The organism is Piscinibacter sp. HJYY11, from assembly GCF_016735515.1.
In the GTDB taxonomy this organism is placed as follows: domain Bacteria; phylum Pseudomonadota; class Gammaproteobacteria; order Burkholderiales; family Burkholderiaceae_C; genus Rhizobacter.
Window position 1 is genome coordinate 1 of the sequence record NZ_JAERQZ010000002.1, and the last position, 55,463, is coordinate 55,463.

52 protein-coding genes and 2 pseudogenes (1 of these 54 running past the window's edge) are annotated in these 55,463 nt (G+C 67.5%); 24 read left to right on the top strand and 30 right to left on the bottom strand.

Features of this window, described 5'->3' with window-relative positions; genetic code table 11:
- The 6 genes and pseudogenes from JI745_RS26565 to JI745_RS23750 all read right to left on the bottom strand — a co-directional run.
- Positions 1–203 (bottom strand): annotated as a pseudogene (locus JI745_RS26565) (replication initiation protein); the annotation flags it as partial.
- A 515-nt stretch (positions 204–718) separates the two neighbouring features.
- Positions 719–1,156 carry a DNA/RNA non-specific endonuclease gene (locus JI745_RS23730; protein ID WP_201812798.1) on the bottom strand — a complete coding sequence of 146 codons (438 nt, stop codon included), beginning with the start codon at positions 1,154–1,156 and terminating at the stop codon, positions 719–721.
- Positions 1,157–1,260: 104 nt separating this feature from the next.
- Positions 1,261–2,958 carry an ATP-dependent endonuclease gene (locus JI745_RS23735; RefSeq protein WP_201812803.1) on the bottom strand — a complete coding sequence of 566 codons (1,698 nt, stop codon included), beginning with the start codon at positions 2,956–2,958 and terminating at the stop codon, positions 1,261–1,263.
- 91 nt (positions 2,959–3,049) lie between these two features.
- The gene (locus JI745_RS23740) at positions 3,050–3,520 is read right to left on the bottom strand and encodes a DUF6998 domain-containing protein (protein ID WP_201812806.1); all 471 of its coding nucleotides are present in this window, start codon (positions 3,518–3,520) and stop codon (positions 3,050–3,052) included.
- A 413-nt stretch (positions 3,521–3,933) separates the two neighbouring features.
- On the bottom strand, positions 3,934–4,143 hold the full coding sequence (locus tag JI745_RS23745; RefSeq protein ID WP_201812808.1) for a hypothetical protein: 210 nt from the start codon (positions 4,141–4,143) through the stop codon (positions 3,934–3,936).
- Between the two features lie 193 nt (positions 4,144–4,336).
- Positions 4,337–4,717: a hypothetical protein gene (locus tag JI745_RS23750; protein ID WP_201812810.1), complete on the bottom strand. Its 381-nt coding sequence runs from the start codon at positions 4,715–4,717 to the stop codon at positions 4,337–4,339.
- A gap of 109 nt (positions 4,718–4,826) precedes the next feature.
- Between JI745_RS23750 and JI745_RS23755 the strand changes: the two are divergent.
- Both JI745_RS23755 and JI745_RS23760 read left to right on the top strand, forming a co-directional pair.
- Positions 4,827–5,819: pseudogene (locus JI745_RS23755) on the top strand (integron integrase); the annotation flags it as partial.
- Between the two features lie 240 nt (positions 5,820–6,059).
- On the top strand, positions 6,060–9,272 hold the full coding sequence (locus JI745_RS23760; protein ID WP_201812815.1) for an error-prone DNA polymerase: 3,213 nt from the start codon (positions 6,060–6,062) through the stop codon (positions 9,270–9,272).
- 29 nt (positions 9,273–9,301) lie between these two features.
- Here the strand turns inward: JI745_RS23760 and JI745_RS23765 are convergent, their stop codons facing one another.
- Positions 9,302–9,982, bottom strand: a complete 681-nt coding sequence (locus JI745_RS23765; protein WP_201812817.1) for a hypothetical protein — start codon at positions 9,980–9,982, stop codon at positions 9,302–9,304.
- Between the two features lie 208 nt (positions 9,983–10,190).
- Between JI745_RS23765 and JI745_RS23770 the strand changes: the two genes are divergently transcribed.
- The 3 genes from JI745_RS23770 (at position 10,191) to JI745_RS23780 (ending at position 12,345) form a co-directional block, all read left to right on the top strand.
- Positions 10,191–11,042 carry a 2OG-Fe(II) oxygenase gene (locus tag JI745_RS23770; protein ID WP_201812820.1) on the top strand — a complete coding sequence of 284 codons (852 nt, stop codon included), beginning with the start codon at positions 10,191–10,193 and terminating at the stop codon, positions 11,040–11,042.
- A gap of 4 nt (positions 11,043–11,046) precedes the next feature.
- Positions 11,047–12,090, top strand: coding sequence for a CaiB/BaiF CoA-transferase family protein (locus JI745_RS23775; protein ID WP_310738760.1), 1,044 nt, complete (start codon positions 11,047–11,049; stop codon positions 12,088–12,090).
- Positions 12,091–12,171: 81 nt separating this feature from the next.
- Positions 12,172–12,345 (top strand): hypothetical protein, encoded by a 174-nt coding sequence (locus JI745_RS23780; RefSeq protein ID WP_201812825.1) that lies wholly within the window; start codon positions 12,172–12,174, stop codon positions 12,343–12,345.
- 73 nt (positions 12,346–12,418) lie between these two features.
- On the opposite strand, the gene JI745_RS23785 is transcribed toward JI745_RS23780, so the two are convergent.
- The 4 genes from JI745_RS23785 to JI745_RS23800 all read right to left on the bottom strand — a co-directional run bounded on the left by JI745_RS23785 (position 12,419) and on the right by JI745_RS23800 (position 16,572).
- The gene (locus JI745_RS23785) at positions 12,419–12,940 is read right to left on the bottom strand and encodes a hypothetical protein (RefSeq protein WP_201812826.1); all 522 of its coding nucleotides are present in this window, start codon (positions 12,938–12,940) and stop codon (positions 12,419–12,421) included.
- 127 nt (positions 12,941–13,067) lie between these two features.
- A complete protein-coding gene (locus JI745_RS23790) occupies positions 13,068–13,721 on the bottom strand; it encodes an NAD(P)H-binding protein (protein ID WP_201812828.1) in 654 nt (217 codons plus the stop codon).
- Between the two features lie 12 nt (positions 13,722–13,733).
- Entirely contained in the window at positions 13,734–15,239 is a 1,506-nt protein-coding gene (locus JI745_RS23795; RefSeq protein WP_201812832.1) for a DEAD/DEAH box helicase, read from the bottom strand.
- A 172-nt stretch (positions 15,240–15,411) separates the two neighbouring features.
- Positions 15,412–16,572: an MFS transporter gene (locus JI745_RS23800; RefSeq protein WP_201812834.1), complete on the bottom strand. Its 1,161-nt coding sequence runs from the start codon at positions 16,570–16,572 to the stop codon at positions 15,412–15,414.
- A gap of 279 nt (positions 16,573–16,851) precedes the next feature.
- On the opposite strand from JI745_RS23800, the gene JI745_RS23805 reads away from it, so the two are divergent.
- From JI745_RS23805 to JI745_RS23815, 3 genes are read left to right on the top strand one after another with little or no spacing between them, the layout of a single operon-like run.
- On the top strand, positions 16,852–17,475 hold the full coding sequence (locus JI745_RS23805; protein ID WP_201812836.1) for a hypothetical protein: 624 nt from the start codon (positions 16,852–16,854) through the stop codon (positions 17,473–17,475).
- 4 nt (positions 17,476–17,479) lie between these two features.
- Positions 17,480–17,674, top strand: coding sequence for a hypothetical protein (locus JI745_RS23810; RefSeq protein WP_201812837.1), 195 nt, complete (start codon positions 17,480–17,482; stop codon positions 17,672–17,674).
- Positions 17,671–18,156, top strand: coding sequence for a hypothetical protein (locus JI745_RS23815; RefSeq protein WP_201812838.1), 486 nt, complete (start codon positions 17,671–17,673; stop codon positions 18,154–18,156). The genes JI745_RS23810 and JI745_RS23815 overlap by 4 nt, the downstream gene beginning before the upstream one ends.
- A 24-nt stretch (positions 18,157–18,180) precedes the next feature.
- Here the strand turns inward: JI745_RS23815 and JI745_RS23820 are convergent, their stop codons facing one another.
- The 4 genes from JI745_RS23820 to JI745_RS23835 form a co-directional block, all read right to left on the bottom strand.
- Positions 18,181–19,407, bottom strand: coding sequence for a DUF3089 domain-containing protein (locus JI745_RS23820; RefSeq protein ID WP_201812839.1), 1,227 nt, complete (start codon positions 19,405–19,407; stop codon positions 18,181–18,183).
- Positions 19,408–19,543: 136 nt separating this feature from the next.
- On the bottom strand, positions 19,544–19,852 hold the full coding sequence (locus JI745_RS23825; protein ID WP_201812840.1) for a hypothetical protein: 309 nt from the start codon (positions 19,850–19,852) through the stop codon (positions 19,544–19,546).
- 14 nt (positions 19,853–19,866) lie between these two features.
- Positions 19,867–22,644 carry a serine/threonine-protein kinase gene (locus JI745_RS23830; RefSeq protein WP_201812841.1) on the bottom strand — a complete coding sequence of 926 codons (2,778 nt, stop codon included), beginning with the start codon at positions 22,642–22,644 and terminating at the stop codon, positions 19,867–19,869.
- An 8-nt stretch (positions 22,645–22,652) separates the two neighbouring features.
- Positions 22,653–23,195: an ECF-type sigma factor gene (locus JI745_RS23835; protein ID WP_201812843.1), complete on the bottom strand. Its 543-nt coding sequence runs from the start codon at positions 23,193–23,195 to the stop codon at positions 22,653–22,655.
- 165 nt (positions 23,196–23,360) lie between these two features.
- Here JI745_RS23835 and JI745_RS23840 point away from each other — a divergent pair, with 165 nt between their 5' ends.
- The 4 genes from JI745_RS23840 (at position 23,361) to JI745_RS23855 (ending at position 29,060) form a co-directional block, all read left to right on the top strand.
- Positions 23,361–23,738 (top strand): hypothetical protein, encoded by a 378-nt coding sequence (locus JI745_RS23840; protein ID WP_201812845.1) that lies wholly within the window; start codon positions 23,361–23,363, stop codon positions 23,736–23,738.
- A 91-nt stretch (positions 23,739–23,829) separates the two neighbouring features.
- Positions 23,830–25,494 (top strand): energy-dependent translational throttle protein EttA, encoded by a 1,665-nt coding sequence (ettA, locus tag JI745_RS23845; RefSeq protein WP_201812852.1) that lies wholly within the window; start codon positions 23,830–23,832, stop codon positions 25,492–25,494.
- Positions 25,495–25,538: 44 nt separating this feature from the next.
- Positions 25,539–27,056, top strand: a complete 1,518-nt coding sequence (locus tag JI745_RS23850; protein WP_201812853.1) for an MFS transporter — start codon at positions 25,539–25,541, stop codon at positions 27,054–27,056.
- Positions 27,057–27,149: 93 nt separating this feature from the next.
- Positions 27,150–29,060 (top strand): C1 family peptidase, encoded by a 1,911-nt coding sequence (locus JI745_RS23855; RefSeq protein ID WP_201812854.1) that lies wholly within the window; start codon positions 27,150–27,152, stop codon positions 29,058–29,060.
- A 14-nt stretch (positions 29,061–29,074) separates the two neighbouring features.
- On the opposite strand, the gene JI745_RS23860 is transcribed toward JI745_RS23855, so the two are convergent.
- The 4 genes from JI745_RS23860 to JI745_RS23875 all read right to left on the bottom strand — a co-directional run bounded on the left by JI745_RS23860 (position 29,075) and on the right by JI745_RS23875 (position 34,747).
- On the bottom strand, positions 29,075–30,004 hold the full coding sequence (locus JI745_RS23860) for a recombination-associated protein RdgC (RefSeq protein ID WP_201812855.1): 930 nt from the start codon (positions 30,002–30,004) through the stop codon (positions 29,075–29,077).
- A gap of 31 nt (positions 30,005–30,035) precedes the next feature.
- Positions 30,036–31,862 (bottom strand): aminopeptidase P family protein, encoded by a 1,827-nt coding sequence (locus JI745_RS23865; RefSeq protein WP_201812857.1) that lies wholly within the window; start codon positions 31,860–31,862, stop codon positions 30,036–30,038.
- A gap of 109 nt (positions 31,863–31,971) precedes the next feature.
- Positions 31,972–33,363, bottom strand: coding sequence for an NAD(P)/FAD-dependent oxidoreductase (locus tag JI745_RS23870; RefSeq protein ID WP_201812859.1), 1,392 nt, complete (start codon positions 33,361–33,363; stop codon positions 31,972–31,974).
- 37 nt (positions 33,364–33,400) lie between these two features.
- Positions 33,401–34,747, bottom strand: a complete 1,347-nt coding sequence (locus tag JI745_RS23875; protein ID WP_201812868.1) for a TAXI family TRAP transporter solute-binding subunit — start codon at positions 34,745–34,747, stop codon at positions 33,401–33,403.
- A 49-nt stretch (positions 34,748–34,796) separates the two neighbouring features.
- Here JI745_RS23875 and JI745_RS23880 point away from each other — a divergent pair, with 49 nt between their 5' ends.
- From JI745_RS23880 to JI745_RS23890, 3 genes are all read left to right on the top strand, one after another.
- Complete coding sequence (locus JI745_RS23880; protein WP_201812869.1) at positions 34,797–35,477, top strand: response regulator transcription factor; 681 nt, start codon at positions 34,797–34,799, stop codon at positions 35,475–35,477.
- Between the two features lie 38 nt (positions 35,478–35,515).
- A complete protein-coding gene (locus JI745_RS23885) occupies positions 35,516–36,781 on the top strand; it encodes an ATP-binding protein (protein ID WP_236675425.1) in 1,266 nt (421 codons plus the stop codon).
- 106 nt (positions 36,782–36,887) lie between these two features.
- Positions 36,888–38,384, top strand: a complete 1,497-nt coding sequence (locus tag JI745_RS23890; protein WP_201812874.1) for a M48 family metalloprotease — start codon at positions 36,888–36,890, stop codon at positions 38,382–38,384.
- Between the two features lie 7 nt (positions 38,385–38,391).
- Here JI745_RS23890 and JI745_RS23895 read toward each other — a convergent pair whose 3' ends face one another.
- Complete coding sequence (locus JI745_RS23895; RefSeq protein ID WP_201812875.1) at positions 38,392–39,930, bottom strand: carotenoid oxygenase family protein; 1,539 nt, start codon at positions 39,928–39,930, stop codon at positions 38,392–38,394.
- 16 nt (positions 39,931–39,946) lie between these two features.
- Complete coding sequence (locus JI745_RS23900) at positions 39,947–40,366, bottom strand: DUF2141 domain-containing protein (protein ID WP_201812876.1); 420 nt, start codon at positions 40,364–40,366, stop codon at positions 39,947–39,949.
- Between the two features lie 227 nt (positions 40,367–40,593).
- On the opposite strand from JI745_RS23900, the gene JI745_RS23905 reads away from it, so the two are divergent.
- The 4 genes from JI745_RS23905 (at position 40,594) to JI745_RS23920 (ending at position 42,405) form a co-directional block, all read left to right on the top strand.
- Positions 40,594–41,046 (top strand): Hsp20/alpha crystallin family protein, encoded by a 453-nt coding sequence (locus JI745_RS23905; protein ID WP_201812877.1) that lies wholly within the window; start codon positions 40,594–40,596, stop codon positions 41,044–41,046.
- 26 nt (positions 41,047–41,072) lie between these two features.
- On the top strand, positions 41,073–41,459 hold the full coding sequence (locus JI745_RS23910) for an Hsp20/alpha crystallin family protein (RefSeq protein ID WP_201812878.1): 387 nt from the start codon (positions 41,073–41,075) through the stop codon (positions 41,457–41,459).
- Positions 41,460–41,552: 93 nt separating this feature from the next.
- Entirely contained in the window at positions 41,553–41,918 is a 366-nt protein-coding gene (locus JI745_RS23915; RefSeq protein WP_201812879.1) for a helix-turn-helix transcriptional regulator, read from the top strand.
- On the top strand, positions 41,899–42,405 hold the full coding sequence (locus JI745_RS23920) for an SRPBCC domain-containing protein (RefSeq protein WP_201812880.1): 507 nt from the start codon (positions 41,899–41,901) through the stop codon (positions 42,403–42,405). The genes JI745_RS23915 and JI745_RS23920 overlap by 20 nt, the downstream gene beginning before the upstream one ends.
- Positions 42,406–43,059: 654 nt before the next feature.
- Here the strand turns inward: JI745_RS23920 and JI745_RS23925 are convergent.
- Complete coding sequence (locus tag JI745_RS23925; RefSeq protein ID WP_201813455.1) at positions 43,060–43,962, bottom strand: ketopantoate reductase family protein; 903 nt, start codon at positions 43,960–43,962, stop codon at positions 43,060–43,062.
- A 135-nt stretch (positions 43,963–44,097) separates the two neighbouring features.
- Between JI745_RS23925 and JI745_RS23930 the strand changes: the two genes are divergently transcribed.
- Positions 44,098–45,531, top strand: a complete 1,434-nt coding sequence (locus JI745_RS23930) for an aldehyde dehydrogenase family protein (RefSeq protein WP_201812882.1) — start codon at positions 44,098–44,100, stop codon at positions 45,529–45,531.
- An 86-nt stretch (positions 45,532–45,617) separates the two neighbouring features.
- Positions 45,618–46,817: a triacylglycerol lipase gene (locus tag JI745_RS23935; RefSeq protein WP_201812890.1), complete on the top strand. Its 1,200-nt coding sequence runs from the start codon at positions 45,618–45,620 to the stop codon at positions 46,815–46,817.
- A gap of 12 nt (positions 46,818–46,829) precedes the next feature.
- Here the strand turns inward: JI745_RS23935 and JI745_RS23940 are convergent, their stop codons facing one another.
- On the bottom strand, positions 46,830–47,984 hold the full coding sequence (locus JI745_RS23940) for an acyl-CoA dehydrogenase family protein (protein ID WP_201812892.1): 1,155 nt from the start codon (positions 47,982–47,984) through the stop codon (positions 46,830–46,832).
- Positions 47,985–48,135: 151 nt separating this feature from the next.
- Here JI745_RS23940 and JI745_RS23945 point away from each other — a divergent pair, with 151 nt between their 5' ends.
- Positions 48,136–49,098: an ABC transporter ATP-binding protein gene (locus JI745_RS23945; RefSeq protein ID WP_201812894.1), complete on the top strand. Its 963-nt coding sequence runs from the start codon at positions 48,136–48,138 to the stop codon at positions 49,096–49,098.
- Entirely contained in the window at positions 49,095–49,877 is a 783-nt protein-coding gene (locus JI745_RS23950) for an ABC transporter permease (RefSeq protein WP_201812896.1), read from the top strand. Before JI745_RS23945 ends, JI745_RS23950 begins: the two co-directional genes overlap by 4 nt.
- A gap of 3 nt (positions 49,878–49,880) precedes the next feature.
- Here JI745_RS23950 and JI745_RS23955 read toward each other — a convergent pair whose 3' ends face one another.
- The 4 genes from JI745_RS23955 to JI745_RS23970 form a co-directional block, all read right to left on the bottom strand.
- Positions 49,881–50,018 (bottom strand): hypothetical protein, encoded by a 138-nt coding sequence (locus JI745_RS23955; protein ID WP_201812898.1) that lies wholly within the window; start codon positions 50,016–50,018, stop codon positions 49,881–49,883.
- Positions 50,015–50,773 carry a thioredoxin family protein gene (locus JI745_RS23960; protein WP_201812899.1) on the bottom strand — a complete coding sequence of 253 codons (759 nt, stop codon included), beginning with the start codon at positions 50,771–50,773 and terminating at the stop codon, positions 50,015–50,017. The genes JI745_RS23955 and JI745_RS23960 overlap by 4 nt, the downstream gene beginning before the upstream one ends.
- A 92-nt stretch (positions 50,774–50,865) precedes the next feature.
- A complete protein-coding gene (locus tag JI745_RS23965; RefSeq protein ID WP_201812901.1) occupies positions 50,866–51,549 on the bottom strand; it encodes a PQQ-binding-like beta-propeller repeat protein in 684 nt (227 codons plus the stop codon).
- Positions 51,550–51,604: 55 nt separating this feature from the next.
- Positions 51,605–52,825 carry a helix-turn-helix domain-containing protein gene (locus JI745_RS23970; RefSeq protein WP_201812903.1) on the bottom strand — a complete coding sequence of 407 codons (1,221 nt, stop codon included), beginning with the start codon at positions 52,823–52,825 and terminating at the stop codon, positions 51,605–51,607.
- Positions 52,826–52,866: 41 nt separating this feature from the next.
- Between JI745_RS23970 and JI745_RS23975 the strand changes: the two genes are divergently transcribed.
- Positions 52,867–53,049, top strand: a complete 183-nt coding sequence (locus JI745_RS23975; RefSeq protein WP_201812905.1) for an oxidoreductase-like domain-containing protein — start codon at positions 52,867–52,869, stop codon at positions 53,047–53,049.
- A 51-nt stretch (positions 53,050–53,100) separates the two neighbouring features.
- Here JI745_RS23975 and JI745_RS23980 read toward each other — a convergent pair whose 3' ends face one another.
- From JI745_RS23980 to JI745_RS23990, 3 genes are all read right to left on the bottom strand, one after another.
- Positions 53,101–54,186, bottom strand: coding sequence for an MBL fold metallo-hydrolase (locus JI745_RS23980; protein ID WP_201812907.1), 1,086 nt, complete (start codon positions 54,184–54,186; stop codon positions 53,101–53,103).
- Positions 54,187–54,247: 61 nt separating this feature from the next.
- Entirely contained in the window at positions 54,248–54,676 is a 429-nt protein-coding gene (locus JI745_RS23985) for a VOC family protein (protein ID WP_201812909.1), read from the bottom strand.
- A 256-nt stretch (positions 54,677–54,932) separates the two neighbouring features.
- Positions 54,933–55,463, bottom strand: partial view of an HPP family protein gene (locus JI745_RS23990; protein ID WP_201812911.1) — the final stretch only. 633 nt of this gene lie beyond the right edge of the window; only the last 531 of its 1,164 coding nucleotides appear in the window; the start codon falls outside the window, past its right edge; the stop codon is at positions 54,933–54,935.

Genomic DNA, 55,463 nt, shown 5'->3' on the forward strand with positions numbered 1-55,463 from the left:
GCGACTTTGGAGTGAACATGAGTTCGACCGGCGGTTGTGCCTAGAGAACTGTAGGCGCTGAAGTTCTTTCCACTTTCTGGCAGCTTCACGCTGTTTTCGATGCGCCCGTTGCTGACTGTGCCGTAGCACTGGCTCTCCGCGCCTACCGCTTGAACCGATAGCCCGCTGAGCGTGGCAAGGAGAAGAGAAGCGTATCGAAGCATCGAACTAAATGCGGTCTAACGTTTGACATGAGAGGCCCGACCCGGCTTGCCGGGGCGGGTCCTCTCGATGGAAGGGTTGGGCGGCACCGAACATTCGATGTATTGCTGCCGCGACTGGCGAGCCACTTTAGCCGCCGTGTGCGGGCAGGGCAATGCGCAGCCAGCCAAGCGCCGGACGCCCAGGGCACCCGCGGCGGCTAACCCACTGACTGGCTAGAAGCTGCGAAGCGAGCGGCGCTTGGAAGGCAAGTGGCGCTGACGCAAGGCCTGGATAGGCCCGGCCAAGCTTTGTGAGTGCCTCACGGCCTTGCATTGAGGTTGCAGCGCCGAGAACAGATATGAACAGCCGAGAGGCCAAGCATGGCAAGAAGAACTTGCGCGGTGGCTGGCTCTTCAACGACTTCTCGCATGGCACGGCATTTCATCAGTGCCGCCCAACGTTTGACATGAGAGGCGGCGCCCGGCTTGCCGGGCGACGTCCTCTCGATAGAAGGGTTAGATTTCAGCTTCGTGCCCTACCAGATATCGACGACGTATTGAGTGTTTTGTGCACCGGTGACGCTGATGACAAGCTGAGATGGAACGAAGCTGTTGCCTTTGTAGACCGGCTTTGCGCTGTAGCGAACGGTTGCGCCGCTGGCTGCCATCTTCAGGATCTCGCTGTCGATTCTTGCCTTCTCGTTAGCCGATTTCTCGGGGATATAGATGACGTTAACCTCGGCGTCTTGTCCTCCGGCGGCAAGCGGGAACAAATGCGCCCGTTGCAGTTTTCCACTCCGATGAAGTGCTTGGGCCTTGTCTCGCGTATCGACGTGCGCATAGTCGACCTGGGTTTTCCCAGGCGTTAAGGCTGTCGACGTTCGGTCCGCCGTGGCGGAGGTTTGAGTGGCGCATCCGGCAGCCATGGCGAAGAGGACCAACCAGGCAAAGGCACGATAGAGACTTGGATTCATTGGCATTTCCTCTGGCGCCTGATTGGCTGAAATCTAACGTTTGACATGAGAGGCGGCGCAAGGGCGCAGCCCTTGTGACGTCCTCTCGATGGAAGGGTTAGGCTTCACTGCGAGGTCTCGCCCTTTGTGCCAAGCTTTCGCTCAAGAGCTGAGACAAGCGCGTCGATAGCTGAACGCTTGTGGCTATTCAGTGCATCGGCAGGGCGCTTGGCTACCGATTGCGCGACGACAGCCTTGACCTGCACTTTCATTGCGTCGTTCCATGGCTTACCTTGCTTTTCGAAGCATGCCCGTATGCGGTCTGACCATTTGGCGTTTCCTCTGAACGCAGAGTCATTGAGATCGACGCCAAACTCGGCTAGCACCTCCTTTTCGTAGGCTGGAAGATCAAACGTATCCTCCATCTCCGACTGCGCCATTCCTCGACACGTTATGAACGTGGTGTCGGCGACTCGCAAGGTCCTTTCATCAAGAGCTTTGGCGTACGCCTTTTTGCCGGACTCATCGTTGTCCAGGAGGACGTGCGACACACAAAGGGCATTGGAAAGTAGGGATAGCTTGTACGACAGATTGCCTGCGCCACCGATCGGCTCAATGACAAGGTGATACTGCTTCAATGCCTTAGCGATGATTGTGCTCATCGCTGGAAGAATGGAACTCAAAGCGATTAGGTCCTCATCTCCTTCAACAACCAAGACGTGGCTGGCGTTCACGAGATTGTCGGAAGCACGAACTCCAAGAAGAGATCGGATGGATGCTATGTCACGCGCAGGCTTGGCCTTGCTGCGGTCGATGAGGATGTTTCGGCCTACCGATGCTCTATCTACGAAGAGTGGGCAGTGCGTTGTGAGGACCACTTGGTTGTTCGCGGTTAGCGAATCGAGGACTTCTCGGAGACTATGCATGGCGCCGGGATGCAGATGGGACTCAGGCTCCTCGATCGCGACAACTGATGCTCCTGCGAAGGCCTCCTTGTCTTTTAGCAGACCAAGCGCAGCCAAACTCTTAACTCCGTCCCCTTTGTATTCGAGAAGGGTCATGGAGCCGTCGTCGATCTCAACTTGGCATTGGCTTCGTAGTGCAACCTTGCGCGCCGACGAAGGAACGCGCACCTTGACCCCTTTGATGCCCGGCAGAAACTGCGTCAGCGACTTTTGAATCGAAATAGACACTTTGTCGAGAATCGGCTGCTGCAGATCAGCAATCTTCTGGAGCGCAGCCGCGTACTGGTCGTTTCGCTCAAGCTGCGCGAGTTCCAGGGACAGCATCTCCTGAACTACCGAGAGGGCTTCATCCTCTGTTCGAACGGCGGGGATGTAAATGAACTGGATGTGCTCCGCGATGTACTTTGCGACCTTTGCCGATTTGGCAGATAGCGCGGGCCCACCGGGACCTTGCTTCCTGACGTTGATCTCTGGCCGATTGGTCTTACCAAACTTAACTTCAATCGGGAGGTTGCCGTTCAAGTTGTTTTTGACCTTTTCTCGGAACTCCTCGATCTCGGTCGACGAGAGTTCAAATTCGAGCCGAAAGATCGATTCAAGTCCGCTAGTCCTTGTCTGCAGCGAGATCGGAAAGTCTCTTCGCCAAGAGTACGAGTGGCCTTCACGAGCATCTCGGTAGAAAAATGCATCTTCGCTCGCGTGAGTGGAAAGTGCACGCATCGCGATTCCAAGCGCTCGCAGTACGTTCGATTTTCCTTCGTTGTTTCGACCAAGCAAGACTGTCGAATCGCCGATCGGAATCTTGTGCGCGTCAGTAATGCTTCGAAAATTCGTGACTGAGAAGGAAACGAGGCGCATGTTGTCTCTCGTGAAGCCTAACGTTTGACATGAGAGGCATGACCCGGCTTGCCGGGGCATGTCCTCTCGATGGAAGGGTTAGGCATCGCTTTTACCCTGCGCCAACTTCTTTTCTTCTGGCGATTCTTTGGCTGCTTGGAACAGATTTCGAAAGCTCTCGCAAGGCGGAGTTTGGAACTGAAATCTGCGTCTCACCTATGCCTTTGCGATGAGCGTACTTTGCATAGACGACATCCCCTGGCCCATTGAATATTTCTTCAAAAGTTCCATTTGGGAAGAGCTTGAAGCCAAGCAGGTAATCCGGTTGTGCTCTTAGCGCCAGGCTATCTTTGAAGGTTGCCTTTATCTGAACTTTCCTGCCATCTAGCGTCGTCCCGTCGTAGGTAGGCTGAGAAGTCTCATGCAAGACAACTTCGTATTCCAGTTCTGCAATGACTTCACCTACATCTCCGACGAGACGGCCATCAATCGTGAACCGCCGGCTCGGAAACGAGGTGACGAGGCGCTCGATACCCTGAAACACGAGAGCGAGACCTTCGGTGAGAGCTTGGTGCTTGGACATGCTGGCGATGCCTAACGTTTGACATGAGAGGCGCTGACCGGCTTGCCGGGCAGCGTCCTCTCGATGGAAGGGTTAGGCGGCGCTCGCATGACTACGAATGTATAGGCGATGGATTGCGAGAGCGAACACTCCGAAGAAGCCAAACCCTTGAATGGCAGTGAGTGTGTATGAGTACCAGGGCTTGGCGGCCAAGCAATCTAGGCAGGCGAACATCCACGGCAGGCGATAGGTTGCTACTAGGGCGGCTACGGTTGCGGCCGAACCGACTGCGCCGAGGAAGAAGACCCAGCCAACTAGCGGCCAGTTTGTGCGCCGTTTGAAAGCTGACCAACTTGCCCAGAGAAGGATGCCTAGAGCAAGAAAGCTGCCGAACGGCAAGAACTTGTGTTGGAAGACTTCCATGCCGATGCTGCCTAGAGACTGAAGGCTGACCAATGGATCATGCCCACCGCAGATGCGAAGAAGACGCCCGCCGTAGCAAGAGCAACGCAACCAATTGCGACTGCTCGTGTGCCATAGATCCAAGTTTCTGGTTCATCGTCGTTGCCGGTGAAGGCGACGCGCTTTGTGGCGATTGCATGAATGCCAAAAACAAGCGCGGCCAGACCTCCGATGAGCTCCATGACGTGCTGCGAGAGCATTGCGACGCCTAACGTGATATGGACATCAATCCAAACAGCCGCATCTACCCACAACTAGCGACATGCGCCCACAAATGGACAGATGTGGAAGCCATATCTACCCACTTCTCAAACTTGTCCGAAGCGTACCAGCCCCGACCAAGCACATAACAGGTCGCCTGCGCTGCGCGCCACCTCACCCCGATGCTCGTTCCATCGAATCAGCATTGCCGCCCACCACGCGATCCATCAACCTCAGCCGTTTGACGATCCCCTTGGCGATCCACCATGCGCCCAGGCTGCCGTCCCATTGGCCGCCAAGCGCCATGACCTGTCGGCGCAACTCGGGCTCACCGCGCAGCCGCACCGCCAGCAATTCGACGGTTTTTCGGGGTGTGATCGGCATCTGTTCAACCAGCAGTTCGACCGTCGTGTAGCGGATCGTCCCTTCCAGGTTCTGTCGGTGTCGCACGCACACCAGGTGTGCGCCGTATCGCTGCGCGAGCTTGCGGGCGCCGGGTTGTGAAGGAGCGTACTTCTTGGTGACCCGCGTGCGATTCCAGGCTGGCGTGACCATGTCTTGCAGTTTCCCTGCGAGTCTCTCGAACGGCGAACGCACACGAATGTGCTGTATGAATATACAGTATCATGAAGTCGGACCTCGTCGCACGCAACGCATGCTCTCCATGGACCACCCGCCCTTGCCCCCGCTGCAATCCGACCGCCTGCTCGACCAGCTGCGCGAGCGCATCCGCTACCTCCACTACAGCATCCGCACGGAAGGCACCTACGTGCATTGGGTCGGGGCCTACATCCGCTTTCACGGCATGCGCCACCCGGCTGAAATGGCGGGGCCGGAGGTCGAGAGCTTCCTGTCATGGCTGGCCAACGAGCGCAAGGTTGCCGCGGCCACGCACAAGCAGGCCTTGTCGGCCTTGCTCTTCCTCTACCAGAAGGTGCTGGGCCAGGACCTTCCGTGGATGAACGAGATCGGCCGCCCCAAGGACCGGGTGCGTCTCCCGGTGGTGCTCACGCATGACGAAGTCGTGCGGGTGCTCGCCCACCTCCCTCCCGCCCATCAGCTCATGGGCCGCCTGCTCTACGGCACGGGCATGCGCATCATGGAGGGCGTGCGCCTGCGTGTGAAAGACGTCGACTTCTCCCGCCGTGCCATCGTCGTGCGAGAAGGCAAGGGCGCCAAGGACCGTGTGGTGATGCTGCCAGCTTCGCTGATCCCCGCCTTGCGCGAGCAGCTCGACCTGGCGCGCCAGCACTGGCAACGTGACCGCGATGCGGGCCGCAGCGGCATCCACATGCCGCATGCACTCGCGCGCAAGTACCCGCGAGCCGCCTCGTCGTGGACGTGGTTCTGGGTCTTCCCGCAAGACAAGCTGTCGGACGACCCGCGCACCGGCCTCGAGCGCCGGCACCATGTGCTGGAGCAGGCCTTCCAGCGCGCCTTCAAGAAAGCCTTGGTGCAGGCCGGCATCGTCAAGCCGGCCACGCCGCACACCTTGCGCCACTCCTTCGCCACGCACCTGCTGCAAAGCGGCTACGACATCCGCACCGTGCAGGAGCTGCTGGGCCATGCCGACGTGAGCACGACCATGATCTACACCCATGTGCTCAAGGTCGGCGGTGGTGGGGTGCGCAGCCCGCTCGATGCCTTGGCGGGTCTGGATGTGCTCGGGGCGAAGCAGGGCGGCGAGATCCGCGTCGTCGCCCATCATGAAGACGACGATGTCGATCACGCTGACGGGGCCGGCGCCTACGGTGTCGGCCCCGACATGCCGCCGCCTCGCGTGTGCATGCCGGTCGCGCAATACCTGGTGCCGGCCCGGCACCTGGCGGCCCTGGGGTGAGGCCGCCGCGGCGGCCACCGTCCTGTTGTTGTCGCCCGATGTGGAAAGCCGTTCGCCATGTCGCCCCCGTCACCCGCTCCGCGCATCGGCCTGCCCGACTACGCCGAGCTGCACTGCCTCAGCAATTTCAGCTTCCTGCGCGGGGCATCGCATCCCGAAGAGCTGGTCGAGCGTGCGGTCAAGCTCGGCTACAGCGCGATCGCGATCACCGACGAGTGTTCGCTGGCCGGCGTGGTGCGTGCCCATCACGCAGCGAAGGAGCACGAACTCCACCTCGTCATCGGCAGCGAGATGCGTCTGCATCAACCCCAGTCGGGGCAGCCGCATGCGCACCTCGTGCTGCTTGCGCAAACCCTTCGCGGGTACGCCAATCTTTCGCGCTGGATCACCTTCGCGCGCAACCGTGCCGACAAGGGCCGCTACCTGGCGCACCCCAGTGACCTGGAAGGCGCAATCCCCACCCTGCCCATGCTGGCCGGCCTGCCGGATTGCCTGGCCTTGCTCGTGCCCAACGCGCAGCAGCCGCTCCAGGAGGTGCTGGCGCATGCCCGCTGGCTGAAGACCTGGCTGCAGGAGCGGGCCGTCATCGCCATCGAGCTGCGCAATGAGAGTGGCGATACACGCTTGCTCGACATGGTGCGCCAGGCGTCAGACATCGCTGGTCTGCCCATCGTCGCGGCCGGGGGAGTGCTGATGCATGTGCGTTCCCGCAAGCCCTTGCAGGACGTGCTGACCGCGACCCGGCTCAACCGCCCGATGGCGCAGTGCGGCGATGAACTCGCTCCCAACGCAGAGGCCTACCTGCGCCGGCGGGTGCGGCTCGGGCGCTTGTACCGGCCCGAGTGGATGGCGCGCAGCGTCGAGCTCGCCAAGCGCTGCACCTTCAAGCTCAACGAGCTGAAGTACAGCTACCCCAAGGAGCTGGTGCCCGCGGGGCGCTCGGCGTCCAGCCACCTGCGCAAGCTCACCTTCGATGGCATCCGCAGGCGCTACGCAGGCAAGCCGCTGCCCAAGGAGCACCTGCGCCAGATCAGGACGGAGCTCCGGCTCATCCGCCAGATGAAGTACGAGCACTACTTCCTCACGGTGGCCGAGATCGTCACCTGGGCGCGGGAGCAGGGCATTCTTTGCCAGGGCCGCGGCAGTGCCGCCAATTCGCTGGTGTGCTTCTGCCTGGGCGTCACCGAAGTCGACCCGAAGCGTGCCAACCTGCTCTTCGGCCGCTTCGTCAGCATGGAGCGCAACGAGCCGCCCGACATCGACATCGACTTCGAGCACCAGCGGCGCGAAGAGGTCATCCAGCACATCTATGCCAAGTACGGCCGCCATCGTGCTGCGCTGACCGCCGTCGTCATCCGCTACCGGCCGCGCTCCGCGTTGCGCGACGTGGGCCGGGCACTTGGCATCGACCTGCAGCGCATCGAGGCCGTCTCCAAGAGCGTGCACTGGTTCGATCTGCGCGTGGAAGAAGAGCGCTTGCGCGAGTGCGGCTTCGAGCCGCAGTCCTCGCTGATCCGCCTCTGGCTCGAGCTCACGCACCAGCTCATCGGGACGCCCCGCCACCTGAGCCAGCACCCGGGCGGCTTCGTCATCGCGTCCGAGGAGCTTGCCCAATGGGTGCCGGTCGAAAACGCGGCCATGCCCGACCGCAGCGTCATCCAGTGGGAGAAGAACGACCTGGAGTCGCTGGGCCTGATGAAGGTCGACATCCTCGCGCTCGGCATGCTGAGCGCGCTCAGGCGCTCGCTCGAGTTCCTGGCCCGAAAGCTCGGCCGGGAGGTCTGCATCCACGAGCTGCCCGAGGAGGAGAACGACCCGACGTGGGACATGATCTGCGCCGCCGACACGGTGGGCGTGTTCCAGATCGAAAGCCGCGCGCAGATGAGCATGCTGCCGCGCCTGCGGCCGCGCAAGTACTACGACCTGGTGGTCGAAGTCGCGATCGTGCGGCCCGGGCCGATCCAGGGCGGCATGGTCCACCCCTACCTGAAGAACCGCAACCTGCCCGACGATCAGATCGAATACCCCGGCAGGCTGAAAGAAGCCCTCGGCCGGACCAAGGGCGTGCCGATCTTCCAGGAGCAGGTGATGCAGATCGCGATCCTCGCGGCCGACTTCACCGAAGGCGAAGCCGACAGGCTGCGCCGCGCGATGGCCGCCTGGAAGCGCGATGGCGACCTCAATCCCTTTCACGACAAGCTCGTCGGCCGCATGGTCGACAAGGGCTACGACAGGGAGTTCGCTGAACGCATCTTCAAGCAGATCCAGGGCTTCGGCGAATACGGCTTCCCCGAAAGCCACGCTGCCGGTTTCGCGCTCCTCGCCTACGCGAGCAGCTGGCTCAAGTGCCATCACCCCGATGCCTTCCTCGCCGGCCTGCTCAACAGCCAGCCGATGGGCTTCTACGCGCCGGCGCAGCTCGTGCGCGACGCGCGTGCGCACGGGGTCGACGTGCGCGAGGTCGACGTGAACATCAGCACCTGGGAAGCGTCGCTCGAAGGGCTGCCGCTGGGGATCGACCGGGCGGGCCGTGCGTTCGACGCGCCCCTGAGGCCGGTGCGCCTCGGGCTGAACATGGTGTCGGGCCTGTCGATCGACGCGGCCGAGCGCATCTTCACGGCCCGTGCCAACGCCCCGTTTCTCAGCGCAGAGGACCTCGCGCGCCGCGCGCGGCTCGACGCCCGCGAACTCAAGGCCCTGGCCAATGCCAATGCGCTGAAGGCCCTGGCGGGCCATCGCCACCAGGCGGCCTGGGCCGTGGCCGGCATCGACACCCGGCCGACCGCGATGCTGCGCGCCACGCGCGTGCACGAAGAGCCCGCCGTCCTGGCACCACCTCGCGAGTTCGACGACATGCGCGCCGACTACCAGTCGGTCGGCCTCACGCTCGGCCGCCATCCGCTGGCGATGCTGCGCGAGCAGCTGAGGGCCTTCAAGGTCGAGACCGCGGCCACGCTGCACACCTACCCGAGCGGCCGCCTGGCGCGGGCGAGCGGCATCGTCACCCACCGCCAGCGGCCGCCCACGGCCAACGGCACCATGTTCATCACGCTCGAAGACGAGACCGGCGCCATCAACATCATTGCCTGGCCGCAGGTGGTCGAGACGCAGCGTCAGCCGCTGCTCGCCTCACGGCTGATGACGGTCTACGGCCAGTGGCAGCGCGAGGGCGACGATCGGTTTGCGGTGATGCACCTGGTGGCAGCCAAGGTGATTGACCACACGCATCTGCTGGCCGGGCTCGAGAGCCGCAGCCGCGATTTCAAGTGAAGGGATGGAGAGAGACAAGGCGAGACGGCTCAGGCCATCTCGGGCGCGCCCACCTGCGAGCTCTTGCGTGACTTCGATCCGCTGCCGCGGCGTGGGGGCATGGTCATCTCGAGCGTCGCGTCGCGCCGCGGTGCGATCTCGGCTCCACGCAGCACGTGCTTGAGCTCGCGCGCACCGCCCATCACCACGATCAGGTTGCAGCCTGCCTGGCGCAGGTTGCGCGGGCTCTTGGCTTCGGGCAGCCACAGGATGGCGGTGGCGCTCCACGCCTCGGCTGCCTGCATCAAGGGGCCCACCGGGTCGTGCTTGAACTTCTTGCCGCGCGGGCCCACCAGCAGCGATTCACCGATCAGCGGGTCGTTCCATTCGGCCTCGGCGAAGCCCTGGATGTCGATCACGAAGCGCACGCCATCCGAGCGGATCACCGCCACCGGAATCACGCCGCCATTGGGCACGCTCTTGTCGAAGCGCACCGCCCATTGCGTCGGGAAACTGATCGAGCGGCGGGCACGGCGCAGCACCCGCTGCGGGCGCTCGCGCAGCTCGGCCACCACGATGAGCACCAGCCCCAGCACCGACACCGTCGCACCGGCGCCCACCACTTCCCAGGAGCTGCTCCAGAAGATGCGGGCGCACTCGAGGCCGCCGACAAAGCAGCCGAAACCCAGCAGCATCTGCGCAAGCCAGGTGACGAAGCTCTTGTTGTGCATGGCAGTCGTGGTTGCGAAGGGGATGAAGGGGGCAGAGTAAGTAACGGATTCTGTCGATCGTGACCGCGTGAACAAGAGGCGAATTCCACACTTCTTCCGAGTTCGCACCCGCGGCCAGGAAAGACAGGGAGGGAATTTCCCTCACGCGACGTGCAGGCCCACTGGGCTTTTGCAGCCGTATGACGGTGTGATCCGGCAGAATCCGTGCATGAGTGCACAAGCCGTGACCCCTGAGCTGCGCCAATGGATCATCGACCAGGCCAAGGCCGGCCGTCCGCCCGATGAAGTCCTGAAATCGATGATGGCCAGCGGCTGGCAGGAAGACGTGGCGCTCGGCGCGCTCGAAGACACCCTGACCGGTTTCCTCAAGGAGCACGCCAAGGCCAACAACCTGCCCGCGCCGGTGCCGGTGCCCGAGCCCGACCTGCTGGGCTCGCCGGCGTCCATCGTGGTCGACGGTCACGAGGTCCAGGTCCTGATGGCAATGCGCAACCCGCGTGTCATCGTCTTCGGCAACCTGCTCTCGCACGAAGAGTGCGACCAGCTCATCGCCCTCGCCAAGCCCCGGCTCGCGCGCTCCGAGACGGTGGTCACCAACACCGGTGGCAGCGAGGTCAACACGGCGCGCACGAGCGATGGCATGTTCTTCGGCCGCGGCGAGCATGCGCTGTGTTCGCGCATCGAGACGCGCATCGCCAAGCTGCTCAACTGGCCGGTCGAGAACGGCGAAGGCCTGCAGATCCTGCGCTACCGCCCGGGCGCCGAATACAAGCCGCACTACGACTACTTCGACCCCGCCCAGCCCGGCACCCCCACCATCCTCAAGCGTGGCGGCCAGCGTGTGGGCACCGTCGTCACCTACCTCAACACGCCCGAGGGGGGCGGTGGCACCACCTTCCCGGATGTGCACGTGGAGGTCGCGCCGATCAAGGGCAACGCGGTCTTCTTCAGCTACGACCGCCCGCACCCCATGACGCGCACGCTGCACGGCGGCGCGCCGGTGCTGGCCGGCGAGAAGTGGGTCGCGACCAAATGGATGCGCGAAGGCCGCTTTGAGTGACACCGTGCTGGATGCCCCGCTCGCAGGCATCCGCATCGTCGACCTGACGCGCCTGCTGCCCGGGCCCTTGGCCACGCAGCACCTTCGCGAGCTCGGCGCCGAGGTCCTCAAGGTCGAAGGCCCCGCCGACCAAGGGCAGGACGACGGCGCACGCCAGCTCTGGCGCACCGAAGCCGAGCGCCAGCAAGGCGAGCCCGGGCTGATGTTCCGCAAGCTCAACGCCGGCAAGTCGCTGTACCGGCTCGACCTGCGCACGCCCGAGGGCGTGGCCGGCCTGCACGCGCTGCTGCAAGGGGCCGACGTGCTCGTCGAAGGGTTCCGCCCCGGCGTGATGGACCGCCTGGGCCTGGGCTGGGCGGCGCTGCATGCGCGCTACCCGCGCCTCGTGATGTGCGCCATCAGCGGTTATGGCCAGCACAGCCCCTGGGCCCACCGCGCGGGGCACGACCTCAACTACGTGGCGATGGCCGGCGTGCTGGAGCAACTGGCCACGCACGAAGGCGAGGTCATCACGCCCAACTTCCAGATCGGCGACCTGATGGGCGGCACGCAGGCGGCGGTGCAGGGCATCCTCGCGGCGCTGCTCGCGGTGCAGCGCACGGGGCAGGGCCGATTCGTCGACATCTCGATGACGCACGAGGTGCTGCGCCACCACGTGCTGGCCGGCATGACGGTCACGCGCACCGGCCGGGCGCCTCAACAGGCGCGGGACCTGCTGTCGGGCGGCGCGCCGTGCTACGGCGTCTACGCCACCGCCGATGCGCGCCACCTGGCCGTGGGCGCCCTGGAGCTGCCGTTCTGGCAGCGCCTGTGCCAGGCGGTGGGCCACCCCGACTGGGCCTCACGGCACTGGTCGCTGGGGCTGGCCGTGGGCGGGCCGGAGGCCATCGCCTTGCACGGCGAGCTGATGCAGGTGTTCAAGAGCCAGCCGCTTTCGCACTGGGTGGCGCTCTTCGACGGCGTGGACTGTTGCGTGACCCCCGTGCTGCGCCTGGACGAAGCCCTGGCCCACCCACTGAATGCATCTTTCAGGGAACTTTTTTCCTGAAAACGGTCAACGGGCGCTTTCCAGGGGGCGTTGTGGACCGAGAGCACGGAATGCTCTCAACCCTTTGCAAAGGAATTTCACGTGAACAAGATCATCGCTGCCCTGGTCGCCGCCACCTTCTCGATGGGCGCTTTCGCCCAGGCCGCTTCGGCCCCCGCTCCCGCTAAGGAAGCCAAGCCGGCCGCCGCCAAGGCTGAAAAGAAGGCCGCGGCCAAGAAGACCAAGGCTGCCAAAAAGGCTGCTTCGGCTGCCTAAGCGTCACCGCTCCAAAAGGAAACCCGGCCTCGGCCGGGTTTTTTCATGGGCCTGTGAAGCCCGAGGGGCCGAGTCAGGCCCGGCGCCGTGTCGGCGGGTGTTCGCTCAACTCGCCGGGTTGCGTGATCGGGTTGAGGCCGGCAAACGGTCGGCTGTTGGCGATGCGCAGCCACTTGCGCTGCTCCCAGGTCTGCGGCCCTTCCAGGGGCCACTGCTCCACGCGGCCCTGCAGCTCGCTGCGCGGCACCCGGGTGTACGACGGCGCGCCCGGGCGCAGCAGCCACACGCTGCGGCGCAGGCGGGCCGGCAGCGACGCCTTGCCCTCCGGCACCCAGTAGATGCATTGCTTCTCGGCCCAGAAGTCGAGGCGCTCGAAGTTGACCCGGCCGGCAAAGCCGGTCTCGACGGGCAACAGCACGTATTCGTCGGGCAACTCGACCACGGCGTAGATCAGGTCGCCCGGGGTGTCGCCATGGCCGCGGTAGACGAAGACCACGCGCTCGATCTGCGCTGCGGCGAAGCGGTCGACCTCCGTGTCGTCGCGGAAGACGACCAGATCCGGGCCTTGCCAGGCGGTGTGCCAAGGGGTGCGCATGTGACTTACTCCACGGTTACTGCTGAAAGCCACGTTTTTAGCGCATGCGCCGGGGTGTGGGCGACAACCTGCAAACGGCAGAGGGGTTTTGCCCCACGCCGGGAACCATTTGTGACAACTGCGCCCGTCAATAGAGTTGTCCCGATCGGAGCACGTGAACGCCGGGCTCGCCCCGGGCCACTTCGCGCAACAGCGCCCGGGCGACCTGATCGGCTGCGATCGGGCGCAAGCTGCGCGGCAGCCAGCCCAGGAGCCTCGCGCCCCACACCTCACCGGCCCGCACCGGCTGGCCGAGTGCCTGTCGGTCGCCGACCAGCAGGGAAGGCTGCACGATGACGACGCGCTCGTAGCCGAGGGCGCTCACCGCTTCCTGCATCTCGCCCTTGACGCGGTTGTAGAAGACGCCGGACGAGGCATTCGCACCGAGCGCCGACACCACGCCCAGCCGCGTGGCACCCGCCGCGCGTGCGGCCACGGCGGTGTTGACCACCGCATCGAAGTCCACCGCACGGAATGCGGCCTGCGAACCTGCGACCTTGATGGTGGTGCCGAGCGCGATGAACACGTCGTCGACCGGTGGCAGCGGCGGCAGCGACGCGAAGTCGACCACGTGCGGCTGCAGCTTGCCGGCGGCCGCGAGCTCGGGCACCGGGCGGCGCAGCAGCGCGTGCACCTGCGCGTAGCGCGGGGAGGCGAGCAGCATCGGCAGCAGCTCCCGCCCGACCAGCCCGGTGGCGCCGGCGATCAGCGCATGGCGGGCGGTGTCGGGTGAACTGGGCATGGCGGCCCGGGCTTAGCGCTTGGGCGAGGTCAGCCGGGGTTGCGGCCGGCCCGAGCCTTCACGGCGCGGCTCCGGCCGCGGGCCTTGCGGCTTGGGCGTCGGCGCACGGCCAGCCCCCGAGGGTGCTGGCCGCGGCGGGTGGCTCGAAGCGCCGGCATTGCGCGGTTGCGCTTGTCCGTGCGATGGCGCCGGGGCCCGCGGCGCAGGCTTCTGCTCCTGGCGGCCTTGCGCCGGCCGGCCGTGGCCACCGCCGGCGTTTCCGCCGCGCGATCCGCCACCGCCGCCCCCATGGCGATGCCCGCCACCACCGCCACGCTTGACGCCTTCACCGATCGTCATGCGGCCGAGCACGATGGGCTCGGGCCTTTCGCTCGGGTGCGGCTCGAAGCCGGGGATGATTTCCTTCGGGATCTCGCGCTTGATGAGCTTCTCGATGTCGCGCAGGAAGATGTTCTCGTCCACGCACACCAGCGACACCGCCTCGCCCTGCGCACCGGCGCGGCCGGTGCGGCCGATGCGGTGCACGTAGTCCTCGGGCACGTTGGGCAGCTCGAAGTTGACGACGTGGGGCAGCTGGTCGATGTCGATGCCACGTGCGGCGATGTCGGTGGCCACCAGCACCTGCAGCTCGCCGCTCTTGAAGTCGGCCAGCGCCTTGGTGCGCGCGCTCTGGCTCTTGTTGCCGTGGATGGCCATCGCGCTGATGTCCTGCTTCAGCAGGAATTCGACGAGGCGATTGGCTCCGTGCTTCATGCGGGTGAAGACCAGCACCTGGTGCCAATCGTTTTCCTTGATCAGGTGCGCGAGCAGCTCCTTCTTCATCTCGCGGCCGACCGGGTGCACCTTCTGCGCGATGGCGTCGTTGGTCTGGTTGCGGCGGGCCACTTCCACCAGCGCCGGCTTGTTGAGCAGGCGATCGGCGAGCGTCTTGATCTCGTCGCTGAAGGTGGCCGAGAAGAGCAGGCTCTGCTTCTGCTGCGGCAGGAGGGCGAGCACCTTCTTGATGTCGTGGATGAAGCCCATGTCGAGCATGCGATCGGCCTCGTCCAGCACGAAGATCTCGATGTGGCTGAGGTCGAGCGTGCGCTGTTGTGCGTGGTCGAGCAGGCGGCCCGGCGTCGCGACGAGGATGTCGACGCCCTTCTTGAGCTTGTCGATCTGCGGCTGCATGCCGACGCCGCCAAACATCACCATCGAGGTGAGCTTGGTGTGCTTGCCGTAGTTGCGCACGCTTTCCTCGACCTGCGCCGCGAGCTCGCGGGTGGGCGTGAGGATCAGCGCGCGGATCGGCAGGCGGCCGCGCGCGTCGCGCACCGAGGGCTTTTGCATCAGGCGGTGCAGCATCGGCAGCGTGAAGCCGGCGGTCTTGCCGGTGCCGGTCTGTGCGCCGCCGAGCAGGTCACCGCCTTGCAGCACGACGGGAATGGCTTGCGCCTGGATGGGGGTGGGAGTGTCGTAGCCCTGTTCGTGAACGGCACGCAGCAGCGGCTCGGCCAGGCCGAGAGAATCAAAAGACATGGATAAGGGGAAGAACGATCGGCCTGTCGCTTGAGTGCCAAGCGCCAGTCGCAGGCAGAGGGGGAAGGGGAGCCGGGCGGAGCCTCTCGGGCCGGGCTGGCTCATGTCAGAACTGACAGCGGCGCAGTGACTGGGCCTGCGACGGTGCCGCGATTCTAGCCGCCGTGCCCTTTCACGCCGGGGCCGTGTGGGCTTGCTGCGACGCGGGCCGTGCACTGATCCACACCGTGGCCATGCCCAGGAGGCCCAGCGGCACGCTCAGCCACGCGAGGTGCTGCATGCCCACCACCGACGAGGCCGCACCGCCCACCGCGGCGCCAAGCGCCGTGCCCACGTAGACCATCGAGCTGTTGAGCGAGAAGAGCAGCGGCGCCTGCGTCGGTGACAACACCGCAAGCCGTGTCTGTTGCGGGGCCATCATCCCGAAGCCGGCGACCGTCCACAGCATGAAGGTCGCGAGCATCGCGGCGTAGTGGCCCTGCGTGAGCGGCACCAGCGCCATCGTGACGACCATCAGCACGAGCTGCGCCATCAGCGTCTTGCGCGGGCCGAAGCGGTCGTTGGCCCAGCCGCCGAGCAGCGTGCCCACCACGCCGGCCACGCCGAAGAGCATGAGCGTGGCTGAGAGGCGATCGCCCGACATGGGGAAGAGCGCCTGCAGCACCGGCGCGATGTACGACCACACGATGAAGATCGCCATGAAGTAGAGCGCGGTGAGCGAGAGGATCCACCACGCAGCGGCGTTCTTCAGCACGCTCGACAGCCCGGCGAAACTCACCGTCGGCGCCGCCAGCTGCCTCGGCAGCACGAGCGCGAGCGTCGCGGCCGCCACGAGCGCCATGCCCATCACCAGCACGAAGGGCCAAGGCCAGCCGTAGCGCAACGCGAGCCACGCGCCGAGCGGCACGCCGATCACGTGGCTCAAGCTCATGCCGAGGAAGATGAACGACAGCGCACGGCCGCGCTTCTCCGGCTCGACGAGTGCGACGGTGATGCCCGCCGCGAGCGGCGTGAACATCGCGCCCACGCCCATCAGCACACGGCCTGCGAAAAGGACGAGAACGTGCGTCGCCAGCGCACACACCAGGCTGCCGCCGGCAAACATCAGCAAGCCTGCGCACATCGCGGAACGCCGCGACCAGCGCGACGTGGCGATCAGCGCCAGCGGCGTGAGCCCCGCGGTGGCGAGCGCGTAGACCGTCATCGCCTGCCCGGCCGAAGCCACGCTCACGCCGAGCCCGCGCGAGAGCGGCTCGAGGATGCCGCTCACGACGAAGGCGCCCGTGCCGATGACGAGGTTGCACAGGCTGAGCAGGATCAGAAGGCGCGGCATGAGAGGCGTCAGAAGGCGAAGAGCGGCGACCGTAGCAGAAAGGACCTGTCGCCGCTGTCACCACGCCATCGTTGCTGCCAGCCTCCCGACAGGTCGTCATCCATCGGAGGGACGAGCCCCCCGTAACGAGGGGTGCGTGATCCGTGCCCGCGTCGGTTCACGTCTTTCCAGGCAAGCCGTCTCGTGGTGAGCCGGCGCAAGCCGGGAGAACCGACATGAGCATCAAGGCGAAGGCAGCCCTCGATGCCGCAACCGCGTTCATCCCATAGGAGGACCCTCATGACACGCACCCTTCCCCGCGCCGTGGCCCTGGCCGCGGCGCTCTCGGTGGCCATCGCCACCACGGCGCAAGCCGCCTCACCGGCGGCCAGTGCCTGCCCCGACTACTTCTTCCTGAGCGGCAACCTCGCGCTCAACCCGAACTTCGAGGTGCCCGCGCCCGGCGTGCCCATCGGCACCGCCAAGTGCTGGCAGAACGGCGATCCGTCGCCCGTCACCTCGGCTGCGGCCCACTGGCAGATGCACAGCAGCAACGCCGGCGCGCCGGTGTGCTCCACGCTGGTCGCCGGCAGCGCGCCCGGCCCGGGCGGCAGCTACCTCCTCGCCTTCCGCGCCGGCGGCAACGAAGGCGGCATCTACCAGAGCCATGCGCTCGACCCGAAGAAGGCCTACATGTTCTCGGTGTGGGTGATGGTGCGCAGCGGCCAGGTCGCCATCCAGTCGCGCGCGATGACGGGCGGCCCGGTGGCGTGGACCAGCAAGATCGGCGAGTGGGAGCAGCTGCGCGTCTGCACCAACTCGCTGTCGAACACCGACATGCTGGTCGTCTTCAACCAGGCGGCCAACGGCGGCCTCTTCTACGTGGACCGCGCCGAGCTGCGCGAGATCCCCATCCGGGAGTGACGCCATGACAAGCCTTCTGCGAATCGTCGTCGCGGCCATCGTGGCCGTGGCCTGCACCTACCTCGCGGCCTGCGGCGGGGCCTCGCCCGCCAGCGGCTACGCCGACGAACTCACCGAGCCGGCGCCGGCGTCTGCCACCCGTGGCAGCACGCTCGGCGACCTGCCTGATGGACCCACCGAGACAAGGAGCACCCCATGAAGACGCTGTTTCTCATCGCCGCGCTGCTCGTCTGCAGTGCCAGCACCCTCGCCAAGAAAAAAAACGAAATCATGACCGACCGCTGCAGCCACGAGGTCACGATCGTGAACTGGGGCAACGGCCCCCACCCCTCCGGCGACCCCGTCTTCCTGAAGCGCCACAACGGCAAGACGGACTGGACGCCGCCCTTCACCGTGAAGCTCAGCGAAGACGGGTACATCCGCTGGTGGTGCCACTCCACCAAGGGCAACGCCTTCGACGCCGGCACCTGGCGCGTCAGGAACATCCACGGCGGCTTCGGCTGCAAGCTCTACGCCGACAACACGGCCGAAGACTGCGGGCCCAACGCGAGCTTCGACGTCGGCTCGTCGGAGTGGAAGGGCTGGACGGCCGAGCGCTCACGTTGCAAGAACCGCTCGAACAAGATCCGCGCCCGCCTCGATGGCGGCCGCAAGCTGCTCATCGAGTGCCTGGAGAAGTAAGGCCCGGCCGCTGCGTCGTGAGGCCTATTTCGCCTTGGCGAGGTAGGCCTTGCCCTGCGAGCCGACGAGGTCGACGATGTCGCCGATGGCGAGGCTCACGTCGATCAGGTGCAGGCCCCAGGTGTCGACCACCTTGCCGCCCACCACCACATCGCCGCCGATGTCGTCGGTGCGGGCGTCGGGGTTGACCGTCATCGCGAGGTAGCTGCCGTTGGCGTCGCTCTTGCACTGCGTGGTGACGAGACCAGGCAGCGCGAAGAACGGGGTGTCGACCGAGGCCACGAGGGCCTGCCACTTCGGCGTGCCCGTGCCCGTGGCCACGCTCACGTCGGCGCGCTTGGAGAACCAGGCCTTGGGCTGCGCGGCACCGCCGGCAAGGGCGGCGGGGTTGTTGCATGCCACGGCGTCGTTGACGGTGGCGCGGCCGAAGAGCGAGCCTTGCGGCGGTGGCGTGTTGGCGCGGAACGAGACGTACGACACCGCGCAGCCGGTCTGGGTCGCGCTGCGGCACAGCGGCGTCGACTTGAAGGCACCACCCACGTCCTGCCCCTTCGGCACGTTGAGGTTGGCGCCGATGGGCATCACCGAGATGAGTTGCTTGTGCACCGGCTTGCCTTCGATCTCCTTGGCCACGAGCTCGGTGATCATGCGTGAGCCTTGCGAGTGGCCGATCAGCACCACGCCGCGGCCCTTGTTGTCGTGGGCGAGGTAGTGCCGCCAGGCGGCGACCACGTCGCCATAGGCCATGGCGGCGTCCATCGCCATGGGCGTGGGCGTGAAGCGGCTGCGCAGCCCGGCCAGGGTGATCTGGCGGTAGAGCGGCGCGAACAGGCGGCACTGCGTGCGCAGCGGCGAGAACTGCGCGAAGGTCACGCCGTTCTCTTCGGGGCCGGCGTTCATGTCGCTGTTGCCGCCCGGGTCGTTCGACACGGTCGGGTAGACGTAGAAGCAGTCGATCGGCGCGTTGGCGTTGGCCACGACCGGCGGGCTCACGCTGCGCTTGCCGTCGGCCGTGATGGTGGTGATGCTCAACGGCAGCGCGCAGACGTCGTTGCGGCCGGGGCGGCACAGCCAGGTGTCGGGCTTGTTGTAGTCGACGCCGCTGGGGGTCGTGCCTGTCGGCGTTGCAGCGGGCGTGGCCGTCGCGGGTGCGGCTGCAGGGGCAGCCGTGCGGGTGGCGCAGCCCGTCAGCAGTGCGGAGCCTCCTGCGAGGGTGAAGGCGAGGGCAAGGGCGCGTTTGGAAGGGGTCATGGTCAGGGTGCCGCGGCTCGTCGCAGGCTCGGCGTTAGTAGACGACAGTTCTATTATCTTGACCCCTGGCTCGAAGGCACTGCGGGTGATCCCGCTGTTCCCGAGGACGCCCGGCAAGGCCGGGCTTCCTCTTTGGCTATTGCTGAACCGCCTTCTTGGCCGCCGCGTCTTGAGGGATCTTCGGCGGAGAAGGCTTTTTGGCGCCGGCGATGTTGCCTCCCTTGTCCGTGTCGGCACTGCCCGGCGTGGCGGTGCCTGCCTTTTCTCCCGAAATGCTCTTGCCTTGCTGAGTGCCGGTCTGGGGCGACGAAGCACTCTTGGCCGTGGTCTTGCCCGCGCTGGGCGCCTTCGACTTCTCGTCTGCCGCGTGTGCGGCGGTCACGCAAAGGAGCGCCGCACAGAATGCCAGTACGGCGTGCAGGCCACCGCGAATCGTGTTGCTCATTGTCATCTCCTTGGTCAGTAGGCCATCAGGGCCAATAGGGGGGCGGGGGAAAGTCGGACTGTCGGCCCCTGTTCCAACAGCTTCTGGGATAGAACGGAAAAGGTGTGCGAATCAGGTCGGGTGGCGAGAACTTCGCCGTAGGCACGAAGCGATGTTGCGAAGACCGCCCGATTCTGTGGCGTCGGCTGCGAGCGCCAGCGCGCTTGGGCGCGCATCACATCGACCTTCCACCGATCGGGATGGCCCTCAGGCAGGAGCGAGATTGCCATGGCGTGGGCGGACTCATAGAGGGGGGTTGCCGTGGCTGCGCCTAGTTCGGCGTCGACTGCAATCGCCTTGAGCATGAGCGTTGGCCAGATGTCGGCGTGACGCGGCCCATAGATTGCGTGCTGGTTCTCGAGTGCCGCGTCCAGCATGGCCCGGGCACCGGTGACCTGCCCGCGCCGAAGCTCGCACTCGGCCATGAGCATGCGATTGCGCTCGGCAAACGGCCTGCTGGTTCCTTCGCCGGATTCGAAGTGCACGAGGTTCTCGCGCAGCAGCGGTTCGGCCAGGGCGCATTGGCCGCGTCTCAATGCGTGACGCGCGACGATTGTCTGCACGACCTGCCGCACATTCGGCTCGGTCGACCGGGTCGCTCTTTGAAGAGCGTCGTTCAGCGCTGCTTCGGCTTTGCCCAGCTCGCCGCTGTGAAAGTGGGCGATGGCCAAGGAGGCCAGGCCATAGATCGTGTAGGTGTCTTCTTCGCCGTAGTACTTGCGCAGCTCGTCGAGCAAGGGCTGGAGCTGGTTCGCGGCCTCGCGGTATTGCCCCAGGTCCAACTCGAAGATCGCCATGTCGTAGCGCGCGAGCAGGCCATAGACGGGCTTTGTGCGGGGGATGCTTTCGACCGCCGAGGCAAGGGCGCACCGTGCCTCTGACCAACGACCCAACTCCCGCAGCGCAACAGCCTGTTCCTGCAAGGCATGAATGTGGCTCGGATGGCCTGCTCCCAAATTCCGGGCAGCCAGCGCGACCGCTTTCGCGAGCTGGGTCTCTGCGTCGCCGAGCTTTCCCTCCCGCCTGGCAATCTCGCCCAGCTCGATCTGCGCGTTGACGGCTTCAGCGGCGGATGCCTTGCCCATGCGCTGTGCGACGGCTGTCAGTTCGGAGAGCAAGGACTTGGCTTCCTCCGTCTGACCGACGCGTGACTTCATGTAGGCCAGCCCCTGCATCACCTGCAGATACTGGCTCGTCGATGTTTGGCCGGAATCGATGAGGTGCTGCCGGCTGATGGTGAGTGCATCCAGGGCGGCCGTCATGTCTCCCGAAGACTGAAGCATCAGGCCAAGAGGTCGAGCGACTTCACCTCGCAATGCGGGGTCGGTCTCCAGATCCTTCTTCGCTTGGCTCCAACCTTTGCGCAGGAGGTCGACCACTGGCACCTGTGCCTTGCCGCTTTCTTCAGGCGCGAGGTCGGTGAAGATGTTGGTCAGCACCTTGATGACCGCTTTCGTGCGATCGGTTTCCTGCGCTGCGTTGCGCCATTGCCATGCCGTCGCGGTGATGCCCAGCACCAGGGTGAGCATCACCCCGGCCAATGCTGCCACCTGCACCCGGTTGCGCTGCGCGAACTTCCGCGCGCGGTAGCCGAACGTGTCGGGCTGTGCGCTCACCGGCTGGTGGTCCAGATGCCGCTGCAGGTCGTCACGCAGCTCCTGCACCGTCGCGTAGCGTTCGCTGGGTAGCTTTTTCAGCGCCTTGGCGACGATGGTTTCCAGGTCACCGCGCAATGCCTGCTGGAGTGACGCAAGGCTCGCATTCCGCGAGAGGCCGGCGTCGGGCGACTCGCGCAGCGCCGCCGTCAGGCTGCGTGGCGGCTCTTCGACGATGGCGCGGGCCAGTGCCGCCACGCCGCGCGATGTGCTCGCATACGGCCGCGCGCCGCTCAGCAGGCCGAACAGCACCACCCCGAGTGCATACACATCGGTCGCTGTCGTGATCGGCTGCCCCTCGATCTGCTCCGGCGCCGCGTACTCCGGCGTCAGCCCCGCCGGTGCGGCGCGGGTCAGTTCGGTCTGCTCCAGGTCGTCATCGCCCGCCAGCAGCTTGGCCACCCCGAAGTCGAGCAGCTTCACATGCCCGTCATCGGTGACGAGGATGTTGGCCGGCTTCAGGTCGCGGTGCACCACCAGGTGCGAGTGCGCATACGCGACCGCCTCGCACACCTGCATGAAGAGCTTGAGGCGCGCCTCGATGCCGAGCTTGCGCGCGTCGCACCAGTGGTCGATGCGTTCGCCTGGCACGTATTCGAGCACCAGATAGCGCGTGCCGTCGGGCGCCAGGCCGGCGTCGAGCAGCTGCGCGATGTGGGGGTGGGTGAGGCGTGCGAGGAACTCGCCTTCGCGGGCGAAGCGGGCCTGGGCTTGCGCGTCCAGGCGGGTGGAATGGAGGAGCTTGACGGCCGCACGGCCGGCGTAGAGGCCGTCGCTGCGGGTGGCGCGCCACACGTGGCCCATGCCGCCAGAGCCGATGGGCTCGCGCAGCTCCCAGGCGCCGAGGCGGGTGCCGGTCCAGTGCGATGCCGCTGGCGGCTCGGCGGCGGGCACCTGCGCCGCTTCGGCGAGAAAGTCGTGCGCTTCGGCCGCGCGGTCGGCCTCGATCATCGCCAGCAGGCGAGGGTAGAGCGTCGGGTGCTCGGCCTGGATTCGCTTCAGCTCGGCCGCACGCGCAGGCTCGTCCGCATCGGCCCAGCGGTCGAACAAGGCCAGCACCTCGCGCCATGCTTGGGTCGACGGCGCGGTGATGGCCACGGCCACCCTCAGGCGCTGAGGTAGTCGAACAGGAACGCCCGCGCACGCCGCCAGTCGCGCTTGAGCGTGGGCACCGACAGCTCCATCACTTCGGCGATCTCTTCCATCGTCATGCCGCCGAAATAGCGCATCTCCACCAGCCTGTGCCCGCGCGCGTCCACCCGCTCCAGTGCCTGCAGGGCCTCGTCGACCGACAGCACGTCGGGCTGCCCCGGCAGGTCTTCGAAGGCACCGGTGCTGAGGGTGACCTCGGCCACGCCACCGCCGCGCTTCTGTGCAGCACGCTCGCGCACGTGGTCGACGATCACGCTGCGCATCACGGTGCTCGCATACGCGAAGAACTGGCGCCGGCTGCTGCCGGCAGGCGCATCGCCGCAGCGCAGCCAGGCCTCGTGGACGATGGACGAGGGGTCGAGCGTGATGGGGCCAGCCTTGGCGAGGTGGCCGCGCGCCAGGCGCTTGAGGTCGGCGTAGAGCAGGGTGAAGAGGCGGTCCTTCGCACCGCTGTCGCCCGACTGGATCTGTTCAAGCAGCAAGGTGACTTCGCTCATGGTGGAGGCCATTCTATGGAGCGCCCACCCCCCTAACTCGTGGCGATCCGTTTGCGGGAGTTCCTGCGTCTGTGGAGGTAGAGAGGAAGCCTTCGGGTCACGCGACCGGAGTCTCTGAATCAACTCATGCGGGTGTGCTTCCAGCCTGCCGTCACCTCAAGGACTATGACCGTGAACATCACCAATATCAAACCGATCAGCGCGCAGAAGACAGGCAGCAACTGGCTGCTGACGGTGAAGTACACCGCGAACTTCACCGCGGAAGAGGCAACGACCCACAACTACACCTTCCGTGACTCCCTTTCGATCCGCGAGGAAGACGACACCTCCGGCGACGATGTCGTCACCGGGTTCGTGGGTGCCAGCAACTTCAACCCCAGCGCGCTTTCCGTTTCGCGAACGCTGGTGGCCAAGGTGAGCGAGGAAGACCTGGACACCGAGCTGGGCGGCGAGGAGATCTATGCAAGGATCCGCCTGCGCAACCTCACCACCGGTGGGGTTCCGAAGCACAAGAACACCGCCGTCATCAATCTGGCACCGTAAGGCGCGAGAGGCTTGCGGAGTTAAGGCACCGCGTGGACCGGTTGTCCCGGATAATCCCGGGTTTCCGGTTCCACCAGCGAGTAGCTTCCCCATGGCCCAGTACGTCTTCACCATGAACCGCGTCGGCAAGATCGTTCCGCCGAAGCGCCAGATCCTCAAGAACATCTCGCTCAGCTTCTTCCCCGGAGCCAAGATCGGCATGCTGGGCCTGAACGGCTCGGGCAAGTCGACCCTGCTCAAGATCATGGCCGGCGTGGACAAGGACATCGAGGGCGAAGCCACCCCGATGCCGGGCATCAAGATCGGCTACCTGCCCCAGGAGCCCCAGCTCAACCCCGACCAGACCGTTCGCGAGGCGGTGGAAGAGGGCATCGGCGGCGTGCTGGCCGCCAAGGCCCGTCTGGAACAGGTCTACGCCGAATACGCCGATGAGAACGCCGACTTCGACAAGCTGGCCGCCGAGCAGGCCGAGCTCGAGGCCATCATCGCCGCCGCCGGCAGCGAAAACACCGACCTGCAGCTCGAGCTCGCCGCCGACGCGCTGCGCCTGCCGCCCTGGGACGCCACCATCGGCCACCTCTCCGGCGGTGAGAAGCGCCGCGTGGCCCTGTGCCGCCTGCTGCTGAGCAAGCCCGACATGCTGCTGCTCGACGAGCCCACCAACCACCTCGACGCCGAATCCGTCGACTGGCTGGAGCAGTTCCTGCAGCGCTTCCCCGGCACCGTGGTGGCCATCACCCACGACCGCTACTTCCTCGACAACGCCGCCGAGTGGATCCTCGAACTCGACCGCGGATCGGGCATCCCCTGGAAGGGCAACTACTCCACCTGGCTCGACCAGAAGGAGCAGCGCCTCGAGCAGGAACAGAAGAGCGAAGACGCCCGCATGAAGGCGATGAAGAAGGAACTGGAGTGGGTGCGCCAGAACCCCAAGGGCCGCCAGGCCAAGAGCAAGGCACGCATCGCCCGCTTCGAGGAGCTCTCCGACGTCGACTACCAGAAGCGCAACGAGACCAACGAGATCTTCATCCCGGTGGGCGACCGCCTGGGCCATGAAGTGCTCGAGTTCGAGAACGTCACCAAGAGCTTCGGCGACCGCGTGCTGATCGACAACCTGAGCTTCAAGGTGCCGGCCGGCGCCATCGTCGGCATCATCGGCCCCAACGGCGCCGGCAAGTCGACGCTCTTCCGCATGATCTCCGGCCAGGAAAAACCCGACAGTGGCACCGTGAAGATCGGCCCGACGGCCAAGCTCGCCTTCGTGGACCAGAGCCGCGAATCGCTCAGCGCCGACAAGACCGTGTGGGAAGACGTCTCGGGCGGCCTCGACAACATCGTCGTCGGCAAATTCGTGATGCCCTCGCGTGCCTACATCGGCCGCTTCAACTTCAAGGGCAACGACCAGCAGAAGCTCGTCGGCTCGCTGTCGGGTGGTGAACGTGGCCGCCTGCACCTGGCGAAGACGCTGGCCCAGGGCGGCAACGTGCTGATGCTCGACGAACCGTCGAACGACCTCGACGTCGAAACCCTGCGCGCCCTGGAAGACGCGCTGCTCGAATTCGCCGGCAGCGTGATGGTCATCTCGCACGACCGCTGGTTCCTCGACCGCATCGCCACCCACATCCTCGCCTGCGAAGGCGATTCGAAATGGGTCTTCTTCGACGGCAACTACCAGGAGTATGAAGCCGACAAGAAGCGCCGCCTGGGTGAAGAGGGTGCCCGGCCGAAGCGTGTGCGGTTCAAGGCGCTGAAATAAGCAGGCACTTGTCGATTTGAGCGGAGGTCGTTCGTCGTAGAGGCATGAACGACACCCCGACCCCCACCCGAGCCGGCCCACGCGAGTGGACCGGCCTTGCCGTCATCGCCCTGCCGTGCTTCGTGTACGCCATGGACTTGACGGTGCTCAACCTGGCCCTGCCGGCCATCAGCCGCGAGCTGCGCCCCACCGCGTCGCAGCTGCTGTGGATCATCGACATCTACGGCTTCCTCGTTGCCGGCTTCCTGATCACCATGGGCACGCTCGGCGACCGCATCGGGCGGCGCAAGCTGCTGCTGATCGGCGCCGCGGCATTTGCAGCGGCCTCGCTGGTGGCTGCCTTCTCCAGCACGCCGGAAATGCTGATCGCGATGCGGGCCCTGCTGGGCCTGGCCGGCGCGACGGTGGCGCCGTCGACCATGTCCCTGATCCGCAACATGTTCCATGACGAGCACCAGCGGCAGTTCGCCATCGGCGTGTGGATCGCGAGCTTCTCGCTGGGTGCGGCCATCGGGCCGCTGGTGGGCGGCGCGCTGCTGGAATTCTTCTGGTGGGGCTCGGTCTTCCTCGTGGCCGTGCCGGTGATGGTGCTGCTGCTCCTGCTCGGCCCGAAGCTGCTGCCCGAATACAAGGACCCGAACGCCGGGCGAATCGACCTCGCGAGCGTGGCGTTGTGTCTGGCGGCGGTGCTGCCTACCGTCTACGGCTTCAAGCTGATCGCCGAGCACGGCGTTGCGTTGGCAAACGTGCCGTGGCTCGTGGTGGGCATGGTGTGCGGCGTGTTCTTCGTGCGGCGGCAGAACGGGCTCGACTACCCGCTGCTCGACATGTCGCTCTTTCGCAGCGCCGCCTTCAGCGCGGCCATCACGGCCTACGGGCTGTCGGCGCTGGCGATGTTCGGCGTGTTCATCTTCATCTCGCAGTACCTGCAGCTGGTGCAGGGCCTGTCGCCGCTGCAGGCCGGCATCGCCACCGTGCCGGGGGCGCTCGGCTTCGTGGTGGGCTCCATGCTCACGCCACGACTGGCCCGGCACGTGGCACCGGCGGCCGTGCTGGTGTGGGGCCTGGTCGCGGCGGCGGCCGGCTTCGGCTTCATTTTCTTCGCCGGCACCGAGCACGGCCTCGCCTTGCTGATCGTGGGCAACGTGGTGATGAGCCTCGGCATGGCGCCGGTCTTCACGCTGGGCAACGAGATGATCATCACCGCCGCGCCGCCCGAGCGCGCGGGTGCGGCCTCGGCGGTGTCGGAGACCGCAGCCGAGTTCAGCGGCGCGATGGGCATCGCGCTCTTCGGCAGCCTGGGCACGGTGGTCTACCGCACCACGCTCGCCGACCTGCTGCCGGCCGGCCTGCCAGCCGAGACGGCGGCCACCGCGGCAACGACGCTCGGGGCCGCGATGGCTGCCGCACAGGCGCTGCCGGAGGCGATGGGCCAGCCCCTGCTGTCGGGGGCCACGGAGGCCTTCAACCGCGTGCTGCAGATCAACGCGATCCTCGGCGGGGCCATCGTGTTGGGGGCGAGCGCCATGGCCGCACGCATCCTGCGAAAGCGCTCGAACTGAGGGCCCAGCACTGATGATTCTGGGGGGATGGCACGCTTGACGCCTCCCCGTCGCCGGCTCGACGATGCACTCTCTCACCAGGGAGACAAGAGCATGGCGACCACCCCGAAGGTTCCGAAGAAGGCTCCAACAAAGAAGCTGCCCACGCAGCCCTTCCTGCGCGTCGCCAAGCCCGACCCGCCCGACGCACGCGACCGCCCCTTCCGTCCCCAGATCGGCCTGACACCGGCTGCGACCTGGTTCCCCAAGACCGGCCTGCCGGTCAAGAACCAGGGCGACACCAACGCCTGCACCGGCTTCAGCCTCGCACTCGTCGTCGAGCACCTGCTGCGCAGCTCCGGCCGCGAGAAGGCGCCGGCCATCTCGTCCTTCATGCTGTACTCGATGGCCCGCCGCTACGACGAGTTCCCGGGCTCGGTGCAGGACAAGGGCTCCAGCCTGCGCGGTGCGCTCAAGGGCTGGTTCAAGCACGGCGCCTGTCGCGAGGAATTGTTCAACGACCTCGCCATGCCACCGGCCAGCAAGAAGATCGAGGACGACTGGTGGTTCGATGCGGTGAAGCGCCCGCTCGGTGCCTACTACCGCATCGACACCCGCTCGCTCGCCGACATGCACGCCGCCATCAACGAGGTGGGCATCCTCTACGCGAGCGCCGGCTGCCATGCCGGCTGGGACGAAGGGCTCAAGCAGCCGCTGATGGCCAGACGCCCGGCGTCGTTCAAGAATGTGTGGGAGATCCCGGTCAAGGGCGGCCAGGCCGACCACCCGGGCCATGCGTTCGCGATCGTCGGCTACAACGAGCGCGGCTTCCTGATCCAGAACTCCTGGGGCCCGAAGTGGGGCTCGCACGGCTACGGCCTGCTCACCTACGACGACTGGCTGCGCAACGCGATGGACTGCTGGGTGGCGCAACTCGGCGTCGTCACACGCGACCACACCGAGATCTCGCGCAGCATCACGCTGCGCACCGACAAGCAAGGCAAGGTGGCCCTTGCCGCGAGCGAGGTGTTGCGCAACCGCGAGATCTCGCCCTTCATCCTCAACATGGGCAACAACGGCGCCCTGAGCAACAGCGGCGTCTTCCGCACGCAGCCCGACGACGTGCGGGCGCTGGTCGACGTGCACCTGGCCGAAGCGCGCAAGCGCTGGGGCCTGCAGAACGGCGTCGTCGACGTGTGCATCTACGCCCACGGCGGGCTGGTCGGCGAGGAGAAGGCCGCCAACATCGCGGCCGAGTGGATCCCCATGCTGTACGAGCAGAAGATCTTCCCCATCTTCCTGATGTGGGAGACCGAATTCTTCGGCACGCTCATCAACCTGATCACCGACGCCATCAAGGGCGTGCCGCGCAGCACCGGCTTCAGCTTCGAGGACTGGTGGAACGAGCGCATCGAGCAGCTCGTGGCGCGCCCCGGCACGCGCCTGTGGGGCGAGATGAAGCAGAACGCCGATGCGATGAGCGCCTACCGCGAGGGCGTGCCCGACGACGAGCAGGCCGGCCTCGTGCTGCTGTACCGCCACTTCAAGCACTCGGTGGCCGACAAGCGCGTGCGCCTGCACGTGGTGGGCCATTCGGCGGGCAGCATCGTGTCGAGCTTCATGATCGACCGGCTGGTGCAGGAGGGCATGCCCTTCGAGTCGGCCTCGTTCATGGCGCCGGCCGTGCGGGTCGACTGGTTCGACCGGCGCGTGCGGCCGCACCTGCAAAGCGGTGCGCTCAAGCGCTACCAGCAGTTCCACCTCACCGACCGGGCCGAGCAGGACGACGGCAGCTGCGGTGCCTACCGTCGCTCGCTGCTGTACCTGGTGAGCGAAGCCTTCGAGGGCGGTCGCAGCACGCCGATCCTCGGCATGCAGAAGTTCTTCGACGTCTATGGGGCGGGCCTGCCCAACACCACCGCCCACCTGGCCCCGGGCCCGGTGAGCGCCGCCACGGAGCACGGCGCCTTCGACGAAGACCCGGGGACGCGCAAGCGCATCCTCGAGTTCATCCAGCAGGGCTGATCAGGCGGCTTTGATCACGCCGCTTTGGCGACCGGCGGCTGGTCGCGCTTGAGCTCGCCGCCCAGCGCGTCGACGAGCTGGGGGATCAGCTGCGACAGCTCGCCGGTGGTGATGGCCACGTCGGTGTCGAAGCCGTTGTCTTCGCTTTGCGTCGAGCCGGCGCCTTCGAGCGCCACGTCGAGCAGCTTGATCTTCTTCAGCGCCATCGCCTCGTTGAGCACGAAGGAGACCCGGCCGTTCCACGTCATTGCCAGCGAGGTGGGCAGCTTGCCCTGCGTGATGTGCTCGCCGACCTCCTCGATGTCGAGCGTGTGGCGGGCGTAGCGCACGGTGGCCTTCTCGCTGTCGGGCTGCTTGAGCTCGCATTCGCGGTCGATGCTGAAGCCGGCCGGGGCCTCGCGCGTCTTCAGCCACTCGGCCATCGCGGTGGCGGGCGACATCTCGGTCTGCAGCAGCGTGAGCGTGATGCCACCGCCCAGCAGCTCCACCAGCAGCGAAACCACGCGGTCAGCCGCCTTGGTGCTGCCCGCGCCCACGACGACGAGCTGCGCGCGCGGGTCGATCCACACGGGGGTCGTCGAGCGCTTGGGAAACGCGCGCGGCAGCAGCCCGTGCACGATGTCTTCCTTCAGCGCCTTGGCCTTCTTGCCCTTGGGGCGGCGGCCGGTGTCGGCTTCGATCTTGTCGAGCTCGGCCTCGAGCTGGTTCTTGATGACCTGGCTGGGCACGGCCTTGCGCTCGGTGCAGAGCTTGAGGATGAGCTGGCCGCCCACGCCTTCCATCAGCGCGGCGTGCTTCTCGCCGCGGGGCTCGACCCAGCCGGCCGATTCGGGTTGCGAGGCTCCGCACTCGACGAAGCGGCCATTGAGCAGGCGCTTCTCCATCTCGGCGGAAGAGGGCGGCTCCCAGGAGCCGATGCGGTAGATGAGGGCGTTCTTGAACATGGGCCGCGGATTCTAGGGCGCGGCCTCCTGCTCAGATGGGTTTCGTGCGCTCGTCGAGCCAGGCCAGTGCGTCACCCGTCACGAGAGGCGCAATCCGCTCGCGAACCACCGAGTGATAGTGGTTGAGCCAGTCGATCTCGTCCTGGCGCAGCAGCGCGCGGTCGATGCAGCGGGTGTCGATGGGGCACAGCGTGAGCGTCTCGAATTCGAGGAACTCGCCGAAACGGCCGCCTTCTTGTGTGTCGGCCGGCACGTTGAGCACCAGGTTCTCGATGCGGATGCCCCACTGGCCTTCTCGGTACAGGCCGGGCTCGATGCTCGTGACCATGCCGGGCTCCATCGCCATGTGGGGCGAGGGCACCGCCTTCGAGATGCTCTGCGGGCCTTCGTGCACGTTGAGGAAGTAGCCCACGCCGTGGCCGGTGCCGTGGCCGTAGTCCAGGCCCTGCTCCCACAGCGGCGCGCGGGCGATGGCATCGAGCATCGGGGAGAGCGTGCCGCGCGGGAAACGGGTGCGGCTGAGCGCGATGGTGCCGCGCAGGACCAGCGTGTAGTCGCGCTTCTGTGCCGCGGTCGGTGTGCCAATCGGCCAGACGCGGGTGATGTCCGTCGTGCCGCCGAGGTACTGGCCGCCGGAGTCGATCAGCAGCAGCCCCTGCCCCTCGATCACCGCATGCGACTCGGGCGTGGCGCGGTAGTGCGGCATCGCACCGTTGGCGTTGAAGCCGGCGATGGTGGAGAAGCTCAGGCCCACGAAGCCTTCGCGTTTCGCGCGGGCGGCGGAGAGCTTTTCGTCGATGGTGAGTTCGGTGATGGGCTCGCTGCGCTCGGTGCGCTCCTGGCCGAGCGCCTGCTCGAACCAGGCGTAGAACTCGCACATCGCCGCGCCGTCCTGCACCATCGCCTGTCGGATGTGGGCAGCCTCGGCGCTGCTCTTGCGGCTCTTGAAGAGCGTGCTCGGGTTGATGGCTTCGATGACCTTGACGTGGGCCGGCACGTTCTCGCGCAGGCCGAGCGTCACGCGGGCGGGGTCGATCAGCAGCACGTCGCGCTCGACCAGCGCCTGGAGCGCCTTGCCGGCCTCGGCATACGGTGCGAGCGTCACGCCATCCGCCTGCAGCGCGGCCTGCACGTTCGCGGGCACCTTGCCGTCGGCGACGAAGAGCGTCGCACCGTGCAGCCCGATCAGCGCGTGGGCCAGGAAGACCGGGTTGTAGGTGACGTCGGCGCCGCGCAGGTTGAAGAGCCAGGCGATGTCGTCGACCGTCGAGACGAAGTGCTGGTTGGCGCCGTGGCGTGCCATCGCCTCGCGCACCTGGCCGAGCTTCGCGCTGCGCGCGAGCGGTGCATGTGGCGGCTGGTGCTCGTAGACCGGCGCATCGGGCAGGCCGGGGCGCTCGGGCCAGATGGCGGCAAGCACGTCGAAGTCGGTACGCAACTTCACGCCTGCGGCGGCCAGGCGGGTCTTGAGCGCCTGTGCCGCGGCAAGGCCCAGCACGCTGCCGTCGACGCCCACCGTCTCGCCCGCCTTCGCGGTGGTGGCGAGCCAGTCGAGGTGGTGCGAGGCGGCGCCGGTCGGGATCTTCACGAGCTCGATGCCGTTTCCGGCGATCTCGGCCTCGGCCTGCACCCAGTAGCGGCTGTCGGCGAACAGCGCGGCCTTGTCGAGCGCGACCGCCAGCGTGCCCATCGAGCCGGTGAAGCCCGACAGCCACTGCCGGCCCTGCCAGCGCTCGGGCAGGTACTCGGAGAGGTGCGGGTCGCTGGAAGGCACCAGGACAGCGGCGAGGCCTTGCTGCTTCAATGCGTCGCGCACGCGCTCGATGCGCAGGCGGATGGGGGAGGTGCGGGTGTCCATGGTCGGGTCCGATCGGGCTGCGGCCTGCCCGGGACGGGCCGGCGCCAAGGTGGGTTTGATTCTAGGAGTGGCCTTCGGGTTGCCCCGGCTGGCGGCGAGGTCTTCGGGGTCAGGCCAACGGCTGGGTGTCCGGGGCGTCTTGCAAGGGCGGGGCGAGCGGCGCTTCGGGCCCACGCGGGGCCTCCGCCACCACGCGCGCGTGGCGCTCGAAGGTCATGTACGCCCAGGCCCAGTCGATCAGCACCACCAGCCGGTTGCGGAAGCCGATGAGGAAGTAGATGTGCGCGAAGAGCCAGAAAATCCACGCGAGGAAGCCCGAGAAGCGCAGCGCGCCGAAGACCGGCACGGCGAGGTCGACGACGGCCGCCCGGCGGCCGATGGTCGCGAGGCTGCCGTAGTCGCGGTAGCGGAAGGCCTCGGTCGGCTCGTGCTTCAGCCGGCGCAGGATGTTGGCCGCGGCGAGCCGGCCCATCTGCTTGGCGGCCGGGCTCACGCCGGGCACGGGCGTGGGGTCGCCGTCGCCATAGCTGCGTGCGGCGGCGAGGTCGCCGATCACGTAGACGTTCGGGTGGTCGAGCAGGCTCAGGTCGGGCTGCACGACCACACGCCCGGCGCGGTCGAGCTCGGCGTTGGCCGTGGCGGCGAGCGAGCGGCCGAGCGGCGAGCCGGCCACGCCCGCGGCCCAGACCACGGTGCGCGTGGGCAGGTGGTTGGTGAGCAGCACGTCGCCTTCGTGGCCTTCGTAGGTGACGCCCGTCTCGTCGATCGCGTTCACCTTGCAGCCGGTGCGCACGTCGACCTTCAGGCGCTTGAGTTGCTCGCGCGCGCGCTGCGAGAGTTCGGGCACGAAGCTGCCCAGCACCTTGTCGGAGCCTTCGAGCAGCACCACGCGCGCGAGCTTGGAGTCGATGCGGCGGAACTGCTGCGCGAGCGTGTGCTGCGCGATCTCGGCCAGCGTGCCGGCCATCTCGACGCCCGTGGGCCCGGCGCCGACGACGACGAAGCTCATCCACGCGGCGCGCTCGGCCGGGTCGGCACTGCGCTCGGCGCGCTCGAAGGCGCCGATGACCCGCGCGCGGATGTCGAACGCATCGGCCAGCGTCTTCAGGCCCGGCGCGTGCTGCGCCCAGTCGTCGTGGCCGAAGTAGCTGTGCGTGGCACCCGCCGCGACGACGAGGTGGTCGTAGTCGAGCCGCTCGCCATCGTCGAGCACCACCGACTTGTCGGCCGCGTCGATGGCCGTCACCTCCGCCTGAAGCACGGTGAGGTTGCCGCGCCTCATCTCGCGGCGAAGGATGTGGCGGATCGGCGCCGAGATCGCCGGCGCCGAAAGCCCGGCGGTCGCCACCTGGTAGAGCAGCGGCTGGAAGAGGTGGTGGTTGGTGCGGTCGATCAGCGTGATGTTGACGGCGGCCTTTGACAAGGCCTTCACCGCTTCGAGGCCACCGAAGCCGCAGCCGATGATGATCACGTTGGGTTTGTGGTTGGGGCGGGGTTTCATCGGTCGTCTTGTTCTCAATTCCTGAAACCGGAAACGGTCATGGTGGCGTGCGCGCGACCTCTAAGCGCCCCCGCACAAGTTGGATGTGGCTGCGCAGCGCATACAGCTCATCCGCATAGCTCAGCGGCACCGACACCTGCTCCACGCTGCGCTCGATGTCGTCCAGCTCCTTCAGCAGCTCGGTGGCAGGCCGCTGCCCCTGCGCGTCCTCCACCACCCGCAGCCGCCCGTACCAGCGGAACACGCGAGAGCGGATGCGAAATTCATACAGCGGCGGGAGCACGCGGCTCAGCGGAATGAGGATCGCGACGATCGACAGCAGCGCCACCCACATGCGGTCGACCAGGTTGGCCAGCCAGAAGGGGAGGAAGCGTTGCAGGAAGGGTGGCCCCTTGGCGTAGAAGCGCTGGGCTTCGTCGGCGACGGGGCGCTCGGTGCCCTTGATGCTCGGAAAGTCGCCCTTGCGTTGGAACCAGCCGGCCTCGCCGTGGATCTGCTGCGCCGCCTGCACGAAGAGCTGGATCAGCGCCGGATGCGTGCCCTGACGGGCCACCAGCGTGGCGGTGGGGGCGACCAGGTGCACGTCGGCCGGTGGCATGTCGGCCGCGAGGTCGACCACGCCGCGCGGCAGCGTCACCGGGCTCAGGAAGGCGAAGCGGCGCGAGTAGGCGTCGGCCTGCGAGAAGCTGAAGAGCTTGATGCCGGGTGTCTGCAGCAGCATCTGCACCATCACCGACTCGGGGGCGCTGGCGAAGGTGACCGCGTCGATGTTGCCTTCGAGCAGGCCTTGCACGGCCGGCGTCTGCGGATTGCGCAACAGGGTGATGGTGTCGGTGTCGACCTTGTTGGCTTCGAGCAGCCGCCGCATCAGGTTGGGCACGCCGCTGCCGCGGGCGCCGATGTTGAGCTTCCAACCCGGCAGCTGGGCCAGGCTGGTCAGCGAATCGGCCTTCAGCAGGCGCTTGGCCGAATCCTCGCGGTAGAAGATCCACACCGGCTCGTAGAAGAGGCTGCCGAGCGACACCAGCGAGTCCTCTTCCTCCTCGGCCGGCCGGCGGTCGCGCTCGTCGGCGCCGCCTTGCACGAAGGCGATGTCGACACCGGAGGCCGGGTCGCGCAGCAGCCGCAGGTTCTCGGCGGCGCCATTGGTCGGCCTCAGTTCGACGGTGATGCCGTGCTGCTGGAGGAACTGCACATAGCGCTTGCCGAACTCGGCATAGGCGCCCTGGTCGACGCCGGTGGCCAGCACCACCTTGCGCGGCGGCGTGGGGTCGAGCACCCAGTAGGCCACCACGAGCAGCGCCAGTGCCAGCAGCAGGAAGGGGCCGGCGGTGGCGAGCAGGTCACGGGCCGACAGCAGCGTGTTGCGCAGGACTTTGGGCATGACGGGAACGATACCGTATGCTTTTTCGACCTTTGCCCTTTGACCCCAGATGCGCATCCTCCTCGTCGAAGACGACCGCATGATCGGCGACAGCCTGCGCAACACGCTGCGCCAGGAGGGCCATGCCGTGGACTGGGTGCGCGACACCGGCGCCGCCCAGGCCACGCTCGGCACGGAGAAGTTCGACCTCGTGCTGCTCGACCTCGGCCTGCCGCCCACTGCCGACGCCGCCCCCAGCGGCGAGGGCGGCTTGGGCGTGCTGCGCTGGCTGCGTGGCCGCGCCGACGCCACGCCGGTGATCGTGCTGACCGCGCGAGACGCGCTCGGCGACCGCGTGATGGGCCTCGACGCCGGCGCCGACGACTACCTCGCCAAGCCCTTCGAGTTCGACGAACTCAACGCCCGCATGCGTGCCGTGCTGCGCCGCCACAGCGGGCGGGCGCAGCCGGTGCTGTCGCACCGCGGCGTCACGCTCGACCCGGCCACCCACCAGGTCACGCACGACGGCCAGCCGGTGATCCTGTCGGCGCGCGAGTTCGCCGTGCTCGAGGCGCTGATGGCCCGCCCCGGCGCGCTGCTCTCGCGGGCTCAGCTCGAAGACAAGCTCTACGGCTGGGGCGAAGAGATCGAGAGCAACGCCGTCAGCGTCTACATCCACCAGCTGCGCCGCAAGCTCGGGGCGGAGTTCATCCAGAACATGCGCGGCGTTGGGTATTTCATTCCGGTATGAAGTCGATCAGGGCACGGCTGCTTCTGGTCCTCTTGGGCATGCTCACGCTCATCGCCCTCGTGATGGGCGGCGTGACCTACCGCAACGTGCTGGCCGAGACCGAGGCGCTGTTCGACTACCAGCTGCGCCAGATGGCCCTCTCCCTGCGCGACCAGGGCGAGATCAACGCCAGCCAGGCCGATGCCCTGGCCAACGACCAGCTCGATTTCGTGGTGCAGATCTGGACGCTCGACGGCCGCAGCATCTACGCCACCCGCCCGCACGAGGACCTGCCGGCGCGCGCGCTGCTCGGCCTGGCCGACGTGCACGTGAAGGGCCAGATCTGGCGCACCTACAGCGTGGCCACCCCGGGCCGCGTGATCCAGGTGGCGCAGCCGCTTGCCACGCGCAAGCGCCTGGCGGCCGAGGCGGCGCTGCGCAGCGTGGTGCCGCTGCTGGTGCTCGTGCCGCTGCTGGCGGCGCTGGCGTGGTGGCTGTCGGCGATGGCGCTGTCGCCGCTCAACCGGGTGGCGGCCGAGGTGACGGCGCGTGACCACAAGCTGCTGCAGCCGCTGGCCGAGCAAGGCCTGCCGCACGAGGTGTCGCCGCTCGTCAACGCGCTCAACGGCCTGCTGCAGCGCCTGGGCCAGACGCTCGACACACAGCGCGCCTTCCTCTCCGACGCGGCCCACGAGTTGCGCTCGCCGCTCACCGCGCTCAAGCTGCAACTCGAGTCGTTGCGGCGCGCGCCCGACGACTCCGCCCGCACGCACGCGATCGCGACGCTGGCGGACGGCATCGACCGCGCCGCCCGCATCGTCGAGCAACTGCTGGCGCTCGCGCGCAGCGAGCCCGGTGCCCAGCCACCGGCGATGGAGCCGATCGACCTCTCCGAGCTCGTGCGCCAGGCCGTGGCCGACACCGTGCCCTATGCGCTGTCGCGCGGCAGCCGCTTCGAGCTGCAGGCCGACGAGCCGATCATCGTGCGCGGCGAGCGCCAGGGCCTCACGGCGCTGGTGCGCAACCTCGCCGACAACGCGGTGCGCTACTCGCCGCCCGGCTCGCAGGTCGCACTGCGGGTGTTCAGTGAGACGGGTGTGCCCACCTTGCAGGTCGATGATGCCGGCCCCGGCATCCCGCCCCGCGAACGCGAACGGGTCTTCGACCGCTTCTACCGCCGCGCGGCGGGCGGCGAAGAAGGCACGGGCCTCGGCCTGGCCATCGTCAAGAGCGTGGCGGAGCGACACGGCGCCCGCGTCGTGCTGGCCGACTCGCCAGGCGGTGGCCTGCGGGTGAAGGTCAGCTTCTCGACGCCACCGGCCTGAGATCCCGGCGCCGCAGGCGCCCGCATGGGAACGCCGATTGCCTGAAGTCGCCACGCGGCTGGTTTACGCTCCCGGCCCAGCCAAGAACACAAGAAAGGTCTTCGCCATGCGCCTGCGTTTCGTCTTGCCCCTCGTGCTGTCTGCCGCGCTTGTGACGGCCGGCTGCGGCACCAACGTCGTCAACCCCGTCACCGGCCAGACCGAGCGATCGGTCATGAGCGAGCAGGACGAGATCGCCGAAGGCAAGAAGGCGCACGAGGAGGTGCTGAAGGAATACGGCGTCTATCCCGACACCAAGCTGCAGGCCTATGTGAACGACGTGGGGCAGCGCCTGGCGGCGCAGTCGCATCGCGCCAACCTCAAGTGGACCTTCACGGTGCTCGACAGCCCCGAGATCAACGCCTTCGCGCTGCCCGGCGGCTATGTGTACATCACGCGCGGCATCATGGCCTACCTCGACAGCGAGGCGGAACTGGCCGGCGTCATCGGCCACGAGATCGGCCACGTGACCGCCCGCCACGGCGCGCAGCGTGCCACGCGCCAGCAGCGCGCCGGCCTCGGCGTGCTGGCGGCTACGGTGCTCGGCGCGGTGCTCGAAGGTGCGGGCGTCTCGGGCGCCACCGACCTGGCCAGCCAGGTCTCGCAGACGGCGGCCGCCGGCTACATCGCTTCCTACAGCCGCGAGCAGGAAACGCAGGCCGACCAGCTTGGCGCCGAGTACCTGGCCCGCAACAGGTACAACCCGCAGAACATGGTCGAGGTGATCCAGGTGCTGAAGAACCAGGAAAGCTTTGCCGCCGAAACCGCCAAGGCCGAAGGCAAGGCGGAACCGTCCGCCTCGAACTGGCTGGCCTCGCACCCGGCCAACGACAAGCGGCTGGCCGACATCAAGGCCTACGCCACCAGGTTCTCCGGCCAGTACGGCGACGATTCTCGCCAGCGCTACCTGCAGGCCGTCGACGGCATGACCTTCGGCGACAGCCGCGAGCAGGGCGTGGTGCGGGGGCGGAACTTCTACCACGAGCCCCTGGGCATCGCGCTCACCGCGCCGCAGGGCTGGAAGGTGCAGAACACCGCGGCGGCGATCGTGCTCGTCAACGGCGAGGGCAATGCCGGCCTGATCGTGAAGCTCGTGCCGCCCAATGCCGGCAGCACGCACGAGGAGATCATCCGCAACGCGATCAAGCCGGTCGACGGCCGCACCGAGCGGCGCAGCCTGAACGGCTTCAACGCCACGCATTTCGTCGGCACCGTGCGCAACCAGCAGGGCCAGACCGGTCAGGTGCGCATCACGCTGGTGGCCGGCCCGGGCAACCGCAACTACCTGCTGCAGTACGCCGCCAAGGATGCCGCCACGCTGCAGCGTGCGAGCGCGCAGATGGCCGAGGCCGAGGGCTCGTTCCGCGCGCTCACCGCCGCCGACCGCGCCGCGGCACGGCCATGGGAGGTGAAGACGGTGACCTTCCCGCGCGGTGGTTTTGCCGAACTGGCGCAGGGCTTCCCGCTGCCCGACCTGGCCCAGTCGCGCCTGCGCCTGCTGAACGGCGTGTACGGCGGCTCGGCCGACCCCCGGCCGGGTCAGCTGGTCAAGACCGTGCGCTGAAGACCCGTCAAGCCGCCACGTGGATGGCGTGCAGCCCGAAGGGCATCAGCCGCGGCATCTCGGCCTGCACCACCGGCCCGTCGGCCAGGCGCTGTGCCTCGAACACCGAGAACAGCGTGCGGCCCTTCGCCAGGTCGAGCGCCGTGCCCACCAGCCAGCCGTCGCCCTCGCGCGTGCTGCCCGGGCGCGGCACGAAGAGGTGCTCTTCGACCATCACGTCGGCGCCGTAGCGGTAGTGGTCGGTGTGGCCGCGGCCGATGTCGTGGCGCATCACCGCGTCGTAGCCCGGCCGGTCGCCCGGTGACAGGCGCAGCGCCGCAAAGAGCTGCTGGTGGCGCTGCCCGACGCGGCGCGGGTCGATGCGCGGGAACTCCGAGGCCTGCGGCAGCACCTGCTGGCGCGCACGCCGGGCCTTGAGGTCGATCTCCACCAAGGTGAGGTGTGCGAACTCCTCGGTGCCGAAGTGGCCGCGCATCACCTCCTTCAGGCCGACGGTGGCGTGCCATGCATCGGCGGCGCGCATGCAATCGAGGCGGATCACGCCGTCCGGGTCTTCCCACGCGTTGCCGATGTGGAAGACGAAACCGGTGGGCAGCTCGAACCACTGCGGCTTGTCGAGTGCGTCCTTCGGCAGCACCAGCACGCGCAGGCCGAGCTGCGGCTTCCACACGTGGGCGTCGAGGAAGCTCATCTTGCTCTTCATGCGCGCCACGTCGAACACCAGCGGCGGCAGCAGGAAGACGAGGTGCTTCTCGGTCACGGCGAAGTCGTGGACCATCGCGATGTCGGGCACCGCCAGGGTGGTGGCGGTCGCGAGCACACCATCGGGGCGCACCCGGTAGAGGGCCAGCCGCCCGGCCATTGCGCTCACGCCGAAGTTCCACATCGTGCCGTCGGGCTCGATGCGCGGGTGGGCCGAGAAGGGCACGCCGGCGAAGTCGGGCGACCAGGTCTTCACGCCGCGCGTCTCGAGCGTCGCTTCGTCGAGGCGGTAGGCCGAGCCGCCTTCCCACAGCGCCATCAGCTCGCCGCCGTGCTTCACCACGCTGGTGTTGGCGACGTTCAGCGAGTCGGGCCCGGTGGGCGGCTTGCCGTCGGCGAGGAAGGTGCCGAAGCCCGAGATCACCGGCTTGCCGGCGGCCGTGTCGGCGAGGTATTTCTCGGTGCGCACGAAGCGGCCTTCGTGGGTGATGCCGGTCGGCCCGAGCTTGTAGCGCTGGAGCAGGCCGTCGCCGTCGAACCAGTGGTGGTAGCGCATGCCGCCGAGCTGGTGCCGGGCCGGGCCGTTGCGCAGCAGGGCCCCGTGCAGGGCGGGCGGCAGCTTGCCGTGCAGCGTCATCGCCATCGGCGCCACGTCGGCCTGCACGCCGACGAAGGCCTGCGTCCATGGGTGGGCGGCTCGTTGCGCCTCGAAGGCCTGGGCCGTCGCAGCGTCGGCGCGTGCGGCGAGCGGCAGGCCCAGGGCGGGCAAGGAGAGGGCGCCGGCGCCGAGCAGGCGCTGCAGCGCGCTGCGGCGGGTGGTGTCGTGCGAGAGGAAGTCTTGCATGGCGGCCTCCGTCGCGTCAGCGCAGCGTCACGCGCAGCGTGGTGTCGGCCTGCAGGTCGACCGCCGCGTCGCTGAAGCTGGGCGGGCCCATCAGGCCGCCGCTGCCGGTGAAGCCATAGCGCTCGGTGGGCAGGCCCAGCACGTTGGTGTCGAGCTTGCCGTTGCCGTTTTCGTCGTGGTAGCCGGAGAAGGCATAGCGCCCCGGCGCGAGGCCGGTGAAGACGAGCACGGTCTTGTCGCCGGCCGACGGCACCTTCTGCGTCTGCACGGCGTTCTCGATCTTGAGCCAGCCGGTTTCGCTGTTGTAGATGGCGGCGCTGACCTGGCCTTGTGCCGAGCGGGCATCGGTGACCTCGATGGTGAGCGTGAGCGCGGCGGCGGTGCCGCCCGTGCCGGCAGAGATGGCGGCGATGGCAATCAGGTGGGAGAGCTTCATAGGTCGGTCCTCGCAGGGTGGGAAGTGAGGAGCCGATGGTGTCGAGCCGCCCGCCGGCGGGCCACGGCGGTGCGACGAAGCGCCGGCGGCGTGTCGCCAACGGCGCCTGGCCGGGCGCGAACGGTGGGCGAAAAAGCCGGCTCTTGAAATCCTGCGGCGGGTTCACATCTCTGGCCTGTCGGCGGGGGGACCGCCGCGCAGCCAGATGAACCGTCAAGGAGGCCAAGATGTTTGCTTCGATTTTCAACACCCCAGAAAGTGTCTTCACCCAGTTCGACCGCCTGCGCCGTGAACTCGACGAGGTGTTCACCGACAGCCGCGCGCCGAGCAGCATCCGCTCGGTGGCCTATGGCAGCGCGCCCCCGCTGAACGTGGGCCGCACGCCCCGCAGCGTGGAGGTCTATGCCTTCGCGCCGGGCCTCGACGCCTCGAAGATCGACGTGACGCTCGACCGTGGCGTGCTGCGCATCAGCGGCGAGCGTGTCGCCGACGTGCCCGAGAAGGACGTGAAGACCACCGTCTACGCACGTGAACGCAGCGCGGGCCGCTTCACCCGTTCGGTGTCGCTGCCGGACGACGTCGACCCGGACCAGGTGACCGCCACCTACCGCGACGGCGTGCTGCAGGTGAGCATCGCCCGCAAGGAAGCCGTGCAGCCCAAGCGCATCACGGTGCAGTAAACACAGCCATCAGCAAGGAGATCCTCATGAGCACCCGCAACGACATCACCACTTCCACGTCGTCGTCATCGACGCAAGACCAGCGCCGTGCCGTGCAGCCTGCGATCGACGTGTTCGAGACCGACGCCAGCATCACCTTGCTGGCCGACATGCCCGGCGTGCCGCGCGAGCAGCTGGAGATCCAGGTCGAAGGCGACTCGCTGCTGATCCAGGGCGAAGCCAAGCCGCAGATCCCTGCCGACCTGGAGCCGCTGTGGGCCGAGGTGCGGACGCCGCGCTTCCGCCGCAGCTTCACGCTGAGCCGCGAGCTCGACACCTCGCGCATCGAGGCCAACCTGAAGGACGGCGTGCTGACCCTGCGCATCCCCAAGCATGCCCAGGCGCAGCCGCGCCGCATCCCGGTCAGCGCCTGAGACACCGGCCGGTACGACCGACAAGCCCGCGGCAGCCCCGCGGGCTTTATTTTGGGCTTGTATATTCCTGATTGGCTATATACTGATCTGGCAATGCAGACCGATGCCTTGAATCTGGCCTTCGCCGCGCTGGCCGACCCGACGCGCCGTGCCATCGTCGCGCGGCTCGCCGATGGCGAAGCCACCGTCAACGAGCTGGCCGAGCCCTTCGACATGAAGCAGCCGTCGATTTCGAAGCACCTCAAGGTGCTCGAGCGCGCCGGCCTCATCTCGCGCAGCCGCGCCGCGCAGACGCGCCCGTGCCGGCTGGAGCCGGCGCGCCTGAAAGACGTGGCCGACTGGGTCGGTGCGTATCGCCAGATGTGGGAAGACAGCTTCGACAAGCTCGATGCCTACCTGCAGGCCACCTCTTCGTTTTCTTCACCCAAGGGAAAAGCCCATGGCCGCAAACAACGCTGACGCCGTCGTGTTCGAGATCACCCGCCACTACGACCGGCCGCTCGCCACGGTGTGGAAGGCGTGGAGCGAGGCCGAGGCGCTTCAGCAATGGTGGGGGCCGAAGGGGTGCAGCATCGAGGTGCGGCGCTTCGAGTTCCAGCCTGGGGGCTTTTTCCATTACGCGATGAAGTTCCCCGGTGCAGAGCCGATGTGGGGGCGATTCAACTACCGCGTGATCGAGGCGCATAAGCGGCTGGTGTGGCTCAACTCGTTTGCCAACGAGCGATGCGGGATTGCGCGGGCGCCATTCAGCCCGGACTGTCCGTTAGAGATCGAGAACAGTGTTTTCTTCTCGGAAGCGGGCGGACAGACGACGGTGCTGCTGCGCGCGCAGCCGTTCGGCGAGGTGGCGGCGGAGCGGCGCTACTTCGAGGAGCTGCGGCCTTCGCTGAATGAGGGGTACGGGGGTACTTTTGATCAGCTGGGCGAGTTTCTTTTCACTGCGTGAGGCAGCTTGCCGGGAATTCGCCCCGGCGGGCGAGTCACTTTCTTTTGCTTCGCCAAAAGAAAGTAACCAAAGAAAAGGCGACCCCGTTCGCCGGTCCGCCTAGGGCGGACTACTCTGCGCTGCTCGGACTTGAGGGCTCGCGCAGAACTCGCTACGCGGCCTGTGGCCGCTGCGCTCAAACAGCTGCGCGAAGTCAGATGACGAAGCGCGCTGCGCGCGCAGCCCTCAAGCCCTGTGCTGCTCGACGGCTCTCAAGGGCCCCGGGATACCCTCGCCAGCTTCGCTGGCCTTGTACTCTCGACTCGCTTCGCCTCGTGCTTGAAGGCGGGCGCGCAGCGCTCCGCCCTTATTGCGATGCGAAGCGAGCTGTATCGCTCCCGTGGGTGGCGTCGAGGAGCGCAGGGCTTGAGGGGCGCGCGCGTGAGCGCGCTTCGTGAACATTCTTCGCGCCTCTTGTCTGAACGTAGCGAGCGCAGCTCGCGAAGTGAGTTAGGCGCGGCCCCTCAAGACCGAGCACCGCAGAGCAGTCCGGCCTCCGGCCGGACCGCCACCGTCGGGTCGCCTTTCTTTGCCTACTTTCTTTGGCGAAGCAAAGAAAGTAGGTCGCCCGCCGGGGCGAATTCCCGGCAAGCAGCCTCACGCAATGAAACCAGCCTAAGCCGAAGTGCGCCTAGCCTCCACCAGCTTCACCATCGTGTGCAACACCCGGTTGGCCGGCGTCGGCACCCCAAGCGCCTCCCCCCGCCGCACCACAAGCCCATTGAGATGATCGATCTCGCTCGGCTTCCCCCGCGCCACATCCTGCGCAGTCGACGAATACTGCCCCGGCATGGTCTCCCCGATGCGCCAGGTCGCCGCCGTCACGTCACCCGGCACCGTGATGCCTTCCGCCGCCGCCACCGCCAGGCACTCGGCGATCACGTCGCGGATCACGTCGCGCACGCCGTCCACCTTCAGCAGCCCGCCGTAAGGCAGCTGCGCCACCGCCGACAGCGCGTTGTAGGCGCAGTTGATGGTCAGCTTGGCCCAGAGCGCGCCGCGCACGTCGGGCGACACCTCGGTGGGCACGCCCGAGGCGATGAGCGTGCGGGCGAGTTGGTCGCTGCCCTCGAAGGGCTCGATCACCAGATCGCCGCGGCCGTGATGCTTCAGGTGCCCGGGGCCCGCCATCTCGGTGGCCACGTAGACCACCACGGCGGCCACGGTGTGCTGCGGCAGCACGCGGCGCAGGCGCTCGGCGTTGTCGACGCCGTTCTGCAGGCTCAGCACCACCGCGCCGGGCGCGAGGTGCGGGCGCAGCTCTTCGCCGGCCGACTCGGTGTCGCCCGACTTCACGCAGAAGAGCACGAGCTGTGCGCCGGCCACGGCCGACGCCTGTGTGCTGGACTGAACCGGCACGTGTTCGTCGAAGCCTTGCGTGTCCATGCGCAGGCCGTTGCGGGCGATGGCGTCCACATGCTGCGGGCGGCCGATCAGTGTCACCTGATGCCCGGCACGCGCGAGCATGCCGCCGTAGTAGCAGCCGACGGCACCGGCGCCCATCACGGCGACGGTCAACTTTGGGGTGTTCGAGGGTTGTTGCATGAGCGTTCAGGAGTGCGTCAAAAAGTCGCAGGGTTTGCGCGCATCGCGGTGCAGCAATGCGTGGCGAATACTAGGCCGTTGCAGTCTCATTTGCAGGAGCCACACCCCATGCGCGATTACCTGAAGTTCTACATCAACGGCCGCTGGGTCGACCCCAAGACGCCGAAGACGCTCGACGTCATCAACCCCGCCACCGAAGGGGTGGCTGGCCGCATCTCGATGGGCTCGGCCGCCGATGTCGATGCGGCGGCGAAGGCCGCACGCGCTGCGTTTGCCACCTACTCGCAGACGAGCGTCGACGAGCGCATCGCGCTGCTCGAACGCATCATCGGCGAGTACAAGAAGCGCTACGCCGACATGGCCGCCGCCATCACCGAAGAGATGGGCGCGCCCGCCGCGCTCTCGCAGAACGCACAGGCCGCGATGGGCATCGGCCACCTGCAGACGGCGCTCGGCGTGCTGAAGCAATTCCACTTCAGCGAGCCCCGCGGCACCACGCTGATCGTGAAGGAGCCCATCGGCGTGTGCGGGTTCATCACGCCGTGGAACTGGCCGGTCAACCAGATCGCGTGCAAGGTGGCACCCGCGCTCGCCGTGGGCTGCACCATGATCCTGAAGCCCTCCGAGATCGCCCCGTTCTCGGCGCAGATCTGGACGGAGATCCTCGACGCAGCCGGCGTGCCGGCCGGTGTGTTCAACCTCGTCAACGGCGATGGCCCGACGGTGGGTGCGGCCATTTCCAGCCACCCCGACGTCGACATGGTGTCGTTCACCGGGTCCACACGCGCCGGCATCGAAGTGGCGCGCAACGCGGCCCCCACCGTGAAGCGCGTGCACCAGGAGCTGGGCGGCAAGTCGCCCAACATCATCCTGCCCGATGCCGACCTCAAGAAGGCGGTGACGGCCGGCGTGCGCAGCGTGATGACCAACTCGGGCCAGTCGTGCAACGCTCCCACGCGCATGCTGGTGCCCAACAGCAAGATGGACGAGGCGATCGCCATCGCCAAGGCCGCCGCCGAAGCGACCACCGTCGGCGCACCCGACAGCGGCGCGATGCTGGGCCCGGTGATCTCGGCCACGCAGTGGGACAAGATCCAGACGCTGATCCAGCAGGGCATCCAGGAAGGTGCCACGGTCGTGGCCGGTGGCCCTGGCAAGCCGCAGGGGCTGGAGAAGGGCTACTACGTGAAGCCGACCGTGCTCGCGAAGGTCACCAACCAGATGACGGTCGGCCGCGAAGAGATCTTCGGGCCGGTGCTGGTGATGATCGGCTACGACACGGTCGACCAGGCGGTGGAGATCGCCAACGACACGCCGTATGGCCTCGCGGCCTACGTGTCGGGCACCGACACCGAGCAGGTGCGCAAGGTCGCCTCCAGGCTGCGCGCCGGCCAGGTGAACCTCAACAGCGCGGCGGTCGACATGATGGCGCCCTTCGGCGGCTACAAACAGTCGGGCAACGGGCGCGAGTGGGGCGACCATGCCTTCGGCGAATTCCTCGAGACCAAGGCCGTGCTGGGCTATGCGCCGAAGCCGGCCTGAGCTTCCGGGAGGGAGCTGCATCTAGTAAGGGTGCTTGCCCGGTGATCCGGGCAGCCCCATAGTCGGCGCACCACTTCAAGATGCGCATGACTGCTGTCCCCCCGGCCCTGGCCCGCGCCAGCCTGCCTCTCCACACCGCCGATCTGCGCGGGCTCTCGCGCCTGGTGATCGATGGCGTCGTCGGTGTGACCGACATCGTGGAGGCCATGCACCTCACGATCGGTGCGCGCGCGGGCCTGATGCGGCCTGGGCTCGGTGGTCGCAGCGCCGGCATCACGGGTCTGGTCTACGGCGTCGTGCGCGGCGTCACACGCACCGTGGGCCGTGGCCTTGACGCGGTGCTGCCCGCCGGTCGCGCCTTGCCTGCCGATGTGTCACCCGAGCGCCAGGCGCTGGTGTCGGCGCTCAACGGCGTGTGGGGCGATCACCTCGCGAAGACCGACAACCCGCTGGCGATTCCCATGTCGCTGCGTGTCGGAGGACTGCCGTACGAGACGGCGTTGCAAGCGCCGACGGGCAGGGTCGTCGTGATGGTCCACGGCTTGGCGATGAACGACCTGCAATGGCTGCACCGTGGCCACGACCACGGCGAGATGCTGGCGCGCGAAGTCGGCTACACCCCGGTCTACCTCCACTACAACACCGGCCGCCACATCTCGCAAAACGGCCGCGACCTCTCGGCCTTGCTCGACTCGCTGGTGGACAGCTGGCCGGTGCCGCTGCAAGAACTCGTGATCGTCTGCCACAGCATGGGTGGGCTGGTGGCGCGCAGCGCATGTTCGTTCGGCGCCGGCGGGCGCTGGATGCAGTCGCTGACCAAGCTCGTGTTCCTTGGCACGCCGCACCACGGTGCGCCGCTGGAGCGTGGCGGGCGGCTGGTCGACGCGCTGCTGGAGTTCAGCCCCTATGCCGCGCCGCTGGCCAGGCTCGGCAAGGCGCGGAGCGCCGGCATCACCGACCTGCGCTTCGGCAACCTGCAAGACGCCGACTGGCAGCACCGCGACCGCCATGCGCAGAAGCACGATGACCGTGTGCCCACGCCGCTGCCCGAGGGCGTGCAGAGCTTCTTCGTGGCAGCGACCAAAGGCGAGACCGCGCGTGGGCTGCGCAGCACCTTGGTGGGTGACGGGCTGGTGCCACTGGCCAGTGCCCTCGGCGAACACGAGGACCCGGCGCTGGCACTCAATGTGCCGAAGAACCGCCAGCTCGTCGTGACCTCAGCGGATCACTGGGACCTGCTGAGCCACGACAAGGTCAGCGAGCAGCTGCGCAAGTGGCTCGCCTGATCGAGCCGGCTCTTATTGAGCCAGCTCCTTGATCATGTTCCGCGCGATCACCATCTGCTGGATCTGGCTCGTGCCTTCGTACAGGCGGAACAGGCGCACGTCGCGGTAGAAGCGCTCCATCGCGTGCTCGGCGATGTAGCCCGAGCCGCCGAGGATCTGCACGCCGCGGTCGGCCACGCGGCCCACCATCTCCGATGCATAGAGCTTGGCGCACGAGGCTTCGGTCGAGTGCGGCAGCTTGAGGTCGCGCTTGCGGGCCGCGTCGAGCACCATGCACTCTGCGGCGTAGAGCTCGGTCTTGCTGTCGGCCAGCATCGCCTGCACCAGCTGGAATTCGCCGATGGGCTGGCCGAACTGCTTGCGCTCCACGGCATAACGCAGCGCGTCGTCGAGGATGCGCTTGGCCACGCCCACGCAGATGGCCGCGATGTGGATGCGGCCCTTGTCGAGCACCTTCATCGCGGTGTAGAAGCCCTTGCCCTCCACGCCACCGATCAGGTTTTCGGCCGGCACGCGGCAGTTGTCGAAGATCACGTCGCAGGTGTGCGCGCCTTTCTGGCCCATCTTCTTGTCGCGCTTGCCGAGCGTGATGCCCGGCGACTTGGCGTCGACGATGAAGGCCGAGATGCCCGAGGCGCCTTTCTTGGCCGGGTCGGTGCGGGCCATCAGCGTGAAGATGCCGGCCTGCGGTGCGTTGGTGATGAAGCGCTTGGTGCCGTTGACGACGTAGTGGTCACCGTCCTTGATGGCGGTGGTGCGCAGCGAGGCCGAGTCGGAGCCCGAGTCGGGCTCGGTCAATGCGAAGGACGCGATGATCTCGCCGGTGGCCATCTTGGGCAGGAACTTCGCCTTCTGCTCCTCGGTGCCGTCCATCAGGATGCCCTGCGAGCCGATGCCCACCGTGGTGCCGAACACCGAGCGGAAGGCCGGCGAGGTCTGGCCCATCTCGATCATGGTCAGCACCTCTTCTTCCATCGTCAGCTCGAGGCCGCCATAGGCCTCGGGGATGGTCAGGCCAAAGAGGCCCAGCTCGCGCATCTCGTCGACGATGGCCGGGGGGATCTCGTCGGTCTCGGAGACCTCGTGCTCGGCAGGCACCAGGCGCTCGCGCACGAAGCGGCGCACGCTGTCGACGAGGGCGGTCAGGATTTCTGGGTCGCGGATCATGATTTTTGGATGGCAGTGCTGGAAAGTCGAAAGCCTACCGCGTCTGCCGATGTCGCCTTGGCGACGTCTCGGTGCCCCTGCTGCCAGCCTGCCGCCAGCAGGCTTCGGCGCTTGTGCCTACCATGCCGGCCTCGCATCAAGACGAGCCTCCATGTCCACAGCACCCGATTCCCAGCCCGCGGTCTCCATCGCCGGCCTGTCCAAGACCTATGCCGGCGGCTTCCAGGCGCTCAAGCGTGTGGACCTCGACATCCGCCGCGGCGAGATCTTCGCGCTGCTGGGGCCCAACGGCGCCGGCAAGACCACGCTGATCTCGATCGTCTGCGGCATCGTCACCGGCAGTGAAGGCCGCGTGACGGTCGCTGGCCACGACATCGTGCGCGACTACCGCGTCACCCGCAGCAAGATCGGCCTCGTGCCGCAGGAGCTGGCGACCGACGCCTTCGAGAGCGTGTGGGCCACCGTGAGCTTCAGCCGCGGCCTCTTCGGCAAGGCGCCCGACCCGGCGCGCATCGAGAAGGTGCTGCGCGACCTGTCGCTGTGGGACAAGCGCAATGAAAAGATCATGGCGCTCTCGGGCGGCATGAAGCGCCGCGTGATGATCGCCAAGGCCTTGTCGCACGAGCCCGAGATCCTCTTCCTCGACGAGCCGACCGCCGGCGTCGACGTGGAGCTGCGCCGCGACATGTGGGAGATGGTGCGCCGCCTGCGTGAAGGCGGCGTGACCATCATCCTCACCACCCACTACATCGAAGAGGCCGAAGAGATGGCCGACCGCGTGGGTGTGATCCGCAAAGGCGAGCTCATCCTCGTGGAAGAGAAGGCCACCCTCATGAAGAAGCTCGGCAAGAAGCAGCTCACCATCGAGCTGGAGCAGCCGATGGCGCAACTGCCCACGGAGCTGGCCGCGCTGCAGCTCGTGCTCAAGCCGGGCGGCCACACGCTGCAGCGCGATTTCGATGCGGCCGAGGCGAGTGCCGGGGTGGCGCCCATCCTCAAGCGCATGGCCGAGCTCGGCATCGGCTTCAAGGACGTGCACACCCAGCAGAGTTCGCTCGAAGACATCTTCGTGAGCCTCGTGCATGACAACACCAAGGAAGGAGCAGCCGCATGAGCAGCAGCGTTGGAGCTTTCAACCGCCATGGCGTGCTCGCGCTCTACCGCTTCGAGATGGCGCGCTTCTTCCGCACCGTCGGCCAGAGCCTCATCACGCCGGTGATCACCACCTCGCTCTACTTCGTGGTCTTCGGGTCGGCCATCGGCCAGCACATGCAGAACGTCAACGGCGTGCCGTATGGCGCCTTCATCGTGCCGGGGCTAATCATGCTGTCGGTCTTCACGCAGAGCCTGTCGAACGCGTCCTTCGGCATCTACTTCCCGCGCTTCACCGGCACGGTCTACGAGATCCTGTCGGCGCCGATCTCGCCCTTCGAGATGGTGGTGGCCTACGTGGGCGCGGCGGCCACGAAGTCGGTGATCCTCGGCCTCGTGACGCTCGCGACGGCAGCCTTCTTCGTGCCACTCAAGATCGCGCACCCGGTGTGGATGGTCGGCTTCCTCGTGCTCACCTCGGTCACCTTCAGCCTCTTCGGTTTCATCATCGGCATCTGGGCCAAGGGCTTCGAGCAGCTGCAGCTCATTCCCATGCTCGTGATCACGCCGCTCACGTTCCTGGGCGGCGCGTTCTACTCGATCGACATGCTGCCGCCGCTGTGGCGCACCGTCACGCTCTTCAACCCGGTCGTGTACCTCATCGACGGCTTCCGCTGGAGCTTCGTCGATACCGCCGACGTGGGCGTGGGCTGGAGCCTGTCGGCGGTGAGCTTGCTGCTCGTGGTGTGCATGGGCGTCGTCGCGTGGATGGTGCGCACGGGGTACCGCTTGAAGAACTGAACTTCAAGCGCGGCAGATCGCCAGCAGCGACACCACCGAGAACCACACCCCGGGCAGCAGCACCGCCAGCAGCGTGAGCCCGCAGTGGCCGAGCAGCAGCACGCCGCCGCAGGCCACGGTGCCTTTGAAGAGGCGACTCATGGATGGTCGCAGCCGCAGGCGCTGCTGCTCTTCTTCGCCGTGTCGTAGCGGTCATGGTGGCGGATCCAGTCCATGCCGTGCGCGAGGCCTGCTTCATCGCGGCCCTTGGGTGCGATGTCGATGAGCTCGTAGGCGCCCATCATCACTTCCACGCCGCGGCCATAGGTCGAGTAGGTGTGGAAGACCTGGCCCTTGTCGTCGCGGATGAAGGCGCTGACGCCGGGCGCCTCTTCGTGCGGGAAGGCGGTCATGCCGTAGTTGTAGTAGACCTCGCCGCGCCGGCGCTCCTCGTCGGTGAAGCTCACCTGGAAGTCGAAGTTGAAGTCGCTGCCGTTCGACGAGACCCACGGGAACTGCCAGCCCATGCGCTGGCGGAAGCGCTCGATCTCCTGCAGCGGCGCACGCGACACCGCCACGAAGCTCAGGTCGCGCGCGGCCAGGTGGGGCAGGGCACCGTCCACGTGGTCGGCCATGAACGAGCAGCCGCTGCAGCCTTCTTCCCAGCCGGGCGCGAGCATGAAGTGCTGCACGATGAGCTGGCGGCGGCCGTCGAACAGCTCGGCGAGCGTGCGCGGGCCCTGCCGCGAGTCGAACACATACGGCTTGTCGACGAGCACCCAGGGCAGTTGCTGGCGGCTGCGGGCGAGCTCGTCGCGCAGGCGTGACATCTCCTTCTCGCGTGCCAGCAGGCTCTTGCGTTCGGCGATCCAGCGGTCGCGGGTGACGACAGGGTGGGACGTGGTGATGGCGGTCATGGTGGGTCCTTTCGAGGAATTCAGGCCAAGCGCTGCCCAGCACCCTCGCGGAGCGCGCTCGTCGTGGAAGAACGTTGTGGAGGGTGCTGTGGTCAGGCGCGCGGGCGCTTCACGGCGCGCAGCTTGCCGCTGCCACCGCCACCACAGTAGAAGAGATCGGCGCGGTCGGACTCGAGGCCGCTGATGCCGGTGCCGGGCGGCATGCGCAGGCGTTCCTTCACGTCGCCGCTGTGCGGGTCGATGCGGCGCAGCTCGCTCTCGTCGCCTTCCCAGGTGCCGTGCCAGAGCTCGCCTTCGACCCAGGTCACGCCGGTCACGAAGCGGTTGGACTCGATGGTGCGCAGCACCCGCCCCGTCTCGGGGTCGACCTGGTGGATCTTGCGTTCGCGGTACTGGCCGACCCACAGGCTGCCGTCGGCCCAGGCCATGCCCGAGTCGCTGCCCTTGCCGGGTGCGGGGATGGACAGCAGCACGCGGCCATTCGCGGGGTCGATCTTGTCGATGCGCGATTCGGCGATCTGGTAGAGGTGCTTGCCGTCGAAGGCGGTGCCGGCATCGCCGCTGTGGTCCAGCGTGCGGGCGACCTGGCCGCTGTCGGGGTCGATGGCGATCAGCTTCTCGCCGACCGCGGCCCACACATGGTCGCCGTCGTGGGTGACGCCGTGCACGGCGCTGCAGCCGTCGAAGGGCCCGTATTCGCGGGCGATCTGGGCCGGGCGCGCTGCGACCTTCAGGGTGTCGGGCGGGCTGTCGGCCTGGGGGGTGAGGATGGGCATTGTCTTGCTCCTGGGTGCGAAGGGTTGGAATGAACGCGGCGCCGTGGAGAGCAATTTATGCGAGGGGCAACGAAGACGGGAGTAACAAGATCGTCGTGAATCCGGCGAGCGGCGGCGCCAGCCAGCGCTGCGCGCGCGCACGGCCGATGGCGCGCACGCGGCCGGCGGCTTCCAGCTCGGCGAGCGCGCGTTGCACCGTGCGCTGGCTGGTGTCGAGCGCGAGCGCGAGCGCCGAGGTGGACCAGGCCGCGCCGTCGGCGAGCAGGGCCTGCAGCGAGGCCTGTTCGCCGTCGATGGGGGGCACCAGCACGGCGAGCGGCCGACCGCTAAGCGGTGTGAGCGCAAAACCGCGCGACGTGGCGTCGATGCGTGCCATCGGCGCGACGAGCTTGCGCAGGCGGCCGATCTCCACCCGCAGGCGCGCGCGGTGGGTTTCGTCGGGGCGGCGGGTGCGGAAGGCGTGTTCGATCAGCGCGTCGCGCGGCACGTCGCCGGGCCAGGCATCGGCCAAAGCACGGGCCAGCGAGAAGAGGATCGGCCGGCGCGCGAGCGGCACCCACCGCGTGCCGGCGCGCAGGCCGTGCCGGCAGGCGTCGAGCACCAGCGTGCCGGCGTCGAAGAGGGCTTCCACTTCGTCGAGCCGCAGCGGTGTTTCGCCCGTCGAGTCGACACGCCGCGCCGCCGGCCGATCGAGCGAGCCGCGCGCTTCGGCGATCTCGGCCACGAGCGCCGGCACGCCGGCTCGCTCTGCCGCCGCCTGCGCGCGGGCCAGCGCCGCGCGGGCGTCGGCCGTGTGCAGCGAACGCAAGGCGAGCTCGGCCGACACCAGCTCGGCGATCGCGCGCAGCGGGTGCGGGAGCGCGCGGCCATCGAGTGCCTGCAGCGCGTCGGCCGCCTTGTCGAGCTGCCCGAGCAGCAGGTGGCGGCGTGCGCCCACCAGGTGGGCGTGCAGTGCGTTCGCGTGGTCGGCATGGGCTTCGAGGCTCGCCACGGCCGCGCTGAGCGTTCGGGGCGCACCGCCCAGGTCCCGCATGGCCAGCGCCACCTCGGCCTCGGCGACGACGCAGCGGGCACGCGAGAGCTCCTCGTGCCGGCCGAAGGCGCGCGCCGCGCGCCTGAGCAGTTCACGCGAGCGCGGCAGCTCGCCGAGCTGCGCCATCGCGATGCCGCGCAGGGCGAGCGCCGGCGGGTCGTCGCGCAGGCTGATGCGTTTGAGCGCATTGAGCGCGTCGCCCGCAGCGAGGGCGCGGGCCGAGGCGGCGATGAGGGAATCCATCGCGCGAGGTTAGCGCGGGTGGCTGCAGGACAATCCGCGGCATGACCACGCCCGCCTCGCCCGACCTCGACCCGAAGCCCGAGCCGCCGGTGCAGCCCGATTTCGACCAGTGCTGCGGCAACGGCTGCGAGCCCTGCATCTTCGACCTGCACGACATGGCGATGGACCAGTACCGGCAGGCCATGCGGGCCTGGAAGGCCCGCCACCCGGAAGCGGCGGAGTGACGGCGCCCCAGCGCCTGCGCCCGGCGGCCTATCGCCGCGCGATCGGTCCCGTCATTTGAGCCCGGCCCACCAGCGCTTGTTGGTGCGCGGCTGGCCCACGGTCAGCACCTCGCCGATCTCCGGCGTGGCGAGCTCGATGCCCTTGGCCGCCGAGAGGTCGGCCAGCCGGTTGAGCGGGTCCTGCCAGGTGTGGAAGGCCAGGTCGAAGGTGCTGTTGTGCACCGAGTACAGCACCTTGCCGCGCAGGTCCTGGAAGGCCTGCACGGTCTCTTCAGGCGTCATGTGCACGGCGGGCCAGTAGGCGTCGTAGGCGCCGTTTTCCATCAGCGCGAGGTCGAAGCCGCCGAAGCGCTCGCCGATGGTCTTGAAGCCGTTGAAGTAGCCGGAGTCGCCGCTGTAGAAGAGGCGCTGCTCGCCGCTCTGGATGACCCACGAGGCCCACAGCGTGCGGTCGCGGTCGGTGAGGCTGCGGCCGGAGAAATGCTGCGAGGGCGTGGCGGTGAGTTGCACGCCGTCGTGCGCCGCGGCCTGCCACCAGTCGAACTCCTGCACACGCTCGGCGGGCACGCCCATGTCGACCAGCCGGGCCTTCACGCCCAGCGGCACGAAGTAGCGCTGGACGCGTTGCGCGAGGTACTCGATGGTCGGCACGTCGAGGTGGTCGTAGTGGTCGTGCGAAAGGATCAGCCCTTCGATCGGCGGCAGCTGCTGCAAGGTGAGCGGCGGCGCATGGAAGCGCTTTGGCCCCGCAAAGCTGAACGGCGACACCCGCTCGCCGAACACCGGGTCGATGAGCCAGAACTTGCCACGCAGCTTGAGCAGGTGGGACGAATGGCCGAGGCGCACCACGTGGTTGGCCTGCGCATCCAGCGCTTCGAGCTGGGCAGTGGTGATCGGCCGCACGGGGATCGCATCCACCGGCACCGTGCCGACCTTGCTGGCAAAGATGAAGCGCGACCAGATGGTCCAGGTGCCGGCGCCCGGAGGCGTCTGCGGGTTGGGCGGGTTGGCGAAGAGGCAGCCCTTGAACTGTGGCGAGCTGGCGTACGGTGAGTCGCAGTTGCCGCTGCTGGTGCAGCCGGCGACGAGGATCAGGCCGAAGGCGGCGAGCAGGCCGCGAATCCGTGAGGCGTTCATGCGGCCAGTTTGCACGAGCCGCTTTAAGGCGCCTTAATCTGCGCGGCGCAGCGCGCTTGGCTCAGAACGTCACCTTGACCGACTCCGCCGAGCGGTTCGCCGCCCCGTGGAACACCGCCTCGACGTTGTTGCCGTCGGGGTCGAGCACGAAGGCGGCGTAGTAGCCGGGGTGGTAAGGGCGCTCGCCGGGGGCGCCGTTGTCCTGGCCGCCGTGGGCCAGCGCCGCCTTGTAGAAGGCCTCCACCGTGGCCCGGTCGCGGGCCTGGAAGGCGAAATGGTGGCGGCCGGTCAGGTGGCCTTGCGCAGCCTGGCTGCTCACGGTCGAGACGAACAGCTCGTCGGCCCAGAAGTAGCCGTCGCCCGAGCCGCCGATCGGGATGCCCAGCACCTCGAGCACGGCGGTGTAGAAGCGCTGGCTGGGGGGCAGGTCGCGCACGACGAGTTGCAGATGGTCGAAGAGGCGGCCGCGGTGCAGTTCGTGAGTGTTCATGGCGAGGCTCCTGTGGGGTTGGTCAAGGCCATCCTAGGCGGCAGGCGGCGTGCCGCGCGCTTGTCAGGGCCTGTCAGGGCGCTGCAGTTTTTTTCAGGGCGGCGTGTCGCTTCACCGGCAAGGTCCACGAGATGCACGCGCGGGTGGGTGGCCGCTACAAGACCCGGCAGATGGTTGCACGCTCCGATGGCAGGAGTCGCTGCTGCAACTGGCCGCGCTCGTGGAGCCGGACATTCCCGGCTGAGCCCGTCGCCTCTCAGGCGCTGCGGCACAGCGCCGCCACCACGTCCGACTGCGTGATGATGCCGACGAGCCGCTTGTCGTCGTCGATGATTGGGATGTGGTGGTGGCCGGTGTCGGCGAAGAGCGGCACCAGCTCGCTCAAGCGCCGGTCGGCGCTCGCCACGCGCACCTGGCGCACCATGATCTGGCCCACGGTTTCGGGCTTCGTCGTGTAGGGCGTGGGCGAGGGGGTGAGGAAGCTGCGCAGCTTGTCGACCCAGCCGTGGTGGAAGTCGACATCGGCATGGCGCATGAAGTCGGCGAGCGTCACCACGCCCACCACGCGACGCACCTTGTCGACCACCGGCAGCGCCTTGATGCGGCGCTCGCGCAGCAGCTTCCACGCGTCTTGCAGCGAGTCGCCGAACTCCACCGTGACGAGGTCGGTCGACATCACGTCGCGGCAGCGCAGCTCGCCCAGGCGGCGGCGGTAGGCCTCGAGCTCGGTCTGCGCGAGCAGGGCCTGCAGGTCGTCGCGGCTGACGTCGAGCACCTGGTTGTAGCG

Bases quoted from the DNA above. Each gene is read 5' to 3' on its own strand.
- JI745_RS23880 (WP_201812869.1), top strand. From the start codon at position 34,797: ATGCGCATCCTCCTCGTCGAAGACGACCGCATGATCGGCGACAGCCTG.
- JI745_RS23790 (WP_201812828.1), bottom strand. From the start codon at position 13,721: ATGCCCAGTTCACCCGACACCGCCCGCCATGCGCTGATCGCCGGCGCC.
- JI745_RS23965 (WP_201812901.1), bottom strand. From the start codon at position 51,549: ATGCCCATCCTCACCCCCCAGGCCGACAGCCCGCCCGACACCCTGAAG.
- JI745_RS23860 (WP_201812855.1), bottom strand. From the start codon at position 30,004: ATGTTCAAGAACGCCCTCATCTACCGCATCGGCTCCTGGGAGCCGCCC.
- JI745_RS23980 (WP_201812907.1), bottom strand. From the start codon at position 54,186: ATGAACGCCTCACGGATTCGCGGCCTGCTCGCCGCCTTCGGCCTGATC.
- JI745_RS23855 (WP_201812854.1), top strand. From the start codon at position 27,150: ATGGCGACCACCCCGAAGGTTCCGAAGAAGGCTCCAACAAAGAAGCTG.
- JI745_RS23825 (WP_201812840.1), bottom strand. From the start codon at position 19,852: ATGAGCAACACGATTCGCGGTGGCCTGCACGCCGTACTGGCATTCTGT.
- JI745_RS23770 (WP_201812820.1), top strand. From the start codon at position 10,191: ATGAGTGCACAAGCCGTGACCCCTGAGCTGCGCCAATGGATCATCGAC.
- JI745_RS23815 (WP_201812838.1), top strand. From the start codon at position 17,671: ATGAAGACGCTGTTTCTCATCGCCGCGCTGCTCGTCTGCAGTGCCAGC.
- ettA (WP_201812852.1), top strand. From the start codon at position 23,830: ATGGCCCAGTACGTCTTCACCATGAACCGCGTCGGCAAGATCGTTCCG.
- JI745_RS23905 (WP_201812877.1), top strand. From the start codon at position 40,594: ATGTTTGCTTCGATTTTCAACACCCCAGAAAGTGTCTTCACCCAGTTC.
- JI745_RS23915 (WP_201812879.1), top strand. From the start codon at position 41,553: ATGCAGACCGATGCCTTGAATCTGGCCTTCGCCGCGCTGGCCGACCCG.
- JI745_RS23975 (WP_201812905.1), top strand. From the start codon at position 52,867: ATGACCACGCCCGCCTCGCCCGACCTCGACCCGAAGCCCGAGCCGCCG.
- JI745_RS23940 (WP_201812892.1), bottom strand. From the start codon at position 47,984: ATGATCCGCGACCCAGAAATCCTGACCGCCCTCGTCGACAGCGTGCGC.
- JI745_RS23795 (WP_201812832.1), bottom strand. From the start codon at position 15,239: ATGTCTTTTGATTCTCTCGGCCTGGCCGAGCCGCTGCTGCGTGCCGTT.
- JI745_RS23890 (WP_201812874.1), top strand. From the start codon at position 36,888: ATGCGCCTGCGTTTCGTCTTGCCCCTCGTGCTGTCTGCCGCGCTTGTG.
- JI745_RS23835 (WP_201812843.1), bottom strand. From the start codon at position 23,195: ATGAGCGAAGTCACCTTGCTGCTTGAACAGATCCAGTCGGGCGACAGC.
- JI745_RS23930 (WP_201812882.1), top strand. From the start codon at position 44,098: ATGCGCGATTACCTGAAGTTCTACATCAACGGCCGCTGGGTCGACCCC.
- JI745_RS23895 (WP_201812875.1), bottom strand. From the start codon at position 39,930: ATGCAAGACTTCCTCTCGCACGACACCACCCGCCGCAGCGCGCTGCAG.
- JI745_RS23950 (WP_201812896.1), top strand. From the start codon at position 49,095: ATGAGCAGCAGCGTTGGAGCTTTCAACCGCCATGGCGTGCTCGCGCTC.
- JI745_RS23810 (WP_201812837.1), top strand. From the start codon at position 17,480: ATGACAAGCCTTCTGCGAATCGTCGTCGCGGCCATCGTGGCCGTGGCC.
- JI745_RS23920 (WP_201812880.1), top strand. From the start codon at position 41,899: ATGGCCGCAAACAACGCTGACGCCGTCGTGTTCGAGATCACCCGCCAC.
- JI745_RS23865 (WP_201812857.1), bottom strand. From the start codon at position 31,862: ATGGACACCCGCACCTCCCCCATCCGCCTGCGCATCGAGCGCGTGCGC.
- JI745_RS23885 (WP_236675425.1), top strand. From the start codon at position 35,516: ATGCTCACGCTCATCGCCCTCGTGATGGGCGGCGTGACCTACCGCAAC.
- JI745_RS23765 (WP_201812817.1), bottom strand. From the start codon at position 9,982: ATGCACAACAAGAGCTTCGTCACCTGGCTTGCGCAGATGCTGCTGGGT.
- JI745_RS23735 (WP_201812803.1), bottom strand. From the start codon at position 2,958: ATGCGCCTCGTTTCCTTCTCAGTCACGAATTTTCGAAGCATTACTGAC.
- JI745_RS23985 (WP_201812909.1), bottom strand. From the start codon at position 54,676: ATGAACACTCACGAACTGCACCGCGGCCGCCTCTTCGACCATCTGCAA.
- JI745_RS23840 (WP_201812845.1), top strand. From the start codon at position 23,361: ATGACCGTGAACATCACCAATATCAAACCGATCAGCGCGCAGAAGACA.
- JI745_RS23740 (WP_201812806.1), bottom strand. From the start codon at position 3,520: ATGTCCAAGCACCAAGCTCTCACCGAAGGTCTCGCTCTCGTGTTTCAG.
- JI745_RS23870 (WP_201812859.1), bottom strand. From the start codon at position 33,363: ATGAAACCCCGCCCCAACCACAAACCCAACGTGATCATCATCGGCTGC.
- JI745_RS23935 (WP_201812890.1), top strand. From the start codon at position 45,618: ATGACTGCTGTCCCCCCGGCCCTGGCCCGCGCCAGCCTGCCTCTCCAC.
- JI745_RS23955 (WP_201812898.1), bottom strand. From the start codon at position 50,018: ATGAGTCGCCTCTTCAAAGGCACCGTGGCCTGCGGCGGCGTGCTGCTG.
- JI745_RS23910 (WP_201812878.1), top strand. From the start codon at position 41,073: ATGAGCACCCGCAACGACATCACCACTTCCACGTCGTCGTCATCGACG.
- JI745_RS23850 (WP_201812853.1), top strand. From the start codon at position 25,539: ATGAACGACACCCCGACCCCCACCCGAGCCGGCCCACGCGAGTGGACC.
- JI745_RS23730 (WP_201812798.1), bottom strand. From the start codon at position 1,156: ATGAATCCAAGTCTCTATCGTGCCTTTGCCTGGTTGGTCCTCTTCGCC.
- JI745_RS23785 (WP_201812826.1), bottom strand. From the start codon at position 12,940: ATGCGCACCCCTTGGCACACCGCCTGGCAAGGCCCGGATCTGGTCGTC.
- JI745_RS23805 (WP_201812836.1), top strand. From the start codon at position 16,852: ATGACACGCACCCTTCCCCGCGCCGTGGCCCTGGCCGCGGCGCTCTCG.
- JI745_RS23750 (WP_201812810.1), bottom strand. From the start codon at position 4,717: ATGGTCACGCCAGCCTGGAATCGCACGCGGGTCACCAAGAAGTACGCT.
- JI745_RS23900 (WP_201812876.1), bottom strand. From the start codon at position 40,366: ATGAAGCTCTCCCACCTGATTGCCATCGCCGCCATCTCTGCCGGCACG.
- JI745_RS23820 (WP_201812839.1), bottom strand. From the start codon at position 19,407: ATGACCCCTTCCAAACGCGCCCTTGCCCTCGCCTTCACCCTCGCAGGA.
- JI745_RS23760 (WP_201812815.1), top strand. From the start codon at position 6,060: ATGTCGCCCCCGTCACCCGCTCCGCGCATCGGCCTGCCCGACTACGCC.
- JI745_RS23970 (WP_201812903.1), bottom strand. From the start codon at position 52,825: ATGGATTCCCTCATCGCCGCCTCGGCCCGCGCCCTCGCTGCGGGCGAC.
- JI745_RS23960 (WP_201812899.1), bottom strand. From the start codon at position 50,773: ATGACCGCCATCACCACGTCCCACCCTGTCGTCACCCGCGACCGCTGG.
- JI745_RS23945 (WP_201812894.1), top strand. From the start codon at position 48,136: ATGTCCACAGCACCCGATTCCCAGCCCGCGGTCTCCATCGCCGGCCTG.
- JI745_RS23875 (WP_201812868.1), bottom strand. From the start codon at position 34,747: ATGCCCAAAGTCCTGCGCAACACGCTGCTGTCGGCCCGTGACCTGCTC.
- JI745_RS23800 (WP_201812834.1), bottom strand. From the start codon at position 16,572: ATGCCGCGCCTTCTGATCCTGCTCAGCCTGTGCAACCTCGTCATCGGC.
- JI745_RS23745 (WP_201812808.1), bottom strand. From the start codon at position 4,143: ATGGAGCTCATCGGAGGTCTGGCCGCGCTTGTTTTTGGCATTCATGCA.